Source organism: Paenibacillus sp. VTT E-133280, assembly GCF_002264385.1.
Classification (GTDB): Bacteria; Bacillota; Bacilli; order Paenibacillales; family Paenibacillaceae; genus Paenibacillus_AQ; species Paenibacillus_AQ nitricinens.
In genome coordinates this window covers 1-53,495 of record NZ_NFUX01000054.1, presented here as the reverse complement: position 1 = coordinate 53,495, position 53,495 = coordinate 1, and the positions used below count along the sequence as shown (strand labels likewise).

Annotated in this window: 44 protein-coding genes; 5 read left to right on the top strand and 39 right to left on the bottom strand. The window is 44.3% G+C overall.

Features of this window, described 5'->3' with window-relative positions:
- Positions 1 to 92 precede the first annotated feature (92 nt).
- From CA600_RS21440 to CA600_RS21430, 3 genes are all read right to left on the bottom strand, one after another.
- Positions 93 to 671 (bottom strand): DNA-3-methyladenine glycosylase I, encoded by a 579-nt coding sequence (locus CA600_RS21440; protein ID WP_094872732.1) that lies wholly within the window; start codon positions 669 to 671, stop codon positions 93 to 95.
- A gap of 140 nt (positions 672 to 811) precedes the next feature.
- Positions 812 to 2,494 (bottom strand): DUF4179 domain-containing protein, encoded by a 1,683-nt coding sequence (locus tag CA600_RS21435; protein ID WP_094872730.1) that lies wholly within the window; start codon positions 2,492 to 2,494, stop codon positions 812 to 814.
- Positions 2,454 to 3,014: an RNA polymerase sigma factor gene (locus CA600_RS21430; protein WP_094872728.1), complete on the bottom strand. Its 561-nt coding sequence runs from the start codon at positions 3,012 to 3,014 to the stop codon at positions 2,454 to 2,456. Before CA600_RS21430 ends, CA600_RS21435 begins: the two co-directional genes overlap by 41 nt.
- Positions 3,015 to 3,317: 303 nt before the next feature.
- On the opposite strand from CA600_RS21430, the gene CA600_RS21425 reads away from it, so the two are divergent.
- Entirely contained in the window at positions 3,318 to 3,791 is a 474-nt protein-coding gene (locus CA600_RS21425) for a hypothetical protein (protein ID WP_094872726.1), read from the top strand.
- A gap of 45 nt (positions 3,792 to 3,836) precedes the next feature.
- On the opposite strand, the gene CA600_RS21420 is transcribed toward CA600_RS21425, so the two are convergent.
- The 4 genes from CA600_RS21420 to CA600_RS21405 all read right to left on the bottom strand — a co-directional run bounded on the left by CA600_RS21420 (position 3,837) and on the right by CA600_RS21405 (position 6,136).
- Entirely contained in the window at positions 3,837 to 4,748 is a 912-nt protein-coding gene (locus CA600_RS21420) for a methyl-accepting chemotaxis protein (RefSeq protein WP_094872724.1), read from the bottom strand.
- A gap of 342 nt (positions 4,749 to 5,090) precedes the next feature.
- Positions 5,091 to 5,465, bottom strand: coding sequence for a hypothetical protein (locus CA600_RS21415; protein WP_094872723.1), 375 nt, complete (start codon positions 5,463 to 5,465; stop codon positions 5,091 to 5,093).
- A 92-nt stretch (positions 5,466 to 5,557) separates the two neighbouring features.
- Positions 5,558 to 5,737, bottom strand: a complete 180-nt coding sequence (locus CA600_RS21410) for a YfhD family protein (protein WP_042130382.1) — start codon at positions 5,735 to 5,737, stop codon at positions 5,558 to 5,560.
- 39 nt (positions 5,738 to 5,776) lie between these two features.
- Positions 5,777 to 6,136, bottom strand: a complete 360-nt coding sequence (locus CA600_RS21405; RefSeq protein WP_094872721.1) for a hypothetical protein — start codon at positions 6,134 to 6,136, stop codon at positions 5,777 to 5,779.
- Between the two features lie 285 nt (positions 6,137 to 6,421).
- Here CA600_RS21405 and CA600_RS32125 point away from each other — a divergent pair, with 285 nt between their 5' ends.
- Complete coding sequence (locus CA600_RS32125; protein ID WP_094872720.1) at positions 6,422 to 10,951, top strand: S8 family serine peptidase; 4,530 nt, start codon at positions 6,422 to 6,424, stop codon at positions 10,949 to 10,951.
- 491 nt (positions 10,952 to 11,442) lie between these two features.
- Here the strand turns inward: CA600_RS32125 and dnaJ are convergent, their stop codons facing one another.
- The 19 genes from dnaJ to gpr form a co-directional block, all read right to left on the bottom strand.
- Complete coding sequence (gene dnaJ / locus CA600_RS21395) at positions 11,443 to 12,567, bottom strand: molecular chaperone DnaJ (RefSeq protein ID WP_094872718.1); 1,125 nt, start codon at positions 12,565 to 12,567, stop codon at positions 11,443 to 11,445.
- Between the two features lie 257 nt (positions 12,568 to 12,824).
- Positions 12,825 to 14,672 carry a molecular chaperone DnaK gene (dnaK, locus tag CA600_RS21390; RefSeq protein WP_094872716.1) on the bottom strand — a complete coding sequence of 616 codons (1,848 nt, stop codon included), beginning with the start codon at positions 14,670 to 14,672 and terminating at the stop codon, positions 12,825 to 12,827.
- Positions 14,673 to 14,787: 115 nt separating this feature from the next.
- Entirely contained in the window at positions 14,788 to 15,369 is a 582-nt protein-coding gene (gene grpE, locus CA600_RS21385; protein ID WP_094872714.1) for a nucleotide exchange factor GrpE, read from the bottom strand.
- 49 nt (positions 15,370 to 15,418) lie between these two features.
- Positions 15,419 to 16,450 (bottom strand): heat-inducible transcriptional repressor HrcA, encoded by a 1,032-nt coding sequence (hrcA, locus tag CA600_RS21380; protein WP_042191003.1) that lies wholly within the window; start codon positions 16,448 to 16,450, stop codon positions 15,419 to 15,421.
- Positions 16,451 to 16,602: 152 nt separating this feature from the next.
- A complete protein-coding gene (locus CA600_RS21375; protein WP_179281691.1) occupies positions 16,603 to 17,058 on the bottom strand; it encodes a copper amine oxidase N-terminal domain-containing protein in 456 nt (151 codons plus the stop codon).
- A gap of 205 nt (positions 17,059 to 17,263) precedes the next feature.
- A complete protein-coding gene (locus CA600_RS21370; protein WP_094872736.1) occupies positions 17,264 to 17,755 on the bottom strand; it encodes an N-acetyltransferase in 492 nt (163 codons plus the stop codon).
- A gap of 93 nt (positions 17,756 to 17,848) precedes the next feature.
- The gene (gene hemW, locus CA600_RS21365; RefSeq protein WP_094872707.1) at positions 17,849 to 19,021 is read right to left on the bottom strand and encodes a radical SAM family heme chaperone HemW; all 1,173 of its coding nucleotides are present in this window, start codon (positions 19,019 to 19,021) and stop codon (positions 17,849 to 17,851) included.
- Between the two features lie 213 nt (positions 19,022 to 19,234).
- A complete protein-coding gene (locus tag CA600_RS21360; RefSeq protein WP_094872706.1) occupies positions 19,235 to 21,484 on the bottom strand; it encodes an FAD-dependent oxidoreductase in 2,250 nt (749 codons plus the stop codon).
- 20 nt (positions 21,485 to 21,504) lie between these two features.
- Positions 21,505 to 22,332, bottom strand: a complete 828-nt coding sequence (locus CA600_RS21355; RefSeq protein ID WP_094872704.1) for a carbohydrate ABC transporter permease — start codon at positions 22,330 to 22,332, stop codon at positions 21,505 to 21,507.
- 62 nt (positions 22,333 to 22,394) lie between these two features.
- The gene (locus CA600_RS21350; RefSeq protein ID WP_256989953.1) at positions 22,395 to 23,279 is read right to left on the bottom strand and encodes a carbohydrate ABC transporter permease; all 885 of its coding nucleotides are present in this window, start codon (positions 23,277 to 23,279) and stop codon (positions 22,395 to 22,397) included.
- Positions 23,280 to 23,370: 91 nt separating this feature from the next.
- On the bottom strand, positions 23,371 to 24,675 hold the full coding sequence (locus CA600_RS21345) for an ABC transporter substrate-binding protein (RefSeq protein WP_094872701.1): 1,305 nt from the start codon (positions 24,673 to 24,675) through the stop codon (positions 23,371 to 23,373).
- Positions 24,676 to 24,770: 95 nt separating this feature from the next.
- Positions 24,771 to 25,538 carry a response regulator transcription factor gene (locus tag CA600_RS21340; RefSeq protein WP_094872699.1) on the bottom strand — a complete coding sequence of 256 codons (768 nt, stop codon included), beginning with the start codon at positions 25,536 to 25,538 and terminating at the stop codon, positions 24,771 to 24,773.
- Positions 25,523 to 27,328 carry a cache domain-containing sensor histidine kinase gene (locus tag CA600_RS21335; RefSeq protein WP_256989952.1) on the bottom strand — a complete coding sequence of 602 codons (1,806 nt, stop codon included), beginning with the start codon at positions 27,326 to 27,328 and terminating at the stop codon, positions 25,523 to 25,525. The genes CA600_RS21340 and CA600_RS21335 overlap by 16 nt, the downstream gene beginning before the upstream one ends.
- 183 nt (positions 27,329 to 27,511) lie before the next feature.
- The gene (locus CA600_RS21330; protein WP_094872697.1) at positions 27,512 to 28,153 is read right to left on the bottom strand and encodes a nitroreductase family protein; all 642 of its coding nucleotides are present in this window, start codon (positions 28,151 to 28,153) and stop codon (positions 27,512 to 27,514) included.
- Positions 28,154 to 28,263: 110 nt separating this feature from the next.
- Complete coding sequence (locus tag CA600_RS21325) at positions 28,264 to 28,725, bottom strand: Rrf2 family transcriptional regulator (RefSeq protein WP_094872696.1); 462 nt, start codon at positions 28,723 to 28,725, stop codon at positions 28,264 to 28,266.
- Between the two features lie 155 nt (positions 28,726 to 28,880).
- On the bottom strand, positions 28,881 to 30,695 hold the full coding sequence (gene lepA, locus CA600_RS21320; RefSeq protein WP_036677511.1) for a translation elongation factor 4: 1,815 nt from the start codon (positions 30,693 to 30,695) through the stop codon (positions 28,881 to 28,883).
- A gap of 134 nt (positions 30,696 to 30,829) precedes the next feature.
- Positions 30,830 to 31,315 carry a hypothetical protein gene (locus CA600_RS21315; RefSeq protein WP_094872694.1) on the bottom strand — a complete coding sequence of 162 codons (486 nt, stop codon included), beginning with the start codon at positions 31,313 to 31,315 and terminating at the stop codon, positions 30,830 to 30,832.
- Positions 31,316 to 31,378: 63 nt separating this feature from the next.
- Positions 31,379 to 32,695, bottom strand: coding sequence for a stage II sporulation protein P (locus tag CA600_RS21310; protein WP_094872692.1), 1,317 nt, complete (start codon positions 32,693 to 32,695; stop codon positions 31,379 to 31,381).
- A gap of 158 nt (positions 32,696 to 32,853) precedes the next feature.
- On the bottom strand, positions 32,854 to 33,855 hold the full coding sequence (gene gpr / locus CA600_RS21305; protein ID WP_094872691.1) for a GPR endopeptidase: 1,002 nt from the start codon (positions 33,853 to 33,855) through the stop codon (positions 32,854 to 32,856).
- A gap of 311 nt (positions 33,856 to 34,166) precedes the next feature.
- On the opposite strand from gpr, the gene rpsT reads away from it, so the two are divergent.
- Positions 34,167 to 34,439, top strand: coding sequence for a 30S ribosomal protein S20 (gene rpsT / locus CA600_RS21300; protein WP_042130412.1), 273 nt, complete (start codon positions 34,167 to 34,169; stop codon positions 34,437 to 34,439).
- A gap of 222 nt (positions 34,440 to 34,661) precedes the next feature.
- Here the strand turns inward: rpsT and holA are convergent, their stop codons facing one another.
- From holA to CA600_RS21275, 5 genes are all read right to left on the bottom strand, one after another.
- Complete coding sequence (gene holA, locus CA600_RS21295; protein ID WP_094872689.1) at positions 34,662 to 35,681, bottom strand: DNA polymerase III subunit delta; 1,020 nt, start codon at positions 35,679 to 35,681, stop codon at positions 34,662 to 34,664.
- A 278-nt stretch (positions 35,682 to 35,959) separates the two neighbouring features.
- Positions 35,960 to 37,213, bottom strand: coding sequence for an anti-sigma factor family protein (locus CA600_RS21290; protein ID WP_094872688.1), 1,254 nt, complete (start codon positions 37,211 to 37,213; stop codon positions 35,960 to 35,962).
- A complete protein-coding gene (locus CA600_RS21285; protein ID WP_036677530.1) occupies positions 37,210 to 37,758 on the bottom strand; it encodes an RNA polymerase sigma factor in 549 nt (182 codons plus the stop codon). The genes CA600_RS21290 and CA600_RS21285 overlap by 4 nt, the downstream gene beginning before the upstream one ends.
- A 384-nt stretch (positions 37,759 to 38,142) precedes the next feature.
- The gene (locus CA600_RS21280; protein WP_042191032.1) at positions 38,143 to 38,379 is read right to left on the bottom strand and encodes a hypothetical protein; all 237 of its coding nucleotides are present in this window, start codon (positions 38,377 to 38,379) and stop codon (positions 38,143 to 38,145) included.
- Positions 38,380 to 38,616: 237 nt separating this feature from the next.
- Positions 38,617 to 39,258, bottom strand: a complete 642-nt coding sequence (locus CA600_RS21275) for a bifunctional 2-keto-4-hydroxyglutarate aldolase/2-keto-3-deoxy-6-phosphogluconate aldolase (protein ID WP_094872686.1) — start codon at positions 39,256 to 39,258, stop codon at positions 38,617 to 38,619.
- 345 nt (positions 39,259 to 39,603) lie between these two features.
- On the opposite strand from CA600_RS21275, the gene CA600_RS21270 reads away from it, so the two are divergent.
- Positions 39,604 to 40,554 carry a sugar kinase gene (locus tag CA600_RS21270; RefSeq protein ID WP_094872685.1) on the top strand — a complete coding sequence of 317 codons (951 nt, stop codon included), beginning with the start codon at positions 39,604 to 39,606 and terminating at the stop codon, positions 40,552 to 40,554.
- A 401-nt stretch (positions 40,555 to 40,955) separates the two neighbouring features.
- Here CA600_RS21270 and CA600_RS21265 read toward each other — a convergent pair whose 3' ends face one another.
- From CA600_RS21265 to CA600_RS21240, 6 genes are all read right to left on the bottom strand, one after another.
- The gene (locus CA600_RS21265; protein ID WP_094872683.1) at positions 40,956 to 41,972 is read right to left on the bottom strand and encodes a LacI family DNA-binding transcriptional regulator; all 1,017 of its coding nucleotides are present in this window, start codon (positions 41,970 to 41,972) and stop codon (positions 40,956 to 40,958) included.
- 73 nt (positions 41,973 to 42,045) lie between these two features.
- A complete protein-coding gene (locus CA600_RS21260) occupies positions 42,046 to 43,164 on the bottom strand; it encodes a hypothetical protein (RefSeq protein ID WP_094872682.1) in 1,119 nt (372 codons plus the stop codon).
- Positions 43,161 to 43,700: an RNA polymerase sigma factor gene (locus CA600_RS21255; protein WP_094872680.1), complete on the bottom strand. Its 540-nt coding sequence runs from the start codon at positions 43,698 to 43,700 to the stop codon at positions 43,161 to 43,163. Before CA600_RS21255 ends, CA600_RS21260 begins: the two co-directional genes overlap by 4 nt.
- Before the next feature lie 444 nt (positions 43,701 to 44,144).
- A complete protein-coding gene (locus tag CA600_RS21250) occupies positions 44,145 to 46,829 on the bottom strand; it encodes a ComEC/Rec2 family competence protein (RefSeq protein ID WP_094872679.1) in 2,685 nt (894 codons plus the stop codon).
- Between the two features lie 117 nt (positions 46,830 to 46,946).
- Positions 46,947 to 47,465 carry a deoxycytidylate deaminase gene (locus tag CA600_RS21245; RefSeq protein ID WP_042191041.1) on the bottom strand — a complete coding sequence of 173 codons (519 nt, stop codon included), beginning with the start codon at positions 47,463 to 47,465 and terminating at the stop codon, positions 46,947 to 46,949.
- A gap of 114 nt (positions 47,466 to 47,579) precedes the next feature.
- Positions 47,580 to 48,218, bottom strand: coding sequence for a helix-hairpin-helix domain-containing protein (locus CA600_RS21240; protein WP_094872677.1), 639 nt, complete (start codon positions 48,216 to 48,218; stop codon positions 47,580 to 47,582).
- Positions 48,219 to 48,404: 186 nt separating this feature from the next.
- On the opposite strand from CA600_RS21240, the gene comER reads away from it, so the two are divergent.
- Entirely contained in the window at positions 48,405 to 49,250 is an 846-nt protein-coding gene (comER, locus tag CA600_RS21235) for a late competence protein ComER (protein ID WP_094872675.1), read from the top strand.
- A 65-nt stretch (positions 49,251 to 49,315) separates the two neighbouring features.
- Here the strand turns inward: comER and leuS are convergent, their stop codons facing one another.
- The gene (gene leuS, locus CA600_RS21230; RefSeq protein WP_094872674.1) at positions 49,316 to 51,766 is read right to left on the bottom strand and encodes a leucine--tRNA ligase; all 2,451 of its coding nucleotides are present in this window, start codon (positions 51,764 to 51,766) and stop codon (positions 49,316 to 49,318) included.
- Positions 51,767 to 52,283: 517 nt separating this feature from the next.
- Positions 52,284 to 53,351 carry an AI-2E family transporter gene (locus CA600_RS21225; RefSeq protein ID WP_042191048.1) on the bottom strand — a complete coding sequence of 356 codons (1,068 nt, stop codon included), beginning with the start codon at positions 53,349 to 53,351 and terminating at the stop codon, positions 52,284 to 52,286.
- Between the last annotated feature and the right edge of the window lie 144 nt (positions 53,352 to 53,495).

Sequence of the window (53,495 nt, the reverse complement as noted above, 5' to 3'; positions counted from 1 at the left end):
TTGCTTCATTGATTTACTTCGTGCAAAACTCGCTTCGAAAGCATTCGCTTCATAGTATAACATTTCTTCTTGGTGTAACGCCAAACTACAGCTCAACGATCTGCGACGTCCTCTTTACACCTACAAAAGCAGTTGAGCGAATGATCATCCACCATCCCCGATGCCTGCATAAAAGCATAGCATATTGTAGTACCCACAAACTTCATGCCTTTCTTCTTTAACACCTTACTCATCTCATCAGACCGAGACGTCGAAGCAGGTACATCTGCACGAGTCTTCCAATGATTAATAGTTGGCACACCTCCGACAAAGCTCCAGAGATAATCCGTAAAGCTTCCATATTCCTCGCAAATTTGCAAGTATACACCCGCATTACGAATGATAGAATCAATTTTCAATCGATTTCTAATAATCCCGGGGTCACTCATTAGCTCAGCAATTTTTGCCTCATCGTAATGGACAATCTTTTCCGGATCAAATCCGTCAAAAACCTCTCTGAAACGCGCTCGTTTTTTTAGTACCGTGTACCAGCTTAGCCCTGCTTGCATCCCTTCCAGCATAAGTAATTCAAACAGCTTGCGGTCATCGTACAGAGGTTTGCCCCACTCCTCATCATGATAGGCGATATATAGAGGATCATCATTGACCCAAGCACAGCGAGTGACTTCCATCCTGTTTCTCTCCTTTAATTATGCTTATGCATAGCTAAACCTTTACATCATCTATCACTGTAAACGAAAAAAAGGGAAGAACACAAGGTTCATCCCTAAAAAAGTTACTATTTTCTATAAGCTTACGTATTGCCAACCTCTTAAGGCTGGATCTGCACTCTCGTCTCTTTTTCCGGATCATCAGTGGTGTAGTAGAAGTTATAAATAGAAGCTTCTGTACCTTTAAAATCCTTATAAACATCAATTGCCTTGTTGTTTCCATCGCCAGTGAAATTAACGGTCACGGGCTTACCTAGAATACGTTCTTTCCCCAGTCCGATATGGGTCTGATTAATACCACCAAAGCGAGTATCATCACTTCCAGTTTCTACATAAAGATCGGCTCCCTGCATATAATACGTCCACTTCACAGGGTATCCGCCAAGTTGCTGGATAATTGTCTGTTTCTTTTGAGAGATGTTTGTTAAAAGAAGTGGTATTTTATCATCATTATTTTTGGTAATTTTATAGCTGCCATGCTGGGTCACCTTATATTTAGCAACAAAGGTAATCGGCGTCTCTTTCGTAATTTCAAGATCAACTGGCCGCTCAAAACGAAGCACTGTCAATTCTGGCTCTCCTTCTGGAGATCTCCAGAAATCACCCTCCAGCGACTTGCCTTCTACTTCAAGAGCAGACTTTTTGTAAGGGAAATTGTCGCCTTTCTCTTTACTTCGAATTGTGATTCGAATTTGAGTAGGTGTCAGTACCATTTTCTCCAGCGTGTAGTCAGTTTCACCCTCTTCTAGTGGCAGATTTAATGAGGTATTTATGGTTCCGCTCTCCATCTGCTTTTTACTTAATTGAAGATCGAAAGCCAACGGCCCCTCAACATTTTTCTCTTGCTTCATGTACTGAAGTTTATAAGTGAGCTGACCACTGGAAACATCTTCGGCTTTAAAATATTGCTGTGCGGTATATTCCCCATTTTCACCTGGTGCACCGAAAGTACCTCCGGGCAGCGAATTTATTAGCGTTCCGTTTTTGTACCCGACAATAGTTGGATTTGTCCATTCTTTTGCTTCTGGCTGATCAAAAATAATCGCTGAAGAGAATAACATTTTTTCTTGTCCTTGGGTAAAAGGTTTCACCTCTATGCTGCGCATTCCTTCCTGCCCAATCGGAAAATTCTGTGTCTCCTGCGATCGGATATCCAACGCTAAATCTAACTCCTGTGCGCTAAAGGCTTGCAGATTATCTGCAACTAATTGGACATTCACGTTGTTCTGCTTCGGCGTCCAATCACTTTCAAAATATCCGTTGTAAAGTTGATTTTTTTCATCCCAAAGCACATAACTGAATTCACTAGGATTACTCGCCCCATCTGCGTCCTTCAAGGTCATTCCTTTTACATTCCAAATTTCATTTTCCAAGCGTTTTCCTACATCCATAGTGAATAAGATGACCGTCCGATTCTCATCCACAATAGCTGTATGTAGCTTCAGCGTTACTCCATCCAGCGTCACCGATTGATCCAGTTGTTGTCCGAGATTTTGGGCCAGTGCAGCTTGAACGCCACCTCTCCCATGGAGCATATTATCCCAATTATAATGTACTGCCGCATATACAGGTGCCGCTGCAATAAGCACTGAAAATGAAGCAACCACCGCTATTTTACTCCAGTTTCTCCCTCTATTCTCGCTACCATTGATCATCCGAGCTTGTATGGGAGTCATTGTACTCCCTTCTTGCTCTAAGCGTCCCCACATGCTTTCAAAATCCGGATAAGGCACGCCTTTATCTTCATTTAATCGATGCTCCAGCATATTTTCCAACTTTTTCAAAAGATTCGCCCTCCTTTAGTTCAACTTCAACCCCAGCCTCTTGCAGGATTCTCCTCATTACCGTTAACCCTTTATGCAGCCTTGATTTGGTCGTTCCAAGTGGAATGGACAGCATATCCGAAACTTCAGCCAGAGTGAAATCATGCATATACCTGAGCGTGATCACCATTCTAAGTTTGATAGGAAGCTGACTCATATATTGCGCCCACTCGATTTCCGTCTCACGCTGCTCAATCTGCTGCTCCACAGTTGTTACTACCGTTTTGTTAAAGAAATGCAGATTGTCCGTTATCTTTTGCTGCAAAGTTCGTTTTCGTTTCAAATGATTGAGGCAATGGTTAACCGTTATTTTCATAATCCAAGCTTTCAAATGCTCCACGTTCTCACGATTCGTGCGAAATACGGTAATGAACACATCCTGCGTCAAGTCCTCTGCATCCGCCGCGTCATGCAGCATATAGTAGCAGGTTCGATATACATCCTTGTTGTAGGTTTCGAATAACTCCCGGTTAGTCTCCAACTCATGCGCCCTCCTTTCTGTTCTGTGATATCTATATGACAACCAATCTTTGGAAAAGGTTCGTTTTTCCGAGCATAAACTATGGCTACCTTTTTTGACATAAAGGAATTAGATAAGATTATAAACCCTCATCTCAAAAAGTTAGATGTTAGAAGCTAGAAGCTGTCCATAAAAAATAGGAAATACATACAAGCTATTAATTTAATCTTGAATATAAATATTACAGTGACATTTTATAGTCACTTATTGCGAGATTCGCACATCCTTCTTACAACAAAAAACATATTAAATGGAGGAAAGATAATGACTCTTTTAACTACTGGCCCCATAGAAAACAATGTCAATTCAGAAAACAACACCAGACTAACACAACAGGCCACAGTCAAAATTGACAATTGGAGCGGTCAGGATGCATCTACAGTTTTAATTGAAGGCTATTACATGAATGAAGAAAGAGTTCAATATGTCTGTGATCTTCTAAAAGTGATGCCCAATCAAGTGATAACTAGAAACTATTTTGCAGACTTTGATGCCTTCGAGTTTTTTTTCACAACCGAAGATTTGCCAACCAACCCCATCCAAATATCATTCTGGGGAAAGGATAGCACGGAGAAACTAGTAGCTCCCCATCGACTGGTATCATCAGAATTATCAGGGTATGTTGGGGCGACTGGCGCTACCGGAGACATCACCAATCATCGATACATGATTCCTGTGTTGATTATTAACAAAATCGGCTACCTCCAACAAAAAATAGGGTCAGTCTCCCGTAAGTAGGAGATTGACCCTTTTTCTTATATCTCACAAATTACATACAACAGACTAAACAATATTCATAACCTCTCGCGCTTGTGTATCTAAATCCTGGGCTGAAGAAGAAATATTCTTGAAATCATCTAATGCGATTTGAATCTGCTGTTGACTATCTTCTATATTTTCTTGTACCTGGTTTGTTCCTTTGGAGATCTTTTCGATTTCCAGCGTGATCGCATCCACACTATCTTTCACTTGAATGATCGAATCCTGCACCATGGAAGATAGCTTCCTAACTTCTTTTGCCACCACATCAAAACCTCGCCCAAACTCCCCGGCATGTGCCGCTTCAATTGCTGCATTAAGCGCTAAGAGTTGCGTTTGCGAAGCAATATTACGAATCGTTTGTACAATACCCTGAATCGATACCGCTTGTTTCTCCAGATTCGCTAACGTCTGTGTATTTTCGATCGATACTTCGGCAATTTTGTCGACACTCCGTAGTAGTTCTTGACTGCGTTCAATCCCTTTCTCAGCTCTTTGATTCAGGTTGTCCGACATCTCTTGCATCCGCTGCACCACAACACTCATGTTATTTTGACGCTCCGTGATATTAGCCGCTATCTTGGATACGCCAATGACCTGTTCATTGTTTTCATCAAAGACTGGCATATATGTAGCTTCCAACCATACCGCATTTCCTTTTGCATCCATCCGTTCGATTTTATCCTGAAAACTTTTCCCTAAAAAAAGATCTTGCCAGAACAACTCATAGCCCGGGCTATTTACAAAATGAGAAAAGCAAAACTCTTTGTGGTGCATCCCATACATCTCTTCTTTGCTATACCCCATCGAACTAGCAAAAACTTCATTCACATAAGCCACTCGTCGATTAAGATCAAACCTGATAATCGCTAAATTTTTTTCTAAAGATCGGACAACAAGCTCATCGGTAACTCCTTGAGAGTGTACCATTCCCATATAATAATTCCTCCTGAATATCAATAAGTTATTCGCGTCATCTTGAAGTATATTTGATCAATTATACGCGCTTATTACGCAGAGAGTAATACATCATTTTTATTAAGCTGAAATTAATTCGTAATTAAAATAGACCAATGACGAGCGGGTATTACTCCTTTCTAATAGTTGATCCCTGAAATAATCCTAAGTGATGATACTCAGGGAAAACCTCCCTATAATTTCTACCAAATTAAGCCTTTTTCTAGATATTAGAGATTTAGATGTAATAACAAAAACCCCAGCCGTAATTCCAGCCAGGGTTCGAACCAGTGCCTATTCTTTTTATGTACATTTCCTTATTTATTTCTTGGGTCCGTAATCTCCCATTTTGATGCCCCACACCGAATCCTTCTGATGGGCAGCAGCCTCCTTTAAACTTGGAAGTCTTACATCCAGAGGAGAATGCCGTTCCAAATACATCACAAAGGCCTGGCGAAGCCCAATCTCAGCATCCAGTTTATTAAGTTCGTTCGGGTGTTTCTCCATCTCCGCTAATTCTACTTCCCAACGGTATAAATCGCTTGCCTCAGATCGTTCCAGCCGAACTTTTTCAGTTAGCTCCCGCAGCTCACGGTAGGCCTGTTTTACTTTTGAAGAGTACAGTTGCTTCTGATTCATAAAAGTTAAGAATGCGATAAGCAGTGCTAAACCTATCCATAAAATAACGTTGTCCATATTCTCCCCCCTGCTTGGGCTATTCTCTTAATTATACACACCAGTACGCAAAAATACCCCACAATGTGAGGTATCTGCCCTAACTTTAGCATCTATTCTTTTTTCATAATTTCATGCAGCTGACGTTTGTCTGCTTCTAGAGCCCGGGCCTGGGCTTCGATATCCTCCAGATCTGCCTCCGCTGCTGAAAACTCTACGTCCTCTGCCTTCGCCTCGTACAGCATTTTCATCTTCTCGGTCTTTGAGAATATTTGCGAGTTCTCTCTATCCATAGTATCGATCGTCTCCCTTCTTATTAAGAAAATTATTATTCAAATCATCCCGCCTGCTTCTTCAATTATGCGTAATGCTTGATCATGGGACTCCGAATTCAAGATCACCGTAAGTAAAATATCTCTACCCGTCGGTCCTCCATCTCCGCCATGACTCATCCCACTGGCGCTGGTATCAGCAGCAGCTAGTATGCCTGTGTGTGCACGCTCAGCAGTCATGGAGTCCATTCTGGCAACATTGCCTGTCACTGGGTTTACCCCTGAGCTAAAGCTCGTGCCTCCATATCTACTGAAGCGATCAACGGAAATTTCAATGGCCCGAAGTGCACGGAGCTTACGAGCAACACCCTCCGCTTCTTCAGGACTTTTAAAATAAGCCAAAATAGATCTTTCCGACATCTTATCCCCGCTCTCGCTTGAAATTCAGATATCTGTTGCATTCCTTTATATTGTCTTCATTCCACTTCTTTTATGCCCTTTTTTTCTCATACTCCACTTATTTACTGGGAATTCGACATTTTCCTCGACGCTTCCCTGCAATATAGTACTAAAGTTGTATATTCGATTTGAAGTTATAGCTGTAGAATAAATTTAATTTTCATAATTTTTTACATTTTATGTTGAGGAGGAGAATTACAGATACACACTGCAATATAAAAATTCATTTTGGGAGGATGAACTTATTTGAAACGTACCTTTAAACACTCTATTCAAAGAATTGGTATTGGGGCGGCGAGCTTCGGACTGGCTGTTTCTGTCCTTTTTCCATCCGCTGCATTTGCGAACTCATCCCTTGAATCATCAACTAACCTAGTTAATAATGTACAGTCTCAAAGTGCGACCCCTCATAACTACGCGGGTGTGCTCAAAGGTTCAGCACCAGTATCCGTAATTGTGGAATTAACTAATAAACCAGTCAGTGTGTATGAAAATGAGGCTAAAACTTCTTCTTTACGATCCTCAGTCTCCTTACAACGCAGTAAAATTATCTCGGAGCATAAAAGTTTTATTTCCTCAGCGCAGAAAATCGATGCCGATATCGGTTTTGAATACAGTGAGATTTTTAACGGATATTCCATTACTCTGCCAGCCAATCAAGTTAACAAGCTGTTAGAGCTTCCGGGCGTTGCAGCTGTTTATCCAAATGATGAAGTCCATGCGTTAGCAGACAGTGTTGAGTTAGCGACTTTGCCTGTTACACGTTCTTATTCGGACAGCGGCAATCTTATAGGTGCGGATAAACTACATGCATTAGGTTACACAGGAGAAGGGGTACAGGTAGCGGTTGTCGATACTGGCATCGATAAAAATCACCCTTTATTAAAGGATAATTATAAGGGGGGGTACGATGCCTATGATCAGGATAATGATCCGTCAGAAACACCTCCTGACGCTAACTTCCCTCCAAAAAATGGTAGCCCATATGAAACCTCGCATGGCACTCATGTAGCCGGTACAATATTGGATGTTGCACCTGAAGTGGATTTGTACGCGTATCGCGTACTTGGCCCTTACGGTTCCGGTCCAACAGCGGTTGTAATCGCGGGTATTGAGAAAGCGGTCGCTGATGGAGCCGATATCATTAACCTTTCCCTGGGCTCTGATGTCAACCAAAGTTATTCCGCAAGTTCAATCGCGATAGACAACGCCATAAAATCGGGCGTAAATGTTGTTGTTGCCGCCGGTAACGCTGGACCGGATGTAGGAACATTAGGCGAACCTGCTGGATCTCAACTTGCACTTAGTGTAGGTGCTTCTACTACCCCAGTGAATACCCCATTCTTTGATATTGGCGATGTTAAAAAAATTCCAGGGACATTAGCCACTTATTCCCCAGATTTAGTTGATAATATCGCCGGTAGTAAGATCGTTTACGCTGGTCTTGGAGCTACTTCCGATTACACAAATTTGGATGTCAAAGATAAGGTAGTCCTTGTCGATCGAGGTGAGCTGAGCTTCGGAGATAAATCTCTAAATGCCAAAGCAGCTGGAGCCAAGCTTGTCCTAATTGCTAATAATGCTGAAGGTGAACTCAGTCCCACCCTCGGTGCGCCCGGGAATTACATTCCTACCTACGGAATTACTCAAGAAGATGGCAAAGAGATAAAAACTCAGATGAAGGCTGCTAAAGATATAATCAGTTACTATATAGCGCTTGAAGTAAATCAGTTAGCTAATTTTAGCTCTATGGGTCCTGGGATGCCGGATTATCTAATCAAACCTGATGTTGTAGCTCCTGGAGTAAATATCAACTCCACAATTCCTAGCTGGGATGGGAATTACGAACATGCTTATGGCTTAAAAAGCGGCACCAGTATGGCAACCCCACATGTTGTAGGAGCTGTGGCTTTGCTACTGAGTGAATACTCTGATCTTAAGCCAAATGAAATTAAAGCACTGCTGATGAACAATGCGAATCCTATCTTTAACCGTGATGGGAATCCTTACTCACTGTATCAACAAGGTGCAGGTTTAATTAATCTGGAGAAATCAGCATCAGCTAGTTCTATCGCTAAAGTCGGGGAGAGCTTAATTAGCGGCCTTCCAGGCACTGTAGAAATCCCTTATTACACAGGTTCCTTGTCCTTCGGCCTGCTCCCAAAAGGAGCTAGTGTAACGAAATCAGTTTATGTAGAAAATTTTAATGAGAAAGGATCAACCTATACTCTGTCCACCAAATGGCTTACAGAAGCACCTGGTGACATTAGTATTAATATTGCACCAGACAGCGTTACCTCAGGTGTAGATCAATATGCACAATTTTCACTAAAGGTATCTGACACAGCAAAAGAGGGTGCATATGAAGGAATCCTGTTCCTAACCTCTGATACAGAAACTCTTCGCCTTCCCTTTAATGCACTTGTCGGCGATAAATTCAATTTAGAGCCTGTTAATCAACTTTCTTTTGAAAGTCCACAGATTTCTCCTAATGGCGATGGACGCTCAGACGACACCACCCTTACCTTCTCTGTCAATGAAGAACTGGATGGCATAAGTTTCGTAGCCTCTCCAATAGATGCTCCTGCAACAGTTTTAGGTGAAGTTTATTCTATTGATGAAAAGGTTTATCGTGGCGTATACGAGATTCCAAATTGGAATGGAACTTTAACAGACCTGGAGACTTCCGCCAAGTCTACTTTAGCAGATGGTCACTACTACATCACGCCTGTGCTTCCTAATGGGCAACTGCTCAAGAATCAAAAGATCAAGTTCACAATTGATACGGAGAAGCCAATCGTTTCCGGCATCACACTTGAGGAGTATGAACGTGAGGCGCCAACCGATCCTGGTGCAGCTCAAATCAGCGGTTTTATTGATGATGACCTCATGGCCTATTATATTTCTAATACACAACCTATTGGAAACTGGTTTACCGTGTACGCCGAAGGTAAACATTATGATGGGAATACTTATAAATTTGGCGGTGTGATTGCAAATAACGGTGCTTTTTCCATTGACGTTCCTGTTAACGAGGGACTTAATGAGTACAAAATCTATGTGGTTGATAAAGTAGGTAACGGCGCGGACGACGATGATTATGCTCAGCGACTGCTTTATAGCACAGGAGATGGTATTTTCAATGTAACTCCGTCTCTATCTGCAGCTACCATTGATGAGGGGCAACCGGTAACCATTGATCTTGGGTATTCCGTGACAGATGAGGTTTATGGCTTCTATGGGGCTTCATTCGCTGTCATCTACGATGGTTCTCTCGAAACACCAGCGATCCAGCCAAGCGTACAACTGGCAACGTATCAAGAGGAGAATTTCTATGGTATTCCACTTACAGAATTCTCAGAAACCTATAAGCTAGGAGACGGCCGCAAACTGACACAGTATAGTGTTAATCTGTCAGGTGGTGCTTATCATGGCTCAGGCTCACTAGGCAAAATAACCTTCAAACCATCTAAAGCGGGAAAATACGACTTGGAGCTGTACGATGTACAGGTCTGGAATGATGCTACAACATCAACGATCCCATCTGGTTTGAGAACGGTAAGCGTAACTGTTAAGACAGCTGAAACGCCGACGCCAACACCTACACCTACACCAACAGAGTCACCAACACCAACTCCGACATCAACATCAACACCATCAACTGATTCGTATGTCCCTACAGCAACCAGTGCTCCCGCTTCTGGAATCGCATTGAAATCTGGGAAGCTAGTAGAGACTGCAGATCCAGTAGGTGGCAAGCCTTCTGCGGTGTTCAACATTTTAGACACTGCACTTGCAAATTCGATCCAGAATGCAAAAGATAAAACTTCTGTACTTGATCTTAGCGATGTAAGCTTCAATAAATATAGCCAAGTGGTTATTTCTCTTACTCCGGCCCAAGCCGAGCAGTTAAAGAAATCGGAGAATGCACTCCGCCTAAACGGTAGTGGGTTCAATGTGCTTATTCCAGCGGTGACTCTTCCGGATTTCATCAACAGCAACGGCTTGACCCTTACGATTAGCCTGACAGATGCGGGCAATACAGCAGTTTTAGCAGGTAGCTCAGCAGCAATAAATATCGGTTCTTCTATTCTCACCATCAAAAATGGTTGGACAACCGGAAAGCCGATCATCCTTCAGCTTAATCTAAAAGCCGCCAGTCTACATGATGCTCGAAAGACTGCTGCTTATGTAGAATCAAAAGATCGTAAATGGTCCTACCTGCAACCTGGTTCTATCAATAAAGATGGGATTCTACAGTTTAACGTTACTGGTGATGGTACTTACAGCGCAGCATCCAGAAATATAAGCTTTAAAGATATTGGCACACACTGGGCTCAAACCGATATCGAGGTCCTTGCTGCCCATAGTATCATTGCTGGCAAAGGAGCCGATGGCAGCTTTAAGCCTGCCGACACCTTAAATCAGGCAGAGCTTCTAACGCTCTTCGACCGTCTACTTGGAAAAGGTGACACTTGGAATACTCGCATCAAGGAAAGCGGATCTCGTGATGTGCTGACCCGCGAGGAAGCAGCTCTTATCATTGCTAAGGCCCTTGGTGCAGATCTTACAGTAGCCAAAACACCTTTAAGCTTTAAGGATGCCGACAGCATCGCTGCGGAAGCACGCAACGCTGTAGCCTATGCTGTAACCAAAGGTTATCTCAAAGGTGTTACTGCAGATAACTTCAATCCACAAGGTACTCTGACTCGTGCACAAGCAGCAACGATTCTGAGCCGTGTGCTCGAGGATCTACGTTCTTCGAACAACCTCTAGTTGCACTTTAAAAGAAAGAATCCCAGCAGGCATTGGCTGCTGGGATTCTTTCGTCTTTAGGTCACATTTCTTCCTTGCCGATCCGATGCCACTATCGGACTGCATAGTCGCTATTCGCCTGAAAAGCACCAATAATAAACACTTTTTTGGGCAATAGCTGCACTGGACGATAAATTCGCTAATAACGCCGTCTGGGTCCGATAACCTATGCAGATAATTCAAAGTAGATAGTTTGTTAAAAAACCTGGAACACAGCCGGGCTTTACTGGGGTCGGGTTACTGGCGCGGGGTGCGGGGTCCTGAAGTTCAGTCGGGTTTGCCGGGTTTGCGGGCTCGTAGATTTTCGCGGCTTCTAGCACCTTCTTAAAGGCGCTACATGAAATTGGTAAGTCGTCTCTACTAACCAAAAAAGCAGAGCAGCGATCCCCAAATAACGAGGGGATCGCTGCTCTGCTTTATTTTTATTTACTCAACTAATTAAATTAGAAATATCAGTCCCCGCGGAACGCACGCTTCACACGATCAAAGAAGGATTGCTCATGCTCATGAGTGTTTTCTCCATTTAGAGCGGCGAACTGTCGCAACAAATCTTTTTGCTCGTCATTCAGCTTGCTAGGAGTCACAACAATGACTCTAACATGCTGGTCGCCTTGGCCAGATCCACGTAGACGTGGAACCCCTTTGCCTTTGAGACGGAAGAAAGTACCGGTCTGTGTTCCTGCAGGAATCTTCAGCTTCACTTTTTCCGTTAAGGTAGGAATCTCAATCTCATCGCCAAGTGCGGCCTGTGCAAACGTAAGTGGAACCTCGCACATAATATCATCGTTCTCACGCACGAAGAAATCATGCGATTTAACACGGATAACAATATACAAGTCTCCAGCAGGACCGCCACGTAAGCCGCCTTCGCCTTCACCAGTCATGCGCAGCTGCGCGCCGTCATCGACACCGGCAGGGATACGCACATGAATCTTACGTTGCTTCTTAACTTTACCCTGTCCGCTACAAGTCGTACATTTTTCTTTAATAATCTTACCTGTACCACTGCAATGCGAACATGGACGACGATTACGCATCTGTCCAAGTGGTGTATTCTGTACGAATTCCTGTTGCCCACTACCATGACAAGTGGAACAAGTCTCTGGTTTAGTACCCGGTTTAGCCCCGGAGCCGTAGCAGGTATCGCAAGTTTCTGTACGTGGGATAGTAATATCGGTTTCTTTACCGAATACCGCTTCCTTGAATTCAATGGTCATGGTGTACTGCAAATCTCCACCGCGCTGTGGTGCGTTAGGATCACGACGTCCGCCGCCGCCAAAGAACATATCAAAGATATCGCCTAGTCCTCCGAAGTCGCCGCCACCGCCGCCTCCGAAGCCGCCCATACCTTGGTTAGGATCAATATGGCCATATTGGTCATATCTAGCTCGCTGTTGTCCGTCGCTAAGAACATCGTAAGCTTCTTTTACTTCTTTAAACTTAGCTTCAGCATCATCTGCTTTATTCACGTCTGGGTGATATTGGCGCGCCAATTTCCGGTACGCTTTCTTCACCTCGTCGTCTGAAGCATCTCTACTGAGGCCAAGCACTTCATAATAATCGCGTTTATCTGCCACTGCTTTCACCTCCGTACGTTACATACTCAAATTCCTAATTCTCTGTCAAAGAAACCATTATACGATAAAACCCCAGGCTCTGACCATCCAGTTCCAGCAGATGTTTATTCTTACAATATCAGAAGGCGCATTCGCGAAGAGTGTGCAAACTGATATTACAAAAGGAAAGTCAAAACACGGGATGACCCGGTTTTGACCTTCCCTTCTTAACTATATAAGAATTTATCAGTTACGCCCTATACACTTATCGTTTAAGGTTACCCTTGATTCTTATCTTCGTCAACAACCTCATAATCAGCGTCAACTACATTGTCTTTCTTAGGAGCGCCTTCAGCAGCTCCAGCGCCACCTTCAGCACCTTGCTCTGCTTGAGCAGCTTGTTCGTACAGCTTCATGGACAACTGTTGCACAATCTCAGTCAATGCTTCTGTAGCTGCATTGATTTCTTCAAGATTGTCAGTTTCAAGTGCTGCTTTCACTTTATCTTTAGCTTCGTTTGCTTTTTCAACTTCGGAAGCATCAGCTTTATCTCCAAGATCTTTGATCACTTTCTCAGTGGAATACACGAGTTGGTCAGCGCTGTTCTTCGCTTCTACCAATTCTTTACGCTTACGGTCTTCCTCAGCGTGAAGCTCGGCATCCTTCATCATTTGTTCTACTTCTGCGTCGCTCAGACCGCTGGAAGAAGTGATAGTGATCTTTTGGCTCTTGTTCGTGCCTTTATCAGTTGCAGACACATTCACGATACCGTTGGCATCAATATCGAAAGAAACTTCGATTTGTGGTACGCCACGTGGTGCTGGTGGAATCTCGTTCAGCATGAAGCGACCCAATGTTTTGTTGCCATTCGCCATTTGACGCTCACCTTGCAGCACGTGAATCTCTACGCTAGGTTGGTTGTCAGCAAAAGTCGAGAATACTTGAGATTTACTTGTAGGAATCGTAGTGTTACGCTCGATCATCTTCGTAAACACGCCACCTGCAGTTTCAATACCGAGGGAAAGCGGAGTTACGTCGAGCAATACAACGTCTTTTACTTCACCAGTCAATACACCCGCTTGAACAGCAGCACCCAGTGCTACTACTTCATCTGGATTCACACCTTTGTGAGGCTCTTTACCAGTAAGTTTCTTGATAGCATCTTGTACCGCAGGGATACGAGTAGAACCGCCTACCAGAACGATTCTAGTAAGGTCTGCAGGCGTCATGCCAGCATCAGACAAGGCTTGACGAGTAGGTCCCAAAGTACGTTCTACTAGACCAGTAGTCAGCTCATCGAATTTAGCACGAGTAAGGTTGATCTCTAAGTGCTGTGGTACTCCGTCAACAACTGTGATGAACGGAAGAGATACAGTAGTTGTCAGTACGCCTGACAATTCTTTTTTCGCTTTTTCAGCAGCATCTTTCAAACGTTGTACAGCCGATTTATCTTTGCTCAGATCAATGCCTTGCTCTTTCTTAAATTCGGATACAAGGTAATCCATAACCACTTGGTCAAAGTCGTCGCCACCAAGTTTGTTGTCACCGCTTGTAGCTTTTACTTCGAAGAAACCATCGCCCAGTTCAAGGATAGATACGTCGAACGTACCGCCACCAAGGTCATAGACAAGGATCGTTTGATCTTCAGATTTCTCAAGACCGTAAGCCAAAGCTGCAGCAGTTGGCTCGTTCACAATACGTAGAACTTCCAAACCTGCAATTTTGCCTGCATCTTTAGTAGCTTGACGCTGGCTGTCATTGAAATAAGCAGGAACTGTGATAACAGCTTGAGTAACGGTTTGGCCAAGATATGCCTCTGCATCGGATTTCAGCTTTTGCAGAATCATTGCTGAAATTTCTTGTGGAGAGTATTCTTTACCATCGATGCTTTCTTTATGGTTCGTACCAATATGGCGTTTAATCGAGCTGATCGTACGATCAGGGTTAGTAATTGCTTGGCGTTTAGCTGTTTCACCGACGATACGTTCGCCGTCTTTCTTAAAACCTACCACCGAAGGGGTTGTACGCGCGCCCTCTGGGTTTGGAATTACAACGGCTTCGCCGCCTTCCATTACGGCAACGCAAGAGTTCGTGGTTCCTAAGTCAATACCGATAACTTTACTCACAATAATTTGCCTCCTCTAAAGGTATATGGAGCATTCGCTCATTAAAATAATAAAATATTTAAAAATTCGGTTGGTACCGATGGCGGACAGATACTGCCCGTCCTATATATACAGATTACATGCTGACTTTGACCATAGCAGGACGAAGGACTCTATCTTTCAGGAGATATCCCTTTTGGACCTCTTCCGTTACGATACCCTCTTCGTACTCCTCGCTCTCCACCTGCATAATAGCCTGATGGTATTCAGGATTAAAAGGCTGGCCTACTGTTTCCATAGCCGTAAGTCCCTCGGACTTCAATACCCCATCTAGCTGACGGAAAATCATATCAACACCCTTAACGAAAGCTTCGGACTCAGGGCTACTAGGAGTAGTGACTAACGCACGCTCGAAATTGTCCAGTACTGAAAGCAATTCAGTCACGAGCTTGGAGGTGGCATATTGAGCCAACTCTTCTTTCTCCTTCTGAGTACGACGACGGAAGTTATCAAAATCAGCCTGCGCACGCAGCGCACGTCCTTGATATTCGTCAGCGAGATCCTGCAGACGTTTTACCTCCGCACCTGTGCCTGAAGCACCTTCACTAATTTCTTCTGTCGTAAATGAGTTGGTTTCAGAAGCTACATTAGCCTCAAGTTCCTCATTTATCAAATCATCTTTGAATTCATTAGCATCTTGAACTTGTTCCTTTTTCAAGTTGTCTTCACCTCCTTAAAATCATTCACGTAATCAATGTTGACTCTGTTCACTTATACCAGTGTGCCAGCATCGCTGTCAAATCTCGGGATAAAATGCCCAAGATCCCCATCACTCTTGCATATTCCATTCGTGTCGGACCAAGGATACCTATGCTCCCCAGTGCCTGCCCATCAAGAGAATAAGTGGCGGTGATCAGACTGCAGTTAGCGAACGCTTCATGATTGTTCTCCGTCCCTATTCGGACCTGGATACCTGTGCCGCCTGTTGTAGGGGCCAGCATTTTGAGCAATGTAGGCGTCTCTTCCAGCAGATCAAGAATGCTTTTCACCTTATCAACATCCTTGAACTCAGGCTGTGTAAGCATATTCGTGGCTCCACTAAGATAGATACGCTGCTCTTGATCACTTTCCAGCGCAATGTCCAGCACTTGCATTAATTCTTCATAATGTGAGATGTGACGCTGCATTTCCTCGCCAAGCTCGGAATACAGCCGAGTCTTCAGCTTATAGAGTGGTACATTGACCAGCTTACTATTCAGTAGGTTAACCACTTTCTCCATCTCGGAAACGGATATCTCCGGTGGAATGTTCACCGTACGGTTCTCAACTTGACCCGTACTTGTAACAATAATCGCTACAGCGGTTTTATCATCTAGTGGTAACAACTGAAAATGACGCAATGATGTATGAAAAACCTCCGGTCCCAGAAGGATGGAAGTGTAATTCGTCATATTGGAAAGAATCATCGCCGCATGTTGGATTACCTGCTCCATCGCATTCAGCTTCTCGGCAAAAAAAGCGCGGATCGTGCCCATCTCTGCCGTTTCGGCGGAATTCCACGGTACCAGATGATCCACATAATATCGGTATCCTTTATGGGAAGGAATTCTCCCTGCCGATGTATGAGGCTGCTCGAGATAACCCAAATCCTCTAGGTCAGCCATTTCATTTCGAATGGTCGCAGGGCTGTACCCTACATCACCCCGTTTAGAAATGCTGCGAGATCCTACCGGTTCTGCGGATGAAATATAATCATCTACAATTGCATTTAGTATCATTCTCTGGCGATCAGTTAACATGTTATCCCCTCCTATCGGCTGTTGGCTCCGATTCGTTAGCACTCGACTCAGATGAGTGCTAACCACTAATACAAAAATACCAAACTGACATTGACATTGTCAAGTGAGTTCAGCATCTTAAGTACTACTTTGTAGTTTTAAATCATAATCGATTACTCCTGTGCTTCCAATACTCCGTCTGTAGTAATACTGGCAGTATAAGTTGAGCCGTCCCATATTACCGCATTCTGTATAGATTCTGCAACAAATCTTAGTGGAACAAGAATGGTTCCGTTCTGCAGAAAGGATTGACCATGTAAAGCTCTAGCCTTACCATTATATATGACCTCACTGCTGCCCAACTTTAGTTCAAACTCCTTATTGCCCTTCACTCCTGATACGGTTTTGGTTTGGTTATTCCACTCATAAGCTATCCCTAATTTTTCACAAATCGTTCTAATCGGAACATACACAACTCCGTTTATATACTGGGGTTGGACAGAAAAATCCACTTTCTCGTTATCAATATTAATGGTAATAGGTTTATCCGCGGCAAAAGCTTGTATTGGTATTACAAAAATAAGCAACAGAGTTAGCAAATATACCGCAGTTCTGTTTGTACGACTCATCCTAATTCCCTCCATTCGATTAAGTAACCAACATTCCAAGATTCATCATTACATTTATTCAAAAAAATCCCAATCTAAAGTATAAAGTAGCACCATCTTTCTGTCCATTCATATAATCCATTCTACAATAACAGAAAAAACACCCCCAATAGTCGGATAACAGACTATTGGAAGTGCATTATATTCATAATAAGCGACTACACGCTCAGTTCAGCATCTTAAGTACTGCTATTTCATCGCAGGCATGCTGCTTTTTACAATTCACGCAATCTGTCCATACCTTTTCGGGAAAAATCTCTTTCTCCACGACCTCGAATCCATTTCTTAGAAAGAAATCAACGGCGTAGGTTAGTGCCATGACTTTAGGGATTTTCTGGTTTCTGGCTTCCTCCACCAATTTCGCCAAAATCATAGAGCCTATACCTTTTCCCTTACCCTCGTCATTCAAGCCGATCGAGCGAATCTCAACGAGATCATTCCCGAGCTTAAAAAGCGAACCACAGCCTACGAATCTACCCTCGATTTCGGCAATCACAAATTGATCGATCTGGCGAGTCAGCGCCTGCCTGGAACGGGGCAACATGATCCCGCGCTGTGCGTATTCTTCTATCATCAGATACAACGGTTCAACATCTTCTATCACAGCATTTCTGCAAATCACCTGTGCGTCTCCTGCTGGAGACGAATGGCGGATCATTTCCGTCTTGGCAAGCACTTTAATTCACCCCTCTGTTGATAATATGAATAAATATACAACAGAGTGAATTACAATTCAAGGGGTATTTTAAAATTAAGCTTCTGTCAGTGCGCCTACAAATTCCGCGAAAACATCGTTACCAAAAAGGATCCCTTGCTTGCTGAGTCGGTAGGTCCCCTCTTCATGCTCAAGTAAACCCGCATGCAGCATCTTATGCAAGGATTTCGCAAATACATCCTCTATTGAACGCCCAAATTGCGCCTGAAAAGCCTCATTAGAAACACCTTCATGCATACGTAAGCCAACCATCATAAAGTCTTCCATCGCTTCTGCTTCAGTGATTGGGTATGCGTCTAATCGAGGCAGGCCTTTGCGTGTTGCTTCAACGTAAGGATTTACGCCCTTAACATTAATATGACGCTGGCGACCCACATATCCATGTGCACCTGCTCCGAGACCATAATAATCTTCATTGCGCCAGTAAGTGATATTGTGACGACTCTCCATACCTGGTTTTGCGAAGTTACTGATTTCGTATTGGTTATAGCCCGCTTCCTTCATAGATGACATCAACAAGAGATACATTTGCAGTTCATCTTCTTCATTAGGAAGAGGAAGTTTGTTCTTATTAAATAGGGTGTGAAAAAGAGTGTTCTCCTCCACCTTCAAGCTGTAAATAGAATAGTGGGGTAAATCTAGCTCGAGCGCCTTACGAATACTTTCGCCCAGCATCTCTACAGTTTGGTTCGGCAAACCAAACATAAGGTCAACCGACAAGTTGTTAAGACCAACTGCACGGGCATTCTCCAAGCTGCGGTATACATCGTCAACATTATGAATCCGGCCAATGCCCGTAAGGAGTTCGTTCTGAAACGCCTGAACACCAAAGCTCACCCGATTCACGCCGCCTTCTTTCATAACCGTCAACTTATCTCTATCCGTAGTTCCAGGATTTGCTTCCATAGAGAACTCGATATCTTTATCCCAGTTTGGGAAATGTGTCCGAACTGATTTTAGAAAATAAGCCATCTCATCCGGCTTCAGTACGGTTGGGGTGCCACCGCCGACAAAGATCGTTTTGATAACACCCGGTGGAGTATTCTTGACGGTCAGCTCCATTTCTCGATCCAAAGCCTCCAGATAATCCATAACCGGCTGATCCTTGAGAACGTAGGAATTAAAATCACAATAAAAGCACTTATTGGTACAAAAAGGAATATGAATGTATACGGCCTCAGGGGGACGGCCATTAGTATTCGTGGTCATTAGCTGTCTCCTTTATATAAAAATATCGTTTGACTAGTGTAATCTAAAAAACAAGAAAAGGGAAGCCTGACGGCTTCCCTCTAAGGGGCGATCATTTATAAATGATCTCTATTTTAAAATACAAAAAAGTATAAGTTTTACGTTATCCTATATATTTTGTATTTCTCGCAGAAACGGATACCGTCCCTAAAAGGACGGCTAAGCCGTTTCTTCTTAATATATCCGCATTTCCACAAGCTCTGCACGTTCTCCTCCGTTAGTTTCATGAATAACGATCCGAACAGCGTCCGTAAGGACAGGCTTCTCTAAACGCTGTATGTTCTTCCGCCGATGATTGTCTTTGACGCGGAACATGACTTGCCACACGCCATCAATGAGCAACTCTACATCGTAAGCCTTTACTATTTCAGGAATCACTAGAAATGGCGTTTCATGGTGATGTAAGTTAATAAGATCCTCATTAACATCATCGTTAAAGGTAAAATGAATTTCAGATACTGAAGCAGCATCCGGCAGACGCGCCTCTAACCACTCCGTTCTACCAGCAGTCATCGGCTCAGAAACCCAGCTATGTGGCCCTGCAAAAGGCCGGACATACCCGTCAGTGACTTTGGATGCAGCATATGCGGATGTTTCAACCGCAAAGCAGAAATGCCTGCGTACAAGCTGTTTCATGCTCCACTCCATCACCGGCTGATCTGGCTGATGATCCTCCAGCGCTGAATCGACTACAGGTTTAACGCCTCGCTCAAATGTAATAACACCTGTGATTGGGGTTTCTGAAATATGCAATTGAATATGCTCATTAGCTCTAATAATAGCGAAGATATTACATTCGCCGATTGAACTCCACTGCTCCTCTTGTACTGGAACATCAATCCATTGCTGATCCCCAGCTTGTAGTATTACAACTTCAACCTGTCTACACTCTGCTGGAACGTAATTTTCCGCACGCCCAGTCGTCCATAGCTCAACGGTCAGCTCTGACTGAGAACTTGCTGACACAAGCAGCTTCAACCCCAGGATATTACCTTCAACCGGAAACAAAATTCCTACGTCATGAGAAAGCTCATAAGCTTCAGCTGGACGATCCAGTAATATGCCTTTCATCGTACTGGACGCATGAATCTCACTATTTCTCGCGAGGTCTAAAGGATCTTCGTTACGCAATCCAATAATCGAAGCATCTTGCTTTAACATCACCTGTTGCAATTCATGTATATGCTGCTTGCGAATTTCACGAGGGGATACACCTTTGATGACGGATAATGCTGCACCTGTTCCAGCCGCTTCACCCATGATCGCACAGGTCGCCATGACGCGTGTTGTTCCAAAAGCCACATGAGATGCGCTGATATTCCGACCCGCGAAAAGTAGGTTCCGCACATTCTTCGAATAGAGTGAACTAAATGGAATATGATAGATCCCATCCGCATGCAGATGCTTCGAGCCGCTCTCTTGTGCGTACATCCCTTGCGGTGGATGCAAATCAATTGACCAACCTCCGAATCCAATCCGGTCTTCAAATTCACGCTGCGCGAGAATATCATTTTGCGTTAGAATCGTATCACCAACAAACCGTCTGTATTCACGTTTACCCGGAATCGAGCCAACCCACTCCAGCGTCATATTTTCGGCATCAAAATGACCTGAGTTTTTAATGTAATCCCAAATCCCATAAATAACTGAGGATAGCTCATCACGTATTCGTTCATTCTCATCCACCGTATCAAGCTCACCGCCCCACTCAATCCACCAGTAGTGACAGCCTGAATCTCCACTCCGAATGACCCGACGGATCGGGATCGACGTTGTCGTAATATCCTTCGCGAACGATGGTGCAACATAACGTACCGGTTTTCCTGTATCCTGTGTATAAAACAATAATGTACTGCCTAATGTAATGTTATCAGGCACTTCTGGTGCCCATTCCTCATTAAATTCATGGCGGGCTTCACGTCCTAATCGAAAATCAGCTCCTGCTAGAAAGCCTACCAAACCATCACCCGTACAATCGATGAACGCCTCACTCTCGAACGTAATCAACCGCTCAGATCCCATCATCCAACCGATCACACTGCGAATCGTACGATCCCCTGCCTCACCTTCCGCTTCCACTTCGCGTACATCGGTATTTAGAAACAAGCTGATATTCGACTCTGCCTTCACGGCTTCGAGTAAGGTTAGATCCCATAAGTATGGATTTCCTTCCGGGTTCCGGTATTGATTCTCGATGAATAACTCACCCATAATGCCTGTCTCACGTGCATATCGATTTACACCATGTCCTGTTGCACCACATACCCATACCCGAACCTCTGAACTCGAGTTACCACCAAGTACAGGACGATTCTGCACTAGCGATACTGTTAACCCAAGGCGCGCTGCAGCGATCGCCGCGTTCATCCCTGCAAGTCCCCCACCGACTATTGTTACATCGGATTTAACCGTTTCTGTTCTCATGTTAAGTATCCCTCCTAAAGTTAGCCTTTCACAGCCGAACTTGAAATCCCTTGAATAATGTATTTCTGACCCACAAAGAAGATAATAATCATTGGAATTATCGCAGCCGATGAAGCAGCCATCATCCCGTTGTAGTCCACATTGTTCTCAAGAATAAAATTCTGCAATCCAAGCGGAATGGTATATAGCTTAGGACTTTGCAAGAATACAAGCGCATTCTCATAATCATTCCATTGCCAGGAGAAATCGAGGATAGCAAACGTTGCTATTGCTGGCTTCGCTAATGGCAGAATTAAGCGAAAAAATATTTTGTAATGCCCCGCCCCATCCAAAAAAGCAGATTCCGTAATTTCCTTAGGAATGCTCATGAAGAACTGCCGAAGCATAAATACACCGAAGATCGAGAACATGGCTGGCAGGATGAGCGCCCAATGCGTATTGTAAATCCCCACCCAGTTAAACATGATAAACTTTGGAACAAAAAGCACCTGAGGTGGGACCATCATCATCGATAGATATATGACAAATAGTCCATCTCGCCCTTTGAACGACGTACGTGAAAATCCGTAAGCGGCAAGGGCAGATAGAAACACAGCCCCCACAGTTCCAATCATTGAAATCTTAAGAGAATTTAAATAATAAGGAACAAAATCATGGCTTCCTGTCCACACCCGGATATGATTGCTCCAGTTGAGAGATGAAGGCAGCCATTTGTTAAACACCTCGGCAGGTGTCTGAAAGGATGTGCTGAGCATCCATAGAAAAGGCACAATCATAAATAGTCCTAGAATAAACATGATGATCGTTACTGGCAGTTTCACCTTCATGTTTCCTGCATTTTCATTCATACCGCCTGCTCCTTTAATTTATGGTTTCAGGGCCCCCGCAAAGCCCCACTTTATGGGGTCATTTAGTAATGAACCCAGCGCTTTTGGCCGATCCACTGAAAGACTGTAATGACGAGAATGACGGCGAACAAGAACCATGAAATGGCTGAAGCGTATCCCATATCGTAATAACTGAATGCTGTTTTATAAACGAATAGTGATAAGACCGTCGTACTTCCGCTAGGACCTCCAGCCGTAATGGCTTGAATAATCGAGAATGATTTCATCGTCATAATTAATCCGGTAATCATTAATAGGAAGGTTGTTGGACTAACAAGAGGCCATACAATTTTCCATGTTGTTTTGAATGTGCTTGCACCATCAATCCGAGCAGCTTCCAGCTGTTCTGTCGAAATTTCCTGTAGTGCTGCTAAATAGATGATCATATTGTAGCCAAGCATCAGCCAGATTTGTACGATATCAATGGCATACATTGCGGTTTCCGTATCCGCAAACCAGCCTGGCGGCGATGTTATGCCAATCCAGCGAAGCATTTCATTGATGGGTCCCTGTGAAGGCTGAAATAACAGCATCCAGACAAATGCAACGGCTACTCCACTGGAGATATACGGTAGGAAGAACATTCCACGTAATACGCCTTTAAGATACACACTGCGGTTTAGAAATAGCGCTACAATAAAGGCGAGCACCATCGATACTGGAACCGATATCAGGAATATCACCGTATATTTGATCGAGGCATAGAAATTATCGTCATGGAACAACCGTTTGAGATTATCCAGCCCAGTAAATTGCCAATTCGGATTTGAAAATTGATAATTCGTAAACATGAGAACAAAGGAATAGATTGCAGGAATAATAAAGAATAAGAGAATACCAATCATATTCGGAAGAATAAAGGTCATGCCGATCCAGCCTTGTCTGTCCATCCAGCTTCTCCGCTTCACGGTATCGCCGCCTTTCGTATGCTGAAAAATGGGTATACGAAAGAGAAGAACGAAGAAATCTTCCTCCTTCTCTTTTGTGCTAACTATTTCATTATTTCAATAACTCTTGCGAACGGGTTTGCATATTCTTCATCGTGGTTTCAATATCTTGCTTATTTAAGAAGTATTTTTCATACTCTTCTTTACGTGCATCAATGGCTTGTTGAGTTACATTTAGCTGGAAGGATGGGAATTTGCCGAATACAATTTTATTCATTGAATCTGTATCATATTTGTCTTCCACACCCTTCATGAGAAGGCTCATTGCTTCCTTACTATCTACACTCTTAGAGGCTGGAATACGACCACCGCTTGCCATTGGCAGCATACCGCCATCCGCATACCATTTTGCGAACTCCCAAGCTGCATCCAGGTTCTTGGATTTCGCATTAAGAGCAAGCATGTCACCCACACCGCCCGAATATTTATAATCCTTTTGATCTTTATTCACTTTTGGAATCGCAGCGAACGCGGTTTTGAAATCATGCGGATAGTCTTTCAAGTTGTTCGCATTTCGGAAAATAAACTCACCTGCTGCCAGCATTGCCGCTTTGCCTTGCAGGAACATGGTATCAACCGGCATCTTACTGGTCAGTTGCTCGCCATATTCCGGTGTGGATTTGTCCACGAACATCATGTTATGCAATATTTCCAGGTGTTCTTTCCATAGATCATTTCCAAAGTTTGAAGTACCATCCGCCTGTTTCACACCCATTCCAGCAAGCGTACCGTCCATCGTTGTTGAGAAGGAGGAATCTGCCTGCAATAATCCGTACACACCAGGCTTCGTCAGCTTCTTCGCATACTCCTCAAGATCTGACCAGGTCCAGTCCACCGCAGGAATCGGTAATCCTGCTGCATCCAGCATATCTTTGTTCAACCATACAAACGCCATATTTTTCTTTGTTGGAATCCCATAGTACTTATCATTGATTTTCCACATCGCTGCGTCCTCGCCGATCTGGCTGTCGATGTCATAATCTGTTTTCGTGCTTAGATCCAAGGCAACGCCTGCATCCATACGTTTCTGTAAATGAGCAAGATCGTAGTTCATGAAAAGGTCTATGTTTTGATTGGTCATCAAGGCAGTGTCCAGCTTTAAGTTTCCAGCATCGTCATTTACATTACGGATATACTCGACTTGAATGTCTGGATGATCTTTATTCCAGTTATCAATTACAGCTTGAGGCCCGGCTTCTGCAGGAACGGCCCCCCACATCGTAAGCTTTATTTTCTCCTTTGCTGTTTGTCCATTTGCACTGCCCTGCGCATCATTACTTCCACTAGTACCACAACCAGCCAGCATCGTACCTGCTAATAAGACAGAAAGCACTGCAGGAACCCACTTTTTCTTCATCGATATCTTCCCCCTTGGAAGGATTATGTGTTGTGCTCTACGTCTATAACTTTATCATCAGAGCGGATTCTGGGGGATGAACTACATTTGGGAAACTATAGAACGTTTTTTGGTTCTTTGCGAAATTCATTTGGCGTGACGCCACACCACTTTTTGAAAATTTTAATAAAATAATTATCGTTCTCAAAGCCCACCTGCTGACCAATCTCACTAATCGTTAGCTTCGTCTCGGCAAGCAGCATTTTTCCAGCCTGAATACGCCGCTCTTGGATATAATTCGTCAACGTTTTCCCTGTCTTTTTCTTGAATAAGTCACTTATATAGCTGGCATCCATTCGTATCAGCTCTGACATGGATTTGAGCGAGATGTCCTCAGAATAATGCTCTTCAATGTAAGCAATTATTTTGTTCATCTCCACATGGTCTGTCGGTCCCGTTTGTTGCTTCTCAGGAAACCATTTATCTGCCTTCTTCATCTTCACCATTCGCTCCAGCTCGGCATGAACCTTATCCATGGTCTGCTTCAAACCTTGTAGATCTAAAGATAGCTTCAGAATGTAGTCCGAAGCTCCAAATACGATTGCTTGCCGAGCGTATTCAAATTCACTCAATGCGGTCAACATTACAAATCGGCAGTCGAAGCCTTCCTCTCGCGCAACTTGAAGGAGCTTCACCCCATCCATCACTGGCATATTGATATCCGTCACTACCACATCAGGTCGAAGCTCACGAATCATTTGTAAGCCTACTTCTCCATTCTCCGCCTCACCTATAATTTCAAACGGGATTCCAGCCTTTAAGAATAACTTCCGTATACTTTTAACCGCGGGTTGTTCATCATCCACAATTAACGTTCTCCACATGTGAGCTTGCCTCCATCGTAAGGTTTTGAAATAAGAAGTGGAAAATGGATAATCACTTCAGTTCCTGTGTCTGATGATACAATGTCCATGCCTGTCCGTTGATTCTTGAACAACAGCTCTAAGCTCTCCCTAATATTCTGAACACCGATTCCTTTTCGTTTCCGTGCAGCCTTATTCAGCTGTGCTCTCTCTATCCCCATGCCGTTATCTTTAACCTGCAGATATAGTTGTTGTCCAGTCACCTTAGCGGAAATATCAATTTTCCCTTGTTTCACAGACTGACCGAAGCCGTGAATCAAGCTATTTTCAATTAAGGGCTGAAGACAGAATTTAGGGATTAATGCGTATTGCAGCTCCTCGTTGATATCATATTGAATCTCAATCCCATGTCCGAAGCGTTGCCGCTGAATCTCCATGTAAGATTCAATCAGTACGATCTCATCCTTTAACAGAATCAAATCCACTTCCGTATTTAATGTTGTTTCCAATATTTTGCCTAGTGCAACACAAATTTCATAAATTTCATCATCATCTTTATCTAAGGCGATACTCTTTATCGTATTCAATGTATTTAGTAGGAAATGCGGGTTCATCTGCGAGAGCAACACCTGAAATCGAACAAATTGCTTCTGTTTTTCTTCAAGCTGAAGTCGCTGCAACAGCTCATTTAAATCATGAATCATTATATTGAAACTCTGAGTCAGCGCAAGAATCTCTCCCCGCCCTTGCTCGGGTAATTTCATTTTGAGATTCGTTTTAGCGGTCATCTCCATCTTCTTCTGCAGCTTCTTTAGCGGCACTGTAATCGTCGATGAGATAAAATAAGTTAATAGAACAAATAGCAGTAGTATGACTCCAAATACAGCAAAAAATCGTTGCTTCTGCTTGTACACCTCAAGAAATAGCTGATCTAGCTGTACCTTTTTAACGACATAACCATTCAACTCTTCGATGTAGCTGTATGTGTATAAGCTTTTCTCCTTCGGATCGATGATGGATGCCGCACGCTCTGTCTGCCGCTGGTTGGCGCTCTTCACAATACTCTGCGCAATATCAAGTGAAAAGGTCTCATCCTTATCCGGATTAAGCATCACTCTCCCTGAGGCATCGAGCAGAAAAAAAGCCCCTTCCTGCTTACTCCCTAACGTTGATCTAGTAAACCACTCCTCATAATCGATACTTAGTCTTGCATAGGCATAAATGTTAAAACCATTATCACGCATAACCTCATAGAGACTAAGCATTTTCTTACTTGTTGTACTTTCCCGGACTACATTATTCTTGTCATTCGGATTCCATATATATCGATTCGCTCCTTCTCGCTTCAATGCTTGAACCCAATCCTCCGATTGGATTTCGTCGTAGCTCAAGGTTTCCCTCGGCATAAAGGAAGTGTATGCGTTTCCATGAAGGTCGATTAAAGTATAATATACCGTCGCTCCACTCATGAAGAATGTATTTTCAATCGCTCCAAACTTGTTTTCAACGAGCTTTTTTCTCGTGATTTCATCAGATTGCTCGGGATTCTTCATTATCGATAAAATCGTTGTATCTTGTTCAAGTAATGACCCAGTTTTCATAACGAGACTCATGAGATCAACAAAACCATTCTTAATCCCAATAAGCTGCTCTATGTTCTTCGTTTCCGCATTATCCTGAAGCATTTGTTCTGTCTCTTTGAAGTTATACAGAACGAGCATGGCAATGGGTGATAGTACTAACAGTAAGAAAGCTAACAAAATCCGATTCTTAAAGGTACTTGGCGTAAGCTTCAAATATAATCGCTTCAAACGAAAACTCCCCTTACATTTTTTGTGCATACACTTCGTTTGATAATTTTTCAAGAAGCAGCTCTCGCGCTATCTTTTTGTCTTCACCAAAAGCGGCTCTTCTCCCCTTTTATTCTAAACTTCTCCTGCTAAAAAAAATAGAGCCGGGATTACCTCCCAGCTCTACCTAATCTTATTCTTTTATTAGAACGTATTCCATTTCGTTACCTCATCCACGGATAGTCGAACCGTAGGACGCCCAGGCTTCGCAGCCTTACCCAGCGCTATCAACATAATATTCTCATAGCTTACGGGTACATTAAAGGCTTCGTTTAATTTCACTGCATCATAGCCACCCATTGCCACGGTATCATACCCCTTCGCACGTGCGGCAAGCATCAGTTGCATACTTACTAATCCACCATCAACATGAACGATCTTCTTCAAGGTTTCCTCGCTCATACTACGGTAGCCGTTATCTACTGAATTGATCATCATGGTCTTCACTTCATCTGTCATAAAACCCGCTTCAACCGAGCGTGAATAAATTTTTTCGCCTTCATTAAACCACTCCAAATCACCGAATACGGCAATAACCGCAGAGGCATCTGCAATCTGCTGCTGATTATAAGCGATAGGAAGTAGCTTATCCTTCAAATCCTGCTCATCAATAACCAGGAACCGCCAAGGCTGCAAGTTGCTAGAGGATGGCGATGTGATCGCTACTTTCAGAATATCTTCAATTTCTTCTTTCGAAATTTTGACGGCTGGATCATAATAACGTACAGAACGACGATCCTCTAATACCGTGAAAAAATCCTGTTGTTTCTCAACCTGTGTAGACATATAAATTACTCCTCCAATATTATCTTTACTGTGTCTAATTTATCACAGTTAAGACCTACGACCTTAACTGTGTTATATTACGCACAGTATATTCCTGATAAGTTAAACTGTCAATAGAGCTCATAAGTTCGCTCTAGCAAGTCCAGAATCGTATATCTCTGCAATGTATTGTATATACTTTGGTCCATTTCTTCAGTCAGCTCTTCAATAATAGACTTCATCTTAGTTCCAAATAAATGTTCCCCTGTTGCATCTAACATGATCTGACAACGTGTTTCTGCAATCTGAAGTGCATGGTATACTTCCCCGAGCAAAATGGTCTCCGCAGGACGGCTTAACTTATATCCGCCATCACGTCCTTCACGCGTTTCAAGGATGCCAGCACCTGCTAAGACAGATAGAATTCGTCGCAGAAGTGTCGCCTCGGATTGAATCGATCCCGCAATATCATTACTCGTGCACGTTGTATTCTCCTTGGCAAGGATCACCAACGCTTGAAGCGCTAAGCTAAATGTCTTATAGGTAGAGGGGCAGGATTTAATTTGCTTCTTGATAGATGACTGATCTTGCATATTCCCTTTTCCTCCTTCGGCAGTGCGATATTCCCCTGCATTTTATCGTAAACATTGCCTTGTCGCAAGCCTTCAAATAAGAAAACTCCCCCACCATTTCACCTTTCCGGTGGGTATACGGTGGGGGAGACTTCATCCTGGATGCTCCAGATTTGTTATTCGTCGATTTTCAGTACGGCCATGAATGCTTCTTGTGGTACCTCGACACTGCCGACTTGCTTCATGCGTTTCTTACCTTCTTTTTGTTTCTCAAGCAGCTTACGCTTACGCGAAATATCACCGCCGTAACATTTAGCAAGTACGTTTTTGCGCATCGCCTTAACGGTTTCACGCGCAACGACCTTCGTACCCACAGAGGCTTGAATCGGCACTTCGAACATTTGGCGAGGGATAATCCCACGTAGTTTCTCACAGATGATACGACCGCGGTTGTATGCACGATCACGGTGAACGATAAAGGACAAGGCATCAACCTGCTCATTGTTAAGCAAGATATCCATCTTGACCAGATTCGAACGACGGTACCCGCAAATTTCATAGTCGTAGGATGCATAACCTTTTGTACCTGATTTCAACTGATCAAAGAAATCATAAACGATTTCAGACAGTGGGATCTCGTAAGTAATCGTTACACGGTTAGTATCAAGATACTCCATATTTACGAACTCGCCACGTTTGTTCTGACACAGCTCCATTACAGTACCTACAAAGTCGTTAGGCACGATGATTGCTGCTTTAACGTAAGGCTCTTCAATGTAGTCAATCGTTCCGATTTCCGGATAATGTGACGGGTTGTCAATTTGAATCATTTCGCCATTGGTCAGCATGATTCGATAAATAACACTCGGTGCAGTTGTAATCAGCGGCAAATTGAACTCGCGCTCAATCCGCTCTTGAATGATCTCCATATGCAAGAGTCCAAGGAATCCGCAACGGAAACCAAATCCAAGCGCGCTCGAGCTTTCCGGCTCAAAGCTTAGCGAAGCATCATTCAGCTGGAGCTTCTCAAGTGCCTCACGAAGATCGTTATAATCGGAGGTTTCAATAGGATATAACCCGCAATATACCATCGGGTTGATCTTACGGTAGCCTGGTAGCGGCTCAGCAGTAGGATTCTTTGCGTCAGTGACAGTATCACCGACACGGGTATCTCCAACATGCTTGATCCCAGCTACGATAAATCCAACATCCCCGATGTTCAATTCATCGACAATGGTCATACGCGGCATAAATGCACCAACTTCAATGACCTCGAAGGTCTTCTCCGTTGCCATCATCTTAATCTTCGATCCCGCACGGATCTTCCCGTCCATTACGCGCACATAGACGATAACACCTTTGTAAGGATCGTAATGAGAGTCAAAGATCAACGCTTTAAGCGGCTCTTCTGAATTACCGGATGGCGCAGGAACCTGCTTCACCACCTGCTCCAGAATTTCCTTGATCCCGATACCGGCTTTGGCAGAGGCCATTACCGCTTCACTGGTATCCAGTCCGATAACATCCTCAATCTCCTGCTTTACCCGGTCTGGGTCAGCGTTTGGTAGATCAATTTTGTTGAGGACAGGCAGAATTTCCAGGTTGTTATCCAGCGCAAGATACACATTGGCAAGCGTCTGTGCTTCAATCCCTTGTGCCGCATCTACTACGAGCAACGCGCCTTCGCATGCTGCAAGACTGCGGGAAACCTCATAGGTGAAATCGACGTGCCCCGGTGTATCAATCAAGTTGAGATAGTATTCTACACCATCGTCTGCACGATAGGTTAAACGTACGGCTTGCAGCTTGATTGTGATACCGCGTTCGCGCTCCAGATCCATCTGATCGAGTACCTGTTCCTGCATTTCACGCGTGGTTAGTGCCCCCGTGTATTCCAAAATGCGGTCAGCTAGTGTCGATTTACCATGGTCTATATGTGCAATAATCGAGAAATTGCGAATTTGTTGTTGTCTTTTCTGAACGTCAGTCATTCCTTACCCCCACAGACAGCCTGATATTAATCCACTTATTATAACAGTACAAGCTTACTCCATCAATCCCGCCCTTACGTAAAACAGAAGAAACAGCTATTCACGTACCCGTGAAATAACTGTTTCTCCTGAAATCATTGTGATTCTTCCGCAGAATCGAACAATGAGACTACCCAGCGTATGCCCTTCTGAGAAGCCTGCTGCAAAAGGCCTGCCGTTTTATCCGCTATCACATCGACTGTCGGCTTTTGTTCCTCGGGAATCAGAATCTGCTCCGGAGTTTTCGTATTATCCCCATCTACCACTTGCTGAGGAAGATCTTCAGTTGGCGCAGGATTGCTATTCTGAGGCAATGGAGAAACAGGCGTATATGCACCTGTGATAGGGTCGATCACCATCGGAACATACACATAAGTCTGCCCACCTTGTGTAACCCCATTCTTAATCGGCTGAGATTGCATGCCCGTCACTTGACTGGTTGGCGTAGTCGATAGGTCGGTCCAGCCTGGCAGCAGCTTAGAGACGGTTGCGCCTCCGCTGCCACTGAACTGCATACCTAACAGTATGCCAACCCCTGCCCAAATACCGACCATAACCAGTTTTTTACCGAAACGAGACATGTAATCCACTCCTTCTTAAATACTTGGTAATAAGGTTGTTTATTCTAATGAAATATCTATAGCTTAAGAAGCTCCGTTCGACTTTTGAGGTGCTGTAGCATTTACCTTCTCCGAGTCATGACTGCTCCAGTACACATCCGCAATAGCATCTGCCAAAATATCAGCCGTACGCTTTAATTCCTCTGCTGTATTATCAATACCGCCCACTTCAATCAAGACACTATTAGGTGAGAGGGTTTGGTTGTACTCCCCGTTGTTTCCTTTACCCGCAGCTTTTCCCCATATTCCGCGAGATATTCCTGGGTAACTCTTTTCAATCGTTTGATGAATCTTGTTTGCAAACTCTTCGTTCTTCTTCCAATCTTTATTCGCATGTCCAATAATAAAATACACCTGAGCGTAACTTTTCCCATCAATCGTTGCAGTTGTTTTGCCGTGACGCTGTGAGTCGCGGTGAATGTCGATAAGTTCACTCATTTCTTGATTTGTGCTCATTGCTGATTTAACCAACATTCGGGAATACTTATAGGAAAAATTCCAGTTATAGTCGGCAATTTTAGTTGGAAAATCATCTTTGGCATGAACGGTACCAATTCCGCGTTGTTCCAATCTTTTCGTAATATATGATCCTACCAGCATTACATTTTTAGAAGAAACCGCCGAGCTTGGATTTTCGTTCGCTACGCCTAGTAGAGGGTTAAAGGCCTCCCGTGGATGTGAATGATAGATAAGGATCCGTTTAACCGAGGTGTCCTTGGGATTATCTGTCTCGCTTTGCGGATCACTCTTATCCGTACCTCCTGCAGCTGCTGATGGCTCAGGAGATGGAGCTATCGTCGCTTCAGGCTGCTGTGCTGGGGGATCTTCAGGCTTGTCCACTTCGTTTGGAGCAGACGAATCAACTTCTTCCCCGCCCTCAGCAAGTTCATCCGTTCCCGGATGATAATCAACAGGTGCTCCTGTAGAGCCGCCTGAGCCTTGTCGCAAAAGAAATGGATCATCCGCTGCCAAGCCTGGCACTTCACGAGAGACTAAACTCTTCGGATCACTTGGATTCACACTGGTCAGCAATTGAAATACAAAGGAAGTTACTTTTTCACCTGAAAAAGCGGAAGGCTCTTTCCCCTGCGGTAAATGCGGTACTTCCATCCCCAACAGCTCCATGAAAAATCCACTGGATAGCGAGGCCGCAAGCCCCTTCATAGATGGAATGGGTGAAGAGTTCAACTTCTGTCCGGCCAAACCGCCAGCTCCAAGCAGCATAAAAAACACTAGCGAACCTCCGGCGAGCAGCAGCATCGTTCTTCCCAGCGATAAAGCATCCAGCACTCTTCCACGTAAACGGCCGATGTTCCAAAGCTGAAACCATTTTTTATTCATTATATTTATGTCCTCCTCCAGCCCTCTGTAATCTCTTATACTCCAAATCTATGAGCGAAAGAGTAGTAGTAGAACCGTAAATGAGAGAATTGACATAAAGCCCGCACAGGATACTGTACATCAGCATCCCGCCGGACTGTGTGCTAGCTATGATTCAATTAGTGGGTATAAGCGCCAACATTCTCAGGATCGACCGCATCATGTAGCGCCGCATTAAGGCCACTCGCAACAATATTAGCGATGCCTTCAATAAATTCATCGATTTCCTTAGGGGTAACGATCAAATCATGTCCAAGCGGCTCCAGTACTTCCTTCACTAGTGACAGTCGCTCTTGCTCGGAAATATCGTCCAGCATCCCCATGATTTCCTTAGTATGACCCGCTCCTTTGCCAAAATGATTCTTCATCATCTCCAGCACATTATTTACAATGGTCGAAGCATAGCAAACGGTAGGAACACCGATAGCAACACAAGGAACACCCAGAATTTCCTGTGTTAATCCGCGCCGTTTATTGCCAATCCCCGAACCAGGGTGAATACCGATGTCGGCAATTTGAATTGTCGTATTGATCCGTTCCAGTGAACGGGATGCCAGCGCATCAATGGCAATGATGAGATCCGGCTTGGTACGATCCACGATCCCCTGTACAACTTCACTCGACTCGATACCGGTCAACCCTAACACCCCTGGAGCAATAGCACTTACCTTACGGTAGCCTGGAGAGACCTGATCCGGCACGAGCTCATAAAATTGCCGAGTAATGAGCGCATTCTCCACCACCAGCGGCCCCAATGAATCTGGAGTCACATTCCAGTTTCCCAGTCCAACGATCAGTACAGATGCATCCTTACCAATCCCAATCCTAGTCAGGAAGTCCTCGAATTCGCGAGCAAAGACTTCAGCTACTTTTTGCTGCAAGCCCGTATCTCCACCGCGCAATGCCGGCACCTCAAGAGTGACATAATTCCCAATCGCGCGACCTATCGCCTGAGATCCGGCAGCGTTAGCCACACCAAGCCGGGTAACTTTTATCCCATCAGACTCTTCCACTTCTTCGTTTACACCAGGAATTGGCGTCCTTTGTGGCCCTTGAGCCATTTCCTTCGCCTCTAACGCCAAGTCCGTGCGTACCGAATATAGCTGCAGATCCGGTTCCATTGTTCCAGCCTCCTAAAAGTTTTGTAAGCATCGCTCCATTGAATTACTTCGAGCAAAGCTTGCTTCGTAAGCGATACTTAGTTTTGTGAGCAGACGCTTCCCTTGAGTTACTTCAAACAAAAACTCAAATTGCAAGCTTCTGCCTATGCTCTTTTGTCGATAGTGTGCGAGAGAAAGCCCTTGTTTATGCAGGTTAAAATGGTTTAATTTGAAAGCTTTAAGTATTGCTTTTTACTACCGGTCATGCTAAACTATTTTAAGTTGTGAATCATTTGATAATGATTTCGAATGTCTTACAGGAGGTGAATGCAATGCCAAATATTAAATCCGCGGTTAAACGCGTAAACACGAACGAAAAACGCCGTGCACTGAACGCTTCCCAAAAATCCGCGCTTCGTACAGCTGTGAAAACTGCTGATGTAGCACTGACAGGTACGGAAGTTGAAACTGCTCAAGCTGCTTTCCAAGCTGCTTCCAAAAAGCTGGACAAGGCCGTAACTAAAGGTCTGGTTCATAAAAATGCGGCTGCCCGCAAAAAATCCCGCTTGGCGAAGAAATTGAACGCTCTTAAGGCTCAAGCCTAGGACGACATTCATAATGAGCAATTGAAGAACCTGACCGCTATGTTTCATACGGTTGGGTTTTTTTGTGCCTACTATTCTATAAATATAAGTAATAGTTTCCTCCTTTTAGACGTTAGTTGAATGAAAAAAACCACCTTAGAAAGGTAGTTTTCTTGAACGATCAACTTTTCTCTTTTTTCATTTCATAATAGTGATTCGTCATAAAATTATCCACTACTTAGCTCAAGTACCTAGCCGTAACATAAACAACTCCAGACCAAGCACTTTATCTATAGCTCCTGTCTTCATTTTATAATCCAGATCAGCCAGTGCACTTAAAATTTGACGCAGACGTTCACTTGAGAACTTGTGGGCCTGCTCCCCTGCAAGCTTTACTGCATAAGGATGAAGTCCGATCTGTGAGGCAATCTGACCTTGCGAATAACTATGAGCTGATAAATCCTTCACCTGCAAAATAATCCGGAACTGCCGTGCAATCAGCGCAGCAATCTTAATGGGTTCTTCCCGCTGCTTCAACAGCTCATACAGCGTATCAAGCGCCTTATCTAGACGCAGGTTAGCGATATCCTCTACAAGCGTAAACACATTTTGTTCCGTTCCGCGATGCACCAGACTCTCTACTGCTTCTGCGTCTACGGTTCCGCCCTTACCAGCGAACAAACATAGCTTGTCCATTTCCGCGGATAAGCCCTGCAAACCTGTCCCCGCATTAGTGATAAGAATCTCTGCGGTGCCAGATGCCATCGTACAACCTCGCTCACGAATCCCTTTCTCTACCCAGCGCAGCAGTTCTTCTGCCCCTAGCGGGTTGAAAGCTAATACCGTACCCGCTGTTTTAACGGTCTTCACAATTTTCTTACGCTCGTCCAGCTTGTCATTATTCACCATAAAGACAATCACACTGAAATCTACAGGATGCTGCAAATAATCACTTAAAATATCTATACGATGCTCAAGTTTGGCATTTTCTTTTCCCGCTGTAAATAAAGATGCGTCCCGCACCAGCAATAATTTACGTTCTACCATAAAAGGTACAGTCTCTGCTTCTTCTATCACAGCCTGCACCGGCGTCTCCGAGAGATCAAAGGGAATAACTGCGAAATCACGATCCTCTTTAGCAATTAGCTGGTCTTCCAGCAATGCCGCAAATTCATTCATTCGAAATTTTTCACTGCCGTACAAAAGGTACAGCGGCGAGATTTTCCCTTGTTTGATTTCTTTTATCGCCGTTTTGGCATCCATTCCGCCACTTCCTTTTCCATTCATCTAGCCCAATTTGCCCAGATTCCTATTGTAGCAAAAAAAACGACATAAATGCACATGCAAAAACGGAGAAACTCTGGCAGCCATGGCCAAAGCCCCTCCGTTTAAGCGGCGCATCTATATAAACGCCGGAGTGAGAAGCCCTAGAAACTTCCCATCCGACGGTCATACCGATGTTCTTCAAATCCTATACTTTCTAGTTCCTGTCCGGTTGCTATAGTATATTCTGAAACTCCGAAAAATGTTCCAGCCTCAATTTAATTTGTTGACATTGAAGACGGAGTCTTCGATGGTGTCGCCCCAGGTGTTGTAACCGGCGTTGAAGAAGCTGCTGACGCTTCCTGTACAGTGTACACCTTAGTGGTATTCACACCATCTTTCTCCGTCACATACGTAAACTGCGAGCTATCCGCCGACCATTCTCCAGAAATCCAATTTCCTTCTAATGGATAAGAAGTCACTGCTGTCCTATCTTCCACAGAACCTTCGGGTGAATTCTTATAAATAACAAGCTGTAATCCAACAAACTCAACGGCATAATGCCCATCAGGGGAAGTCCAAGTCTGCACATTAGAATCATTGGAATCACTAGAAATGTTAAAGCCCATAACCTCTCTCCTAAAATCATTCGCACTATCTAATGATTCCTCCGTAGGTGGCGCTGAATCAGCTGCGATCCCTTTATCTATAGAACCAGGTTGATCCTTCTTATCAGTCTTGAACTGATTATTACTGCCAGCACTAGTATCCGGAGTTTGAACTTTCGTTACAGTATCCGGCTTCGGCGTCATAATCTTCTCCGTAGGTTTGGGCTTCACATTATTTGTTGGTTCCGGTATCGATCGTCCTCCAGATCCAGCATTAGTTTCTGTTGGAGAAGTCGGCATCGACGCAGGGTCTACCGGCCCCATCGCTCTATCTAATGCAGCGTTATCCTCATTCACATCAGGAGCAGCTGGTAGAGCCCCCGAATCGATTCCGCTATTAGCAGGCGCAGCCTCATATGAATCAGCAGAAGTAGAGACTTGCGATTCAATAGCCATATTATCAGCACTATCGCTGGTCGCTTTACTACTATCCTGCATCATTTGTTCTACCTCTGCCCCAGGCATTTTATCCGGCATATTAAAAATAGCGATCCCTAATATTACGGCAGCTGCGATAGCTCCAATGCCTGTCCGTGCTGCTATAGAAGTTCCCTTGGAAGGTTTACCGCGGGAGCTTTCACGTGAAAATGGAACTACAACTGGTTCCTCGGTTCTCACAGCGCTTTGTTCACGGCTGCTTCGATCCAATTCTGCAAGCTGAGGTAAAATAGAGTCAACCAGACTAAACGGGGGTTTCACGTCTGGCAACTGCTCCAATTCATTGGAGAGAAGTGTCAGCCGCTCAAAGACTTCCGCGCAGGAAGGACAATTATCGATATGACGGAACATCTCAACAATCTCATCTTGGCTCAAGTCTTGGTCTATATAGCGGTGCATCCATTCCATCACCTCCGCGCATTTCATCCCGATACACCACCTTTCTGGTACTCCTGAAGTCTATTCTGCAGCTGCTGTCTGGCCCTAAACAGATATGATTTCACTGTATTCAAAGGCAAATCCAGGCAGTCTGCAATCTCGTTGTAAGAAAAATCTTGTAAATAGCGCAGGACGATGACTGTCCGATGATGCTCGGGCAATTGATCAATCGCTTCACGTATATCCTCAGCTAAATAAGAAGACAGAACCTCACGTTCCACATTGTGTTTATCCTGAAACACCATTTCATGCTCATCAATAGAAACTGTAGGTTTAGTTCTTCTGAATTTATCAATGCAAATATTGGTAACGATTCGCTGAACCCACGTTTTGAACTGGGCCTTTTCCTCATATGAACCGATTTTGGTATAAACCCGGATCAAGGCCTCCTGAGATGCATCCAGCGCATCTTGTTCATTATGCAAAATGTAGAAGGCGGTTTTATATACATGCCCTTCAATTTCTCGCAATAGGGTGATTAGAGCGTCGCGATCGCCCGCTTGAGCGGCTCTGATGAGTCCCTGCTCCACCACGAAGGTTCCCCCTCTCTATGCAATCTTACTGACGCGCAAGACTGCGAATTTGTTGCAACCCTGTAATTAATATTTTTAGAATACCAAACTTTTCTAAGAACGTCATGTTAAGCCATCTTTTATAAAGCGCTATCGCACATTTCATAGCATTTCACAGTCAATAATTCCTACTAAGCATACAGGGGAAACTTCAATCATTCAAATACTCTTTTGAATAACTTTATAACAAAAATGACACAAGTATAAACGCCTTCGGCATCGCAATATGGCCGGCAAGCGTTTAGGTAAGAAATATCTCCCATTTCCAAAAGAAACGGCTTATCCTCCTATCGGAAAAGAAGCCGTCAGTAAACAAGAAATAACCTTAGAATCGAGCACATAACTCTATTTATATAACACAATCTTGCAGAGCATGAACACTGCGTAGTTGTCCCTAGTTTCATCATCCACAACATACGCCTCTCCATTCTCAAAAATATGAGGGTTATTGTAATTCCGCTCTAATCTATAGATCTGGCCCTCCGTCACCTTACAACCATGGAATGCCGACGCAATTTCTACGTATTCCGCATCCTCTTCATCAGCTGCAAGATACAGCTTTTTATCATGATAAGCAGGCATATACTCACTCCCGGTCCGATAATAAACCATTCCAATTCGTAGACGTCAGTCAAACATCATAACTCTTCTACTTTATAGTTTATTGCCTTTGTCCTCATTCTATACTTTATGAAAACATATAATGTAAGAAAATCTGAATGTCGGAAAATAAGTATACAAAAAGGTTGTACGGCTGACATGTGTCAGCTATACAACCTTCAATAAATCTATTTATTCGAAATTAAGAAACATACCTGATCAAATACCTTTTATCTCTTTAAATTTTGCCACATACTGAGCCGCAAGATCGGTAATCTGATCGTATCGTCCATCCTTCGCAGGTGCAGTCAAATTGCCCCCGATACCTACTGCTATACAGCCGTTGGCAATCCACTTTTCCATATTATTCAGATCCACGCCACCTGTTGGCATAATGTTCACATGTGGCATAGGGCCTTTAACCGCTTTCACATAATCCGGACCAAACGCACTGCCAGGGAACAGCTTAAGCACATCCACACCAAACTTCAATGCTTCCTTCATTTCATTTAATGTCATGCAGCCAGGCATGTACGGAATCCCATAAAGATTACACATTTTAGCTGTCTCCGCTTCAAAAGAGGGACTGACCACAAATTCCGAGCCTGCAAGAATGGCTATTCTCGCCGTTAATGGATCAAGTACAGTTCCTGCTCCAATCACTGCGCGATCTCCGTACTCCGCTACCAATCGTTTAATCGCCACATCCGCGTCCGGAGTAGTAAAAGTTACCTCAATATTATTCAAACCGCCTTCGATACAAGCAACGGACATTTTAAAAGCTTCCTCAGCACTATCAGCACGAATTACGGCTACAACTCCAACGGACGCCACATTCTGCAATACTTTCATTTTCTTCATCAGTAGACTCCCTTTCTCTTGGTACGATCGTAGATGAATATGAAATACTAATTTAGATAAACTTTTTTATTAAATTTACTAATTAAAACGATATAATCTATAATCAGATAGTAATAACAATACGGTTAACAGTCAATACATTTTTATGGATATAGAGATATCAATTTGTTAAATCGACCAATAAACCCTTGTATTATACGGATTTATTGGTGGATTATTTTCTTTTCCCCAAAACACCATACGAATTAAAAATCATTCTTTTATTGTACAAAACCGATTTATGTGATAATTTCAAATTATACATCATTGTACTGGGATAAATTCATTACCCTAGGAGGAACTCAAATGAGTAAACAGTTGGATGCCGTCACTTTCGGGGAGCCGATGGCGATGTTTTATGCGAATGAAACGGGTCCCCTGCATGAAGTGTTTTCGTTCTCCAAAGCGTTGGCAGGTGCCGAGAGCAATGTAGCTACAGGCTTATCGCGCTTAAATCACCCTACAGGTTATGTTACGAAGCTTGGCGAAGATAACTTTGGTCATTTCATTGCGCAAGCAATGAAGAAAGAAAACATTGATACCGCCAACATTACTTTTACTAAAGAAAATTCAACGGGTATGTTAATCAAATCAAAGGTTGTTACTGGCGATCCTAAAGTCGAATACTTCCGCAAAAATTCCGCGGCCTCCAAGCTTAGTCTGGTTGATTTTGACGAGGCATACTTTAATGCTGCAGGACATTTACACGTAACAAGTATCTCCGCCGCCTTATCCAAGAGCTGTCATGAATTCTCTGTTCATGCTATGGAGTTTATGAAGCGACAAGGAAAGACGGTCTCTCTCGATCCAAATCTGCGCCCTAGCTTATGGCCGGATACAGAAACAATGGTGAAGACGATCAATGATCTGGCTACACGCTGTGATTGGTTCCTTCCAGGACTCGGTGAAGGCAAGATTCTTACAGGTCTAAATACGCCAGAAGAGATTGCGGACTATTATCTGGCGCGTGGCGTCAGCTTAGTCGTCATCAAGCTCGGACCTGAAGGCGCTTACTATAAATCCGCTGAAGGAGAAGGTTATGTAGACGGGTTTAAGGTAGCGCAGGTCGTTGATACCGTAGGTGCAGGTGATGGGTTTGCCGTTGGTGTAATCAGCGCAATGCTGGAAAAGCTTCCGATTGTTGAGGCCGTCAAACGCGGCAATGCGATCGGTGCGTTAGCCGTCATGTCGCCTGGCGATATGGATGGACTTCCGACCCGTGAGGAGCTTGCGAAGTTTATGCAGCAGGAGGTTTAAGCACATAGATTTGAGTCAGCTTTCGCAACATAATCTCTGTAAACTTCTGTAATTCTCATAAATAGCTGAACGCAACCAAATCTACACAACATAGCTGTACTCTATACAACTATATCGAGTCAAAATCGTTTCTTCTCGCCTTTAATTGCACTTTATACATTTAACAACCAGGTGAACATCGCTGTCAGCAATTTCCCGCAGAAATAACTGCACAAAATACAATTAAACTTTCAATTCAGGAAGCACAAACTAAAATAGTTGCAGAAAGTACAATTAACCATAAGAAGAAACAACAACGTTGCAGCCTTATAATCTAGCAGCTTGGGAGTTTTATTATTAAAAAATGCCGTCTCACAGTTGATCTGTGGAACGGCATTTTTTTGTGCTTCTATAGCTTGTAGTCAGTTATATAACTTCACAGATTGCCCTTGTTGCAAGGACGGCGGGAATCGATAGGTGATTGGAACGGAAGCACCCTTGTCCTCAATACAAGAGAGTATAATCTTAGCGGCTTGCATACCCATTTCGTATGCAGGCTGACGAATCGTTGTAATGACTGGATTATAAATTTGCGCGAATTCCGCATCATCTATACCGATGACAGACAATTGTTCCGGAATAGCGATCGCATTTCGATTCGCATATTTCAAAATCTCTGCTAGCGTGATATCGTTCGTAGCCAATAGCGCTGTCGGAGGGTCCGGCAATGCTAAAAGGCGCTTCAGTCCTGTAGCTAATTCTTCTTTTGGCACACTACAGATATATTCCTCACGCAGAGGTATGCCGGCTTCTTCCATCGCTTTTTTATAACCACTGATCCGCTCTTTACGAGGGGTAATCGCATGTTCACCTAATGGAAGGGATACGAGAGCGATTCGCTCATGTCCTTGCTGAGTCAGCTGCCCCACACCTATCTTGACCGCCATTTCATTGTCGAGCAGCAAACTCTGCGTGGTGATTCCATCTACCAGACGATCCATAAACACTAGCGGAAAGTCAGACTCGATCAGCCGACTGTAAGCAGACGGATCGTTCCCTGTCGGAAAAATAATTAAACCGTCCACCTGTCGGGCGACTAAGGTTTCGACGTACTTACTTTCTTTTTCCGCATTCTCATCGGCATTGCATATGATTACTTGAATCCCGTGTTGCTGCAGCTCGTTCTCGATCGCCCGGATACATTGAATAGACAGCGAATAATCGATATTAGCAACGATGATTCCGACCATATGCGTCCGATTCTGTTTCAGACTGCGCGCAAGTCCATTCGGTTGATAATTGAGCTCCTCGATCACAGCCTCAATCCGATTCTTCGTCGCTTCACTCATATATTTAAAACGTTTGTTCAAAAATTGGGAGACTGTACTCTTCGACACTCCCGCTTTTTGAGCCACATCATCAATCGTTAACTTCTTCATCGCTTCGGCTCCACTCTTCTCAAAAGAAAATTACTTTATCAAAAAGTATAGCTTTTATTGGGTGAATTATCTACTAGGGAGTAGAATTCAAATAATCCATATAAAGCTTATTTTGTTGCTCTTCCGATAAAAAAGCCCAATTCTCATCCAGCCACCCCAATCCAGCTTTCATAAGAATATCCGCTTTACGTTGTTCTCCGCCCACTTTATAATCCATGAGTAATGTTTCTCCCTTAATCTCTTTAAAACCAATTGCTGTAGCAGATGTTGGAATGCTCATGGTCTCCATATCATAAAGTACGGTTTTCTCTTTGTACTTTTTATCCCCTACATGTTCTAAGTAACTAAGTACGAGTTGCTCATGCTCCTTATCAACAGCAATGATTGACTTGTAATCTAATAATGTAATATCAAAGGATTTAAGCGCGATCGGTACCACAGTTTCTCCAGCCATTGCTTTTTTAACATTAAGCATTGAGATTTCAACATCCTCATACATACCTACACCAAGAGTCTTTTTGTAAGAAGTTAACAGGATATAATCTCCCGCTCCATAGAATCCACTCAAATATTGATAAGTACTTGCCCCTCCCGCATAAAGAGGAAATGTATAAATCCTAGTAGCCGAAGAAGCCGATAGCTCCGTCTGGTCCTTCGAGCTCAGGTAAAGGGTGAACGGTTCTGTAGGATGTGTGTACTTTGGCTTCTTGTAGTCCACCATCGGGGGTGGCGGCGACCAAAGGATTCCCGCTGTTGTCTCAACGGCATATGCTTTAGTCTTATCTCTGCTCATTGGCAAAGGCATGTAGTATTTCTTACCGCTAATCTCAAACTCTGCTGGACTTGTCGGAGGCTCTGACGCTTTGTCATTAGTAACAGGAGTAGAAGAAGGTAGTATCGCTGCGGCTTGTGACTGCACCGATGAAGATTGAACTGGACCTTGGTTCTTCCATGCGCCTATAGGCAAGTTAAGTGCACCTATCAACAAAATCATAGCCACACTGGTCAGTAGCACACTTTTGTTTATTCGATAACGTCTGTGATTTTTATTTTTAAGCGTAGCAGCCTGTTCGATCTGAATCATCAGCTCAGGTGTAAAGCCATCTTCAATAAAAGGTCTTTTGCCTGCTTGCGCATACCAATCAGTCTGTCCGATCATCACTGGATTACTATTATCAGCTTTGCCTTTCATTCTCTCTCCTCCTTCTGAATGGCTTGCTTAACCTTCTCCCTCGCTCGCGCGAGTCGAGATTTCACAGTCCCTTGTGGTACATTCAGTAAATCGGACATTTCGCCGATCGATAGTCCATACTGAATATCCAGTACAAGCACCTCTCTATTCTTATCTGGTAGGTTCATAATAATTTCCCAGATTCGGTTCGCATACTGATTGCCGAGCGCTTCTCTTTCTGCAGACGGAGCATTTACAGTAACAGGTTGATCTCCAAATGGTATGAATCTGCGCCAAAAGCTATTTTTGCTCCAGCTGAAGGCTGTATTTCTAGTAATCGTGAGCAGCCAGGTCTTCATCGACGATTGTCCCCGGTACTTCCCCACATTTTTATATGCCTTCAAAAATACTTCTTGGCTAATATCATTCGCTTGCTCACGGCTTCTAGTTAAGAAAAAAGCATAATTCCACACATCCGATCCATACGCCTCCATCATTTCCCGCAAGGTCATTTCGGACGCATACGCTTCTGCATATGGCATATCTTCGCTTAGCATGTTTCGTCTCACCCCTTGCCTAATAAGACTTTCCAACCTTGAAAAAGTTCCCTATAAAATAAATAATTAGGTTTTACATTACTTAACAGTATAATCTGTAGATCTGTCTATTAAAAAGCACCACCGATGAACGTCTAAACGTCATCGGTAGTGCTCGGATATCTGATAGGGCTGATCTGAATCTTGATTGTTGCTCTCTTTGTAAGTTTGTCGCCCGTAATCGGAGGATAATGGTCAACCCTGCTTTTCTCCGGACTCAGATTTATCTGTAAAAAGCGTTCTATTGCATTTCGTGCAATAGAAATTGATTTTTCAACGCCATAGAGAGTATCTGTTGCACTTCATGCAATAGATACTCTTAAAATCCACAGAAATAGGCGCTTTTCCTCATTTTGAGTGTACAAAGTACAACAGAATGAAGATCACGCTATCTTGGAGTGCGTTCTATTGCACAAAATGCAATGCCTCCACCAACTTATATCGCACTTCAACCCCCTCTGCCCGCACCCGCATCTGTATTTCCCCCTGCTGATCCGTCCGGAAAATAGATGCTTGGTTATCTTGCAATCGCTCCAACACCTCAGCTTTCGGATGACCATACAGATTATTAGCACCCGCTGAGATCACCGCTGCTGCAGGCTGCCAGAATTTTAACCAAGTTTCGCCAGTGGATGTCTTGCTCCCATGGTGAGCCACCTTCAACACATCAATGACAGGTCCAGTGCTAATCCCCTTTTGCTTAGCCTGCTCTACAATCTCCTCCTCGGCTTCCAAATCCATATCTCCGGTGAATAGAAAGTTCCTACCATTCATCTCTAAGCGAAAAGCTACCGAATCGTGGTTCTGCTCTTCCAGTAGAGGAATGCCATTCTGATAAGGATTACCCGACGCTTCTCCACCCCTTCCCTCCGGCCATAAAAAGGACAGCTTCGTCTTATCATCCGGGGAAAGGGTCTTTCCTTGATGCACAGCATACAACTGAACATCCCTCTCTAGCGCAGTCCGCATCATCCCCATATAAAACTCGCGATCAACTATTGTCCCATTAAAAAGCAATGCCGAAACCGGAATCTCTTCCAACACGGCTTGAAGTCCTCCGGCATGATCCTGATCTCCATGTGTCAAAATAATGACATCTAAACGGTGGATACCACGTTTTTTCAGTAGAGGAACCAGCACTTTAGCGCCAACCTCGAACGGACTTCGGCGAACGCGCCACTCTTCTTTTTGACCAAAGTTTAAGGTTCCGCCACCGTCCACTAGAATATGTGCTCCGCTCGATGTAGTGATGAGAATGCTGTCGCCTTGTCCAATATCCAGATAACTAATTGTACCTCTGCCTGCTTGACCGTCCGACTGATAACCCCAATACAGCAGCATCCCCAGCCCAACTGCCAACAGTAGAACAATCGCCCCGCTCCAGCGTCCAACCTTGGAACCATCAATAGCAAACTGTGAATTCCCCACTCTCCCAAACCCACCGTGACTGTTCACAGGTAAACCAGCCTCCATTAATGGTCTCGTCTCATCCTCCATATATTGCGGTGCAGAACGAGTTTCCTTTCTTAGCTTGGCAACATACAGCAGACCATACAATAAAACATAGTACACCCCGATCCACAGCAGTGAAGGTGAGCCCCAAATCAAAACTCCACCGGCAAATTTATTGATCCATTCCACAGCGAAAAAAGTAAAGTTATTCAGCAGCTTCGTAACATGCGCCAGTACGTATGCAGCATCTTCCCACAGTCGTCCAAGCAGTAGTGCAAGCGTCCCTAGCGGCAATACTACAAAGGTAATCAAAGGTACAAAGACCAAATTGGCGACAAAGGATAGTAGCGAAAACTGATTAAAATAATAAATCGTGAGCGGGAAAGAAACTAATTGGGCCACTAACGTCACAGAGACCGCACCTTTAAGCCAGCGTGGCAGTATGCTCAAAAGAGGATTCATAAGCGGAACGTAAACCATTAAGCCAAGGGTCACCAGAAAAGACAGCTGGAAGCTGACACTGAGCAGCATATAAGGATTCCAGATCAACATAACCAGTGCCGATGCCGCCAAAATATTCAGTCCATCCTTCAGCATCCCAACTCGTGCAGCGAGCAGGGCAATCATACTCATCAGCCCCGCACGCACAATGGACGGGCCCGCACCCGACAAGAGGACATATACAGGAACAAGTATGAAGGTGAGCGTTAGTGCCGTCTCTTTTGTCAGCCGTAAGCGCCTGAACAGAAATAAAAGAACACCTACATACACCGCTACATGCATACCTGAAATGGCGAGAATATGCGTTAAACCAAGCTGCGAGAACTGTTTAAAGGTATCCGGATCAAGATCATCCTGCATCCCAATGATTAAGCCCTTCATATACCCAGAGTGACGTTCTTGAAAAAGTTGATCGAGCTCTGCCCCAAGGGCCATCCGCGCGCTGTCATTTAAGCGAAAAATCGTTAACACACTCCATGAATCTGGCACGGTTACCCTTACATTTTCGGCCCCCTGCCCCTTCAATAGCCAATGAATCTTCTTCGTATGTAAATAGGCACGATAATTGAAGCCTCCAAAATTACGCGCTACTGCCGGCTCTTCCAGCACGCCATTAAGCAGCACCTCATCCCCTCTTCGCCACTTTGCAGCAACAGTAATTTCATGCTCGGCCAGAAGTTTGATCTGCACTGCGATTAACTCACCCTCACCCTCTACCTTTTCATCCTGCTCTTCCACAGGATCAGATGCTTTTTCATCTCCCTCTGCAAGCAGGTTCATATGTGAGAGCTTCATTGTAAAATCAACCCGATCCCCATCCCGTTCCACAACGGAAATGATCATGCCTCTAGCTTCCACGGGACTCCCATTCAACTCTGCAATCGTGCTGCCCAGCGCTTCAGGTATTCCGCTAATATTTCGAGCTTCGTTCCACTTCCAATATCCAGCCGCTAAAGAAATGGATAAACACAACACGGCTATGTATTTCCAACTTACTGTTCCCCACACCCTAAGACTCACCAGTAAAAGTATTAATCCTGCCCACGCCAATAGCAGTCCGCTCCCTGAGCTTAAGCAAGCCGCTGCGCTTCCAGCCACCCAACATACTGTAAAGCTTAACAAGGGTCTTTCCTTCACGTGCCCATCCCCCTTTCACAATACTGGATACAAAAAAAGAACCTCTGCATACGCCATAAAAGCGCACGAGAGGTTCTTCCTCAAGCCATCTTATTAAATTGGTGTTATACAGATCAGCTATTCCGATACTTTGATCATCGTTTCACTTGGCGGCTCATAGTTCTCCAATTGGCGAAATATGATACCCTTGGCAGCCATCATCGCTTCAACCTTTTCCATATCCTTACGGTAAGGTCGGTAATACACGATTTCCACGATACCACTGTTCGCCAGCATATTGGCGCAGGTCCAGCAGGGCTCATCTGTCACATAGACGGTACTGCCTTCCCGATCGATCCGGTCTGTAAATAGCAAAAGATTCTGTTCCGCATGAATCGTGCGAATACAGCGCTGTTTCTTCACCATTGTCTCTACGCCATCCACGATTTCCATTTCATATTGCTCCGAGAGCATACAGCCTGCCTCTGAACAATCAGGTACGCCCATTGGCGCCCCGTTGTACGCTGTTCCTAGCAGCTTCTTGCCTTGTACCAGCACAGCACCTACATGTCGGCGATTACAGCGTGAACGAGTGGAGACCATGCAGGCAATGTCCATGAAGTAAGTATCCCAGTCTTTACGATAAGCAGCAGTCATAATCAATCTCCATATCCTTCTAAATAGTTGTTAACTATTGTAACACATCCCCGCAAGTATTCACTAGGACAACGGTTGTAGCACATTCAACAGTACCTTCAATACCCTTATATCTTAAAATATTACTAAAGGCTTTAGCTTTTCCAGCATTTTGGGCCCGATCCCCTTCACCTTCCCCAAATCTGACAGACTACGAAAAGCCCCTTCACGGTTGCGGTACTCGATTATAGTCTGTGCCTTCTTCTCTCCGATGCCCGGGAGATCCATCAGCTCCTTAGCACCCGCAGTGTTCACATTTATTTTACCTTCCTGTGAAGCGACTGACGTGGTAACCTCAAGCGCCTCCAAAGCATTCTCTCCAGTAACCGTTGTCCCTTTTTCATCTACTGGAGTCGGGACAGTATGATCTACTTGTGCAGTATCCTTCACCTTCTGAGCAGCATCAGACTTATCACTAACTTCAGCCTTTCCGGCACTATCAGTTTTCCCAGAAGCATCAGTCTTCCCAGTGGCTTCGGCTCCCACTGTAACTTTCCCAGCACTTTGCTTATCTACCTTCGTCTGCTGGCCTCCCACTTTGCCCTCTGTAGCCGAAGCTTCATCTGGCTCAGCGACTCCAATCGCTTGTTCCATGCTTCCATTCAAGGTCTCCCATCCGGCAATGCCGGAATCCCCCTTACTCCCAGCAGCCCATAACAGTCCACTACCTAGTAAAGCTAAAGCCACTCCGAGCACTATACTCCCTTTATTCAAAATGCACTCCCCCTCACGAAAATTCGTCCTATACTTTTTTGTGAATCTTCATACATTCCTTTAATTGGAATTCCCTTTAATAATTCATACAAAACCTGTCATTTGTCCAAGGCTATCCTGCATACATATAACGAAGAGAATTCATGTCAGTTAGTAAAAAGCAATGCTAGAAAGGAGGAACCACAGGTGAAAGTAGGATTTATCGGAACAGGCAGCATGGGCAGCCTGCTGATCGACGCCTTTCTTTCTTCCGGAGCGCTAGAACCGTGTGATGTGCTTGCCAGCAACCGCAGTCTGAATAAGCTGCTGGAGCTTGAGAAGCGTCACCCCGGCATTTCCATTTGCGGAAACAATAGGGAGACAGCGTTAGGAAGTGATATCGTTTTTTTATGCGTAAAGCCGCTTGAATTTAAAACATTAACCAATGAGATCGGCTCATGTCTCCGGAGTGAGCAAATCGTCGTATCCATTACAAGTCCAGTTCAATTGCATCATCTGGAATCCGCTTTGCCGTCCAAAATCGCTAAGATTATCCCAAGCATTACGCACTGCGTCAAGAGTGGGACTTCACTGTGCATTTTTGGCAGCAGGCTTAATAAAGAAGACAGGCTTGTACTGCTACAGCTATTGTCTTTCATAGGTGTCCCCTTAGAAATCCAAGAGGCACATACCCGAATCGCTTCTGATTTCTCCAGCTGTGGACCTGCGTTCTTAAGCTATTTCATTGAGCGCTGGATTGAAGCAGCTGTTGAGGCCACTGGAATTGAAGAGTCATTAATCAGCCGACTTGCTGGTGAAATGCTGCTGGGTACAGGAAAATTGCTGACAGAAGGTGAGTTTACCCCGCAAGAGCTTCAAGAACGGGTCGCTGTTCGCGGCGGCATTACCGCAGAAGCGTTAAACCACTTACGTACCAGTCTAGATGGTGTATTTGAACGCCTCATCACGACAACGCATGATAAATATGATGAGGATGTTATTAAGCTTGATGAACTATTCGGACATGACACTATTAATCAAGGTCCGAAATAACGTTAGAACAACAAAGCCCGCAGCACGGATTTCTCCGATGCTGCGGGCAGAATTGCGTTCTTCGCTTAACCCACTACAATATTTACAAGCTTGCCAGGAACCGCAATAATCTTGCGTACGGTTTTACCTTCTACAGCTGCACTTACATTAGGAAGTGCCAGCGCATGAGCTTGCATTTCTTCCTGACCCATATCCAGCGGAATCAATGCGCGTTGTACGATTTTACCATTCACCTGAATAACGATTTCAACCTCAGCATCAACTGTCCATGCTTCATCATAAGTTGGCCAAGCCACGTAGCTGATGCTTCCTTCATGACCAAGCAGTTGCCATAGCTCTTCAGCAATATGCGGTGCCAGTGGTGACAACATTTGCACAAAATGTTCGGCAGCTTCATGGGACAACGTTTCTTGCTTGTAGGCATCGTTAATGAAAATCATCAACTGGCTAATCGCCGTATTGAAACGCAGATGCTCGAAATCCTCAGTAACTTTCTTAATCGTTTTGTGCCAAGTACGTTTGAACTCTTCCGTTCCGCCATCTGCTGTGATTTTGGAATTGAGCTTACCTTCCTCATTCACGAACAGGCGCCATACACGGGACAAGAACCGGTGAACCCCTTCAACACCCTTTTCATTCCAAGGCTTGGTTGCTTCCAGAGGGCCCATAAACATTTCATAGACACGCAGTGTATCTGCACCAAAAGCTTCAACAATCTCATCAGGGTTGATGACATTTCCGCGTGATTTACTCATTTTTTCATTATTATTTCCAAGAATCATACCTTGGTTAACCAGCTTATGGAAAGGCTCTTTCGTTTCTACTACGCCGATATCATAAAGCACTTTGTGCCAGAAACGTGCATAGAGCAAGTGAAGCACGGCATGCTCGGCTCCACCAATGTACAGATCCACTGGAAGCCATGCTTTTTGCTTCTCTGGGGAGCACAGCTCTTGATCGTTTTTCGGATCAATGTAACGCAGGTAGTACCAGCAGCTGCCCGCCCATTGCGGCATGGTGTTGGTCTCACGGCGAGCCTTCATACCAGTCTCAGGATCGATCGTTTCCACCCAATCTGTTACATTGGCAAGTGGAGACTCCCCAGTACCCGATGGTTTGATCGCATCTACATCAGGCAGTACCAGCGGCAGCTGATCAACCGGAACAGTCTTCATTGTACCGTCTTCCAGATGCAAAATTGGAATCGGCTCTCCCCAGTAGCGTTGACGGCTGAACAGCCAATCACGCAGACGATAGGTTACTTTACCTTTACCTACGCCCTTCTCTTCCAGCCAAGCAATCATCTTCGCAATTGCTTCTTCATTCTTAAGGCCATTCAAGAAATCAGAATTGACATGCGGTCCGTCTCCGGAATATGCTTCTTCTTCAACGTTGCCACCTTGCACGACTTCCACGATATCCAGGCCGAATTGTTTAGCAAATTCCCAGTCGCGTGTATCGTGACCTGGAACCGCCATGATCGCACCCGTTCCATATCCGGCAAGTACATAATCTGCAATCCAGATCGGCGTCTTAGAACCATTCACAGGATTGATTGCATACGCACCCGTGAATACACCGCTCTTCTCTTTAGCCAAATCTGTACGTTCAAGATCGCTCTTATGAGAAGCTTTCACACGATATTCTGCAATCGCTGCGCGTTGTGCTTCTGTTGTAATGGCATCAACCAGTTCATGCTCTGGTGCTAATACGCAGTAGCTCGCTCCGAACAATGTATCTGGACGTGTTGTAAACACGGTCAGGCTAGCGTCGTGACCTTCAATTTCAAAGTTCACTTCTGCACCTGTGGATTTGCCGATCCAGTTGCGCTGCATATCCTTAATGCTTTCAGACCAATCCAGCTCTTCCAGATCTTCTAGCAGACGCTCAGCATATTCAGTAATTCTCAGAATCCACTGACGCATCGGTTTGCGGACAACCGGATGTCCTCCGCGCTCACTTTTACCGTCAATAACTTCTTCGTTGGCAAGTACTGTACCCAGTGCCTCGCACCAGTTAACAGGTACTTCTGCTACATAAGCCAAGCCTTTGTTGTACAACTGGATGAAAATCCACTGCGTCCATTTGTAATAATCTGGATCTGTAGTGCTGATCTCGCGATCCCAGTCGTAGGAGAAACCCAGCGATTTGATCTGACGACGGAAATTATCGATGTTCTTATCTGTAAAATCACGTGGATGCTGACCAGTATCCATGGCATACTGCTCTGCAGGAAGTCCAAAAGCATCCCAGCCCATCGGGTGCAGCACGTTAAAACCACGCATCCGTTTGTAACGGGATACGATATCCGTTGCTGTGTAGCCTTCTGGATGACCTACATGCAGTCCTGCACCTGAAGGGTACGGGAACATATCCAGTGCATAGAAATTCGGTTTGGTTGGATCTTCACCTGTCTTAAAACTTTTGTTCTCATCCCAGAACTTTTGCCACTTGGGCTCAATAGCCTGTGCCCGGTAACCGCCGGCAGGTATACTGTTTGTTTGATTGTCGCTCATTGTCTGCTCCTCCTTGGAGTGTTACTACTTAGATTTCTTAACCAAGCATAAACTGCCATCGGCATCCTTATAAGGACGGTAAGCGTTTATGCGAGAAATATAAGACATGAAGTATTTCGTGAAACCTATACCCTCTTATATTTACAAAAAAACCTCCCATCCCTAGCGTATTATCGCTAGGGACGAGAGGTTATAATTCCCGTGGTACCACCCTAGTTAGCGGCTGAATATACTTTATTCTGCCACTCACTTTGCACCCTTTAGCGGGGGTGAGGCGACGACGGTTCACCTAGGACATCCATTATATCTAGTGGATATCCTGAAACTTGCGCCGTTACTCCGAGGTGAGTTCACTCCGTTCCGTTAACCGGCTCGCACCTTAGTGCCGGCTCTCTGCAATAACGGTATAGAATTAATACTCCTCATCATCGATCAACTATATATACCGACTGTTCATCAGTAATATTCCCCAACATTATATACAAAACTGTTGACTATAGTCAATGTTTTACCCTATTTACACGGGCTTTCGTTTGATTAAATACGTCATAAAGTGTTGAATAACGACTTTTGCAGCCGCGAAGAACGGTACAGCAAGGATAAGTCCGATCATCCCCGCCAATTCACCGCCAACCAGAAGTGCAAAAATAATGAGCAGCGGATGCAAATGCAGCTTCTTTCCCACCACCTGAGGTGAGATTATGTTACTTTCCACGATTTGGCACACTGTGTTAACCACTGCAACCAACAGCACTAAACGGAAAGAAACCGTCGAAGCCATTACAATGGCTGGTGCAGCCCCCAAAAAGGGACCCATATACGGAACAATATTGAACACTGCCACCACACTCGCAAACAATAAAGCATATGGCATTCCGATGATGGCATAACCGATATAAGCAAGCACACCTATAATAATGCAGACCAGAAACTGTCCACGAATGTAGTTGCCGAGTGCATCATCGATATCTTTTAACAAAGTTACAATCGACTTACGGCGTGCGCGGGGCAGACAAGACACCACCGTCCGCTCAAACACATCAAAATCCTTCAGAATATAGAACACTAGAAACGGTACAATGAAAGCATTGAACAGCACATTAATCGTTGTCCCTATATTATCGAGAAAATTAGAGATCCCTTCGGCGAGACGACTTTCCAGTTGAAAAAACCAGTTGTTCATCCCCATTTCGACCCCGGGCGGGATTAGTCTAGAATTCATATGTCGCATCAGCCCCTGGGCTTGCAGCGTCATCTCTGGCAAATGTTCATTCAACTCTTCAAGCTGCTCGATAAACATCGGGATAAGGTTAATTGCGATCACTGCAATCGCCGTTAGGAATACTGCATATATAAGTAGAACAGCTACACTACGCGGCATCTTCCGTCCGGCAAGCATACTAACGACGGGATTCAGCACGTAGGAAATAATCATAGCTGCCAGAAATGGAGCAAGGATTGCCTTCAAAAATACAAATATCCCCTGCAGCATTGGACGAAGCAACCAAACAAAATACAAAATGATCAAGGAGAGCAGCACTCCGATCATCCAGCGGAACCACTTACTTTGGGACCATTGCTCCATGAGTGTACCCTCCTGCGACTGTAGCCTGGACTAGCTTCGTAAATAAGTATATGTATGGCCGCAGCAAAATAACCATCAAGCACACAAAATAACCCCACAAAGTGAGGCCTGTGCTTCGATGCTGATTCAGGTACTTTGCGGGGA

Coding starts and splice junctions, on each gene's coding strand:
- CA600_RS21290 (WP_094872688.1), bottom strand. CDS start 37,213: ATGAAATGCGCGGAGGTGATGGAATGGATGCACCGCTATATAGACCAA.
- hemW (WP_094872707.1), bottom strand. CDS start 19,021: ATGACCACGAATACTAATGGCCGTCCCCCTGAGGCCGTATACATTCAT.
- CA600_RS21265 (WP_094872683.1), bottom strand. CDS start 41,972: ATGAAGAAGTTAACGATTGATGATGTGGCTCAAAAAGCGGGAGTGTCG.
- CA600_RS21315 (WP_094872694.1), bottom strand. CDS start 31,315: ATGTCTCGTTTCGGTAAAAAACTGGTTATGGTCGGTATTTGGGCAGGG.
- CA600_RS21355 (WP_094872704.1), bottom strand. CDS start 22,332: ATGAATGAAAATGCAGGAAACATGAAGGTGAAACTGCCAGTAACGATC.
- CA600_RS21260 (WP_094872682.1), bottom strand. CDS start 43,164: ATGAAAGGCAAAGCTGATAATAGTAATCCAGTGATGATCGGACAGACT.
- gpr (WP_094872691.1), bottom strand. CDS start 33,855: ATGGAACCGGATCTGCAGCTATATTCGGTACGCACGGACTTGGCGTTA.
- CA600_RS21270 (WP_094872685.1), top strand. CDS start 39,604: ATGAGTAAACAGTTGGATGCCGTCACTTTCGGGGAGCCGATGGCGATG.
- CA600_RS21360 (WP_094872706.1), bottom strand. CDS start 21,484: ATGAGAACAGAAACGGTTAAATCCGATGTAACAATAGTCGGTGGGGGA.
- leuS (WP_094872674.1), bottom strand. CDS start 51,766: ATGAGCGACAATCAAACAAACAGTATACCTGCCGGCGGTTACCGGGCA.
- CA600_RS21375 (WP_179281691.1), bottom strand. CDS start 17,058: ATGAGTCGTACAAACAGAACTGCGGTATATTTGCTAACTCTGTTGCTT.
- CA600_RS21345 (WP_094872701.1), bottom strand. CDS start 24,675: ATGAAGAAAAAGTGGGTTCCTGCAGTGCTTTCTGTCTTATTAGCAGGT.
- CA600_RS21325 (WP_094872696.1), bottom strand. CDS start 28,725: ATGCAAGATCAGTCATCTATCAAGAAGCAAATTAAATCCTGCCCCTCT.
- CA600_RS21275 (WP_094872686.1), bottom strand. CDS start 39,258: ATGAAGAAAATGAAAGTATTGCAGAATGTGGCGTCCGTTGGAGTTGTA.
- CA600_RS21420 (WP_094872724.1), bottom strand. CDS start 4,748: ATGGGAATGGTACACTCTCAAGGAGTTACCGATGAGCTTGTTGTCCGA.
- CA600_RS21425 (WP_094872726.1), top strand. CDS start 3,318: ATGACTCTTTTAACTACTGGCCCCATAGAAAACAATGTCAATTCAGAA.
- lepA (WP_036677511.1), bottom strand. CDS start 30,695: ATGACTGACGTTCAGAAAAGACAACAACAAATTCGCAATTTCTCGATT.
- CA600_RS21255 (WP_094872680.1), bottom strand. CDS start 43,700: ATGCTAAGCGAAGATATGCCATATGCAGAAGCGTATGCGTCCGAAATG.
- CA600_RS21440 (WP_094872732.1), bottom strand. CDS start 671: ATGGAAGTCACTCGCTGTGCTTGGGTCAATGATGATCCTCTATATATC.
- hrcA (WP_042191003.1), bottom strand. CDS start 16,450: ATGTTAACTGATCGCCAGAGAATGATACTAAATGCAATTGTAGATGAT.
- CA600_RS21310 (WP_094872692.1), bottom strand. CDS start 32,695: ATGAATAAAAAATGGTTTCAGCTTTGGAACATCGGCCGTTTACGTGGA.
- CA600_RS21245 (WP_042191041.1), bottom strand. CDS start 47,465: ATGACTGCTGCTTATCGTAAAGACTGGGATACTTACTTCATGGACATT.
- CA600_RS21280 (WP_042191032.1), bottom strand. CDS start 38,379: ATGCCTGCTTATCATGATAAAAAGCTGTATCTTGCAGCTGATGAAGAG.
- CA600_RS21415 (WP_094872723.1), bottom strand. CDS start 5,465: ATGGACAACGTTATTTTATGGATAGGTTTAGCACTGCTTATCGCATTC.
- CA600_RS21405 (WP_094872721.1), bottom strand. CDS start 6,136: ATGTCGGAAAGATCTATTTTGGCTTATTTTAAAAGTCCTGAAGAAGCG.
- holA (WP_094872689.1), bottom strand. CDS start 35,681: ATGGATGCCAAAACGGCGATAAAAGAAATCAAACAAGGGAAAATCTCG.
- CA600_RS21225 (WP_042191048.1), bottom strand. CDS start 53,351: ATGGAGCAATGGTCCCAAAGTAAGTGGTTCCGCTGGATGATCGGAGTG.
- CA600_RS21330 (WP_094872697.1), bottom strand. CDS start 28,153: ATGTCTACACAGGTTGAGAAACAACAGGATTTTTTCACGGTATTAGAG.
- rpsT (WP_042130412.1), top strand. CDS start 34,167: ATGCCAAATATTAAATCCGCGGTTAAACGCGTAAACACGAACGAAAAA.
- CA600_RS21370 (WP_094872736.1), bottom strand. CDS start 17,755: ATGATCCGCCATTCGTCTCCAGCAGGAGACGCACAGGTGATTTGCAGA.
- CA600_RS21410 (WP_042130382.1), bottom strand. CDS start 5,737: ATGGATAGAGAGAACTCGCAAATATTCTCAAAGACCGAGAAGATGAAA.
- CA600_RS21340 (WP_094872699.1), bottom strand. CDS start 25,538: ATGTGGAGAACGTTAATTGTGGATGATGAACAACCCGCGGTTAAAAGT.